This is a genomic window from Paraburkholderia saeva (genome assembly GCF_907164555.1).
GTDB classification, from domain to species: domain Bacteria; phylum Pseudomonadota; class Gammaproteobacteria; order Burkholderiales; family Burkholderiaceae; genus Paraburkholderia; species Paraburkholderia saeva.
Map to the genome: position 1 here is coordinate 165,747 of NZ_CAJQZC010000005.1, position 57,671 is coordinate 223,417.

General features: G+C 63.2%; 47 protein-coding genes (2 of these 47 cut by a window edge). 32 read left to right on the forward strand and 15 right to left on the reverse strand.

The annotated features are described in order from the left end of the window. The 8 genes from hutH to LPA36_RS15190 all read left to right on the forward strand — a co-directional run. Positions 1-1,501: the 3' portion of a histidine ammonia-lyase gene (gene hutH / locus LPA36_RS15155; RefSeq protein ID WP_228878838.1), read on the forward strand. 23 nt of this gene lie to the left of the window's left edge; only the last 1,501 of its 1,524 coding nucleotides appear in the window; its start codon lies beyond the left edge, outside the window; the stop codon is at positions 1,499-1,501. Between the two features lie 12 nt (positions 1,502-1,513). Continuing rightward, entirely contained in the window at positions 1,514-2,209 is a 696-nt protein-coding gene (gene hutC, locus LPA36_RS15160; RefSeq protein WP_228877944.1) for a histidine utilization repressor, read from the forward strand. Positions 2,210-2,241: 32 nt separating this feature from the next. Then, positions 2,242-3,930 (forward strand): urocanate hydratase, encoded by a 1,689-nt coding sequence (hutU, locus tag LPA36_RS15165; RefSeq protein ID WP_228877946.1) that lies wholly within the window; start codon positions 2,242-2,244, stop codon positions 3,928-3,930. A 3-nt stretch (positions 3,931-3,933) separates the two neighbouring features. After that, the gene (locus LPA36_RS15170) at positions 3,934-4,551 is read left to right on the forward strand and encodes a HutD/Ves family protein (RefSeq protein WP_228877948.1); all 618 of its coding nucleotides are present in this window, start codon (positions 3,934-3,936) and stop codon (positions 4,549-4,551) included. 62 nt (positions 4,552-4,613) lie between these two features. Continuing rightward, on the forward strand, positions 4,614-5,834 hold the full coding sequence (gene hutI, locus LPA36_RS15175) for an imidazolonepropionase (protein ID WP_228877949.1): 1,221 nt from the start codon (positions 4,614-4,616) through the stop codon (positions 5,832-5,834). A gap of 37 nt (positions 5,835-5,871) precedes the next feature. Beyond that, on the forward strand, positions 5,872-7,263 hold the full coding sequence (locus LPA36_RS15180; protein WP_228877951.1) for a formimidoylglutamate deiminase: 1,392 nt from the start codon (positions 5,872-5,874) through the stop codon (positions 7,261-7,263). 80 nt (positions 7,264-7,343) lie between these two features. After that, the gene (hutG, locus tag LPA36_RS15185; RefSeq protein WP_228877953.1) at positions 7,344-8,159 is read left to right on the forward strand and encodes an N-formylglutamate deformylase; all 816 of its coding nucleotides are present in this window, start codon (positions 7,344-7,346) and stop codon (positions 8,157-8,159) included. 321 nt (positions 8,160-8,480) lie between these two features. After that, positions 8,481-9,146, forward strand: coding sequence for a hypothetical protein (locus LPA36_RS15190; protein WP_228878841.1), 666 nt, complete (start codon positions 8,481-8,483; stop codon positions 9,144-9,146). 13 nt (positions 9,147-9,159) lie between these two features. On the opposite strand, the gene LPA36_RS15195 is transcribed toward LPA36_RS15190, so the two are convergent. Next, positions 9,160-10,011 (reverse strand): LysR substrate-binding domain-containing protein, encoded by an 852-nt coding sequence (locus LPA36_RS15195; RefSeq protein WP_228877955.1) that lies wholly within the window; start codon positions 10,009-10,011, stop codon positions 9,160-9,162. A gap of 116 nt (positions 10,012-10,127) precedes the next feature. Here LPA36_RS15195 and LPA36_RS15200 point away from each other — a divergent pair, with 116 nt between their 5' ends. After that, positions 10,128-11,360, forward strand: a complete 1,233-nt coding sequence (locus tag LPA36_RS15200) for an aminotransferase class I/II-fold pyridoxal phosphate-dependent enzyme (RefSeq protein ID WP_228877958.1) — start codon at positions 10,128-10,130, stop codon at positions 11,358-11,360. 24 nt (positions 11,361-11,384) lie between these two features. Here the strand turns inward: LPA36_RS15200 and LPA36_RS15205 are convergent, their stop codons facing one another. Then, on the reverse strand, positions 11,385-11,921 hold the full coding sequence (locus tag LPA36_RS15205) for a hypothetical protein (RefSeq protein ID WP_228877960.1): 537 nt from the start codon (positions 11,919-11,921) through the stop codon (positions 11,385-11,387). A 107-nt stretch (positions 11,922-12,028) separates the two neighbouring features. On the opposite strand from LPA36_RS15205, the gene LPA36_RS15210 reads away from it, so the two are divergent. Further along, positions 12,029-12,922, forward strand: a complete 894-nt coding sequence (locus tag LPA36_RS15210) for a helix-turn-helix transcriptional regulator (protein WP_228877962.1) — start codon at positions 12,029-12,031, stop codon at positions 12,920-12,922. Between the two features lie 56 nt (positions 12,923-12,978). Beyond that, positions 12,979-14,814, forward strand: coding sequence for a DUF3857 domain-containing transglutaminase family protein (locus tag LPA36_RS15215; RefSeq protein ID WP_228877965.1), 1,836 nt, complete (start codon positions 12,979-12,981; stop codon positions 14,812-14,814). Between the two features lie 73 nt (positions 14,815-14,887). Here LPA36_RS15215 and LPA36_RS15220 read toward each other — a convergent pair whose 3' ends face one another. The 5 genes from LPA36_RS15220 to glgC all read right to left on the reverse strand — a co-directional run bounded on the left by LPA36_RS15220 (position 14,888) and on the right by glgC (position 20,937). Continuing rightward, complete coding sequence (locus LPA36_RS15220; protein WP_228877967.1) at positions 14,888-16,039, reverse strand: branched-chain amino acid ABC transporter substrate-binding protein; 1,152 nt, start codon at positions 16,037-16,039, stop codon at positions 14,888-14,890. 312 nt (positions 16,040-16,351) lie between these two features. Beyond that, positions 16,352-16,813 (reverse strand): hypothetical protein, encoded by a 462-nt coding sequence (locus tag LPA36_RS15225; protein WP_228877971.1) that lies wholly within the window; start codon positions 16,811-16,813, stop codon positions 16,352-16,354. Between the two features lie 162 nt (positions 16,814-16,975). After that, entirely contained in the window at positions 16,976-17,857 is an 882-nt protein-coding gene (gene pdxY / locus LPA36_RS15230) for a pyridoxal kinase PdxY (RefSeq protein WP_228877975.1), read from the reverse strand. A gap of 268 nt (positions 17,858-18,125) precedes the next feature. Continuing rightward, entirely contained in the window at positions 18,126-19,586 is a 1,461-nt protein-coding gene (gene glgA, locus LPA36_RS15235; protein ID WP_228877979.1) for a glycogen synthase GlgA, read from the reverse strand. Positions 19,587-19,668: 82 nt separating this feature from the next. After that, positions 19,669-20,937, reverse strand: a complete 1,269-nt coding sequence (glgC, locus tag LPA36_RS15240) for a glucose-1-phosphate adenylyltransferase (RefSeq protein ID WP_228877982.1) — start codon at positions 20,935-20,937, stop codon at positions 19,669-19,671. A 386-nt stretch (positions 20,938-21,323) separates the two neighbouring features. Here glgC and LPA36_RS15245 point away from each other — a divergent pair, with 386 nt between their 5' ends. Then, positions 21,324-22,379, forward strand: coding sequence for an alpha/beta fold hydrolase (locus LPA36_RS15245; RefSeq protein WP_228877985.1), 1,056 nt, complete (start codon positions 21,324-21,326; stop codon positions 22,377-22,379). Between the two features lie 32 nt (positions 22,380-22,411). On the opposite strand, the gene LPA36_RS15250 is transcribed toward LPA36_RS15245, so the two are convergent. Then, entirely contained in the window at positions 22,412-23,410 is a 999-nt protein-coding gene (locus LPA36_RS15250; RefSeq protein WP_228877988.1) for an LLM class flavin-dependent oxidoreductase, read from the reverse strand. 915 nt (positions 23,411-24,325) lie between these two features. On the opposite strand from LPA36_RS15250, the gene LPA36_RS15255 reads away from it, so the two are divergent. Next, a complete protein-coding gene (locus tag LPA36_RS15255; RefSeq protein ID WP_228877991.1) occupies positions 24,326-24,895 on the forward strand; it encodes a hypothetical protein in 570 nt (189 codons plus the stop codon). A 13-nt stretch (positions 24,896-24,908) separates the two neighbouring features. Further along, positions 24,909-25,910: a patatin-like phospholipase family protein gene (locus LPA36_RS15260; protein ID WP_228877994.1), complete on the forward strand. Its 1,002-nt coding sequence runs from the start codon at positions 24,909-24,911 to the stop codon at positions 25,908-25,910. 7 nt (positions 25,911-25,917) lie between these two features. Here LPA36_RS15260 and LPA36_RS15265 read toward each other — a convergent pair whose 3' ends face one another. Next, positions 25,918-26,529 (reverse strand): class I SAM-dependent methyltransferase, encoded by a 612-nt coding sequence (locus tag LPA36_RS15265; RefSeq protein WP_228878000.1) that lies wholly within the window; start codon positions 26,527-26,529, stop codon positions 25,918-25,920. 369 nt (positions 26,530-26,898) lie between these two features. On the opposite strand from LPA36_RS15265, the gene LPA36_RS15270 reads away from it, so the two are divergent. From LPA36_RS15270 to astE, 10 genes are all read left to right on the forward strand, one after another. Next, positions 26,899-27,588 (forward strand): ABC transporter permease, encoded by a 690-nt coding sequence (locus LPA36_RS15270; RefSeq protein WP_228878003.1) that lies wholly within the window; start codon positions 26,899-26,901, stop codon positions 27,586-27,588. A 7-nt stretch (positions 27,589-27,595) separates the two neighbouring features. Next, entirely contained in the window at positions 27,596-28,309 is a 714-nt protein-coding gene (locus tag LPA36_RS15275; RefSeq protein WP_228878007.1) for an ABC transporter permease, read from the forward strand. 100 nt (positions 28,310-28,409) lie between these two features. After that, the gene (locus LPA36_RS15280) at positions 28,410-29,201 is read left to right on the forward strand and encodes an ABC transporter ATP-binding protein (protein ID WP_228878009.1); all 792 of its coding nucleotides are present in this window, start codon (positions 28,410-28,412) and stop codon (positions 29,199-29,201) included. A 29-nt stretch (positions 29,202-29,230) separates the two neighbouring features. Continuing rightward, positions 29,231-30,292, forward strand: a complete 1,062-nt coding sequence (locus LPA36_RS15285; protein ID WP_228878012.1) for a GlxA family transcriptional regulator — start codon at positions 29,231-29,233, stop codon at positions 30,290-30,292. Positions 30,293-30,416: 124 nt separating this feature from the next. Further along, entirely contained in the window at positions 30,417-31,658 is a 1,242-nt protein-coding gene (locus LPA36_RS15290) for an aspartate aminotransferase family protein (RefSeq protein WP_228878015.1), read from the forward strand. 33 nt (positions 31,659-31,691) lie between these two features. Then, entirely contained in the window at positions 31,692-32,747 is a 1,056-nt protein-coding gene (gene aruF / locus LPA36_RS15295) for an arginine/ornithine succinyltransferase subunit alpha (protein ID WP_228878843.1), read from the forward strand. Further along, positions 32,744-33,775: an arginine N-succinyltransferase gene (gene astA, locus LPA36_RS15300; RefSeq protein ID WP_228878018.1), complete on the forward strand. Its 1,032-nt coding sequence runs from the start codon at positions 32,744-32,746 to the stop codon at positions 33,773-33,775. Before aruF ends, astA begins: the two co-directional genes overlap by 4 nt. 2 nt (positions 33,776-33,777) lie before the next feature. Beyond that, positions 33,778-35,241, forward strand: coding sequence for a succinylglutamate-semialdehyde dehydrogenase (gene astD, locus LPA36_RS15305; RefSeq protein WP_228878021.1), 1,464 nt, complete (start codon positions 33,778-33,780; stop codon positions 35,239-35,241). 9 nt (positions 35,242-35,250) lie between these two features. Continuing rightward, entirely contained in the window at positions 35,251-36,591 is a 1,341-nt protein-coding gene (gene astB, locus LPA36_RS15310; protein ID WP_228878023.1) for an N-succinylarginine dihydrolase, read from the forward strand. Next, positions 36,575-37,624: a succinylglutamate desuccinylase gene (gene astE / locus LPA36_RS15315; protein ID WP_228878026.1), complete on the forward strand. Its 1,050-nt coding sequence runs from the start codon at positions 36,575-36,577 to the stop codon at positions 37,622-37,624. The genes astB and astE overlap by 17 nt, the downstream gene beginning before the upstream one ends. Positions 37,625-37,673: 49 nt before the next feature. Here astE and gstA read toward each other — a convergent pair whose 3' ends face one another. Beyond that, entirely contained in the window at positions 37,674-38,282 is a 609-nt protein-coding gene (gstA, locus tag LPA36_RS15320; RefSeq protein WP_228878029.1) for a glutathione transferase GstA, read from the reverse strand. A gap of 291 nt (positions 38,283-38,573) precedes the next feature. Here gstA and LPA36_RS15325 point away from each other — a divergent pair, with 291 nt between their 5' ends. Both LPA36_RS15325 and LPA36_RS15330 read left to right on the forward strand, forming a co-directional pair. Continuing rightward, complete coding sequence (locus LPA36_RS15325) at positions 38,574-39,368, forward strand: ABC transporter substrate-binding protein (RefSeq protein ID WP_228878033.1); 795 nt, start codon at positions 38,574-38,576, stop codon at positions 39,366-39,368. A 258-nt stretch (positions 39,369-39,626) separates the two neighbouring features. Beyond that, complete coding sequence (locus tag LPA36_RS15330; protein WP_407674290.1) at positions 39,627-41,015, forward strand: EAL and HDOD domain-containing protein; 1,389 nt, start codon at positions 39,627-39,629, stop codon at positions 41,013-41,015. A 128-nt stretch (positions 41,016-41,143) separates the two neighbouring features. Here the strand turns inward: LPA36_RS15330 and LPA36_RS15335 are convergent, their stop codons facing one another. Together LPA36_RS15335 and LPA36_RS15340 are read right to left on the reverse strand one after the other, a co-directional pair. Then, entirely contained in the window at positions 41,144-42,598 is a 1,455-nt protein-coding gene (locus LPA36_RS15335) for an HDOD domain-containing protein (RefSeq protein WP_228878035.1), read from the reverse strand. Positions 42,599-42,683: 85 nt separating this feature from the next. Then, positions 42,684-44,516: a putative bifunctional diguanylate cyclase/phosphodiesterase gene (locus LPA36_RS15340; protein WP_228878037.1), complete on the reverse strand. Its 1,833-nt coding sequence runs from the start codon at positions 44,514-44,516 to the stop codon at positions 42,684-42,686. A gap of 301 nt (positions 44,517-44,817) precedes the next feature. Here LPA36_RS15340 and LPA36_RS15345 point away from each other — a divergent pair, with 301 nt between their 5' ends. The 5 genes from LPA36_RS15345 to LPA36_RS15365 all read left to right on the forward strand — a co-directional run bounded on the left by LPA36_RS15345 (position 44,818) and on the right by LPA36_RS15365 (position 49,055). Next, positions 44,818-46,146, forward strand: a complete 1,329-nt coding sequence (locus tag LPA36_RS15345) for an EAL and HDOD domain-containing protein (protein ID WP_228878038.1) — start codon at positions 44,818-44,820, stop codon at positions 46,144-46,146. Positions 46,147-46,224: 78 nt separating this feature from the next. Beyond that, positions 46,225-46,785, forward strand: a complete 561-nt coding sequence (locus LPA36_RS15350) for a peroxiredoxin (protein WP_228878039.1) — start codon at positions 46,225-46,227, stop codon at positions 46,783-46,785. Between the two features lie 114 nt (positions 46,786-46,899). After that, positions 46,900-47,370, forward strand: coding sequence for a hypothetical protein (locus LPA36_RS15355; protein ID WP_228878041.1), 471 nt, complete (start codon positions 46,900-46,902; stop codon positions 47,368-47,370). 153 nt (positions 47,371-47,523) lie between these two features. Beyond that, positions 47,524-48,252, forward strand: coding sequence for a hypothetical protein (locus LPA36_RS15360; RefSeq protein WP_228878050.1), 729 nt, complete (start codon positions 47,524-47,526; stop codon positions 48,250-48,252). Then, complete coding sequence (locus tag LPA36_RS15365; protein WP_228878058.1) at positions 48,249-49,055, forward strand: DUF3037 domain-containing protein; 807 nt, start codon at positions 48,249-48,251, stop codon at positions 49,053-49,055. Before LPA36_RS15360 ends, LPA36_RS15365 begins: the two co-directional genes overlap by 4 nt. A 372-nt stretch (positions 49,056-49,427) precedes the next feature. Here the strand turns inward: LPA36_RS15365 and LPA36_RS15370 are convergent, their stop codons facing one another. After that, positions 49,428-50,681, reverse strand: a complete 1,254-nt coding sequence (locus tag LPA36_RS15370; protein ID WP_228878060.1) for a DUF3800 domain-containing protein — start codon at positions 50,679-50,681, stop codon at positions 49,428-49,430. A 135-nt stretch (positions 50,682-50,816) separates the two neighbouring features. On the opposite strand from LPA36_RS15370, the gene LPA36_RS15375 reads away from it, so the two are divergent. Continuing rightward, positions 50,817-51,377 (forward strand): hypothetical protein, encoded by a 561-nt coding sequence (locus tag LPA36_RS15375; protein WP_228878063.1) that lies wholly within the window; start codon positions 50,817-50,819, stop codon positions 51,375-51,377. A gap of 479 nt (positions 51,378-51,856) precedes the next feature. On the opposite strand, the gene LPA36_RS15380 is transcribed toward LPA36_RS15375, so the two are convergent. Together LPA36_RS15380 and LPA36_RS15385 are read right to left on the reverse strand one after the other, a co-directional pair. Beyond that, positions 51,857-55,177, reverse strand: coding sequence for an efflux RND transporter permease subunit (locus LPA36_RS15380; protein ID WP_228878065.1), 3,321 nt, complete (start codon positions 55,175-55,177; stop codon positions 51,857-51,859). 3 nt (positions 55,178-55,180) lie between these two features. Beyond that, positions 55,181-57,671, reverse strand: partial view of an MdtB/MuxB family multidrug efflux RND transporter permease subunit gene (locus tag LPA36_RS15385; RefSeq protein ID WP_228878068.1) — the 3' portion only. It continues 641 nt past the right edge of the window; 2,491 of the gene's 3,132 nt are visible here — the last part of the coding sequence; its start codon lies beyond the right edge, outside the window; the stop codon is at positions 55,181-55,183.

The following is a 57,671-nucleotide window of genomic DNA, read 5'->3' on the forward strand; positions in this document are numbered from 1 at the left end:
CCTGACCCTCCCGCAACTCCGCGTGATCGCCCGCGAGCAGGTCACGCTCGAACTCGACCCGGCCAGCTTCGCGGCCATCGATGCCGGCGCACAGGCCGTCGCGGATATCGCCGCGAAGGGCGAGCCGGCGTATGGCATCAATACCGGCTTTGGGCGCCTTGCCAGCACGCATATCCCGCACGACCAGCTCGAACTGCTGCAACGTAACCTCGTGCTGTCGCACGCAGTCGGCGTGGGCGAGCCGATGTCGCGCCCGGTCGTGCGTCTCCTGATGGCGCTGAAGCTGTCGAGCCTCGGCCGCGGCCACTCGGGGATCCGCCGCGAAGTGATGAACGCGCTGATCACGCTCTTTAACGCCGATGTGCTGCCGGTGATTCCGGTGAAGGGTTCAGTCGGCGCCTCGGGCGACCTCGCGCCGCTCGCGCACATGTCGGGCGTGCTGCTCGGCATCGGCGAAGTGTTCATTCGCGGCGAGCGCGCGGCGGCCACCGAAGGCCTGCGCGTCGCGGGCCTGAAGCCGCTCACGCTGCAGGCGAAGGAAGGCCTCGCGCTCCTGAACGGCACGCAGGCTTCCACCGCGCTCGCGCTCTACAACATGTTCGCGATCGAAGACCTGTACCGTACGGCGCTCGTGTCCGGCGCGCTGTCCGTCGATGCGGCCATGGGCTCGGTCAAGCCGTTCGACCACCGGATCCACGCACTGCGCGGCCATCAAGGCCAGATCGACGCAGCAGCGGCATATCGCTCGCTCCTCGAAGGCTCGGCGATCAACGTTTCGCACGCCGATTGCGACAAGGTGCAGGATCCGTACAGCCTGCGCTGCCAGCCGCAGGTAATGGGCGCGTGTCTCGACCAGATGCGCCACGCTGCCGACGTGCTGCTGATCGAAGCGAACGCCGTCTCCGATAACCCGCTGATTTTCCCGGACACGGGCGAAGTGCTGTCGGGCGGCAACTTCCACGCTGAACCGGTCGCGTTCGCCGCCGACAACCTCGCGCTCGCCGTCGCCGAAATCGGCGCGCTCGCCGAGCGTCGCATTGCACTGCTGATCGACGCGACGCTGTCGGGTCTGCCGCCGTTCCTCGTTCGCGATGGCGGCGTGAACTCGGGCTTCATGATTGCGCACGTCACGGCCGCCGCACTGGCTTCGGAAAACAAGACGCTCGCGCATCCGGCTTCGGTGGATTCGCTGCCTACTTCGGCGAACCAGGAAGATCACGTTTCGATGGCCACGTTCGCCGCACGCAAGCTCGCCGACATGGCGGAGAACACCGCGAACATCCTGTCGATCGAACTGCTCGCGGCTGCCCAGGGTATCGATCTGCGCGCACCGCACAAGACGAGCCCGAGCCTGCAACGCGTGATGCAGACCGTGCGCAGCGAGGTCGCGCATTACGAGCTCGATCACTACTTCTCGCCGGACATCGTGGCGATCACGCGTCTCGTGCAGAACGGCACGATCGCCGCGCACGCGCCGCTCTCGTTCGTCTCCGAACAGTAAAGCCGACGCGACATGAACGCACCGGCTTATCAGGGGATCAAGGACTTCATCCTCGGCCGCATTCACGCGGGCGAATGGGCGGAAGGCGACCAGGTCCCGTCGGAAAACGAACTGGCGCGCGAGTTCAGCGTCGCGCGCATGACGGTGAACCGCGCGCTGCGCGAACTCACGTCGGAGCAGGTGCTCACGCGCGTGCAGGGTTCCGGCACGTTCGTCGCGCGGCCGAAGTACGAATCGACGCTGGTCGCGATCCGCAGCATCTCCGACGAAATCGTCGCGCGCGGTCATCGCTATCACGCGAGCGTGATGCATGTCGGCGCGACGATTGCCGACGAGGCGCTGGCCGTGGAAATGCAGGTGAAGGCCGGCAATCCGCTCTTTCACTCGCGTCTTCTGCATTTCGAAAACGACGAGCCGGTGCAGCTCGAGGAACGCTGGGTCAATCCGTCGGTTGCACCTGAATACGCGTTGCAGGATTTCACGAACACGACGCCGAACCAGTATCTCGTGCGCGTCGCGCCGCTGCAGCGCGTCGAGTACCGCATCGAGGCGCTCGCCGCGGACGACGAAACGCGCGAGCTTCTGACCATGAGTCAAACGGAGGCCTGCCTCGTGCTGCATCGACGCACGTGGTCGCAGGGTCTGGTCGCTTCGGTGGCCAACCTGTGGCATCCCGGCAGCCGCTATCGCTTCACCGGACACTTCTGAACTTTCTCTCTGGGCATTTGAGGGCCACCACCATGAACAACCCGAAACATATCGATCCGCGTCTCGACCCGACCCGCACGATCCGCGCGCCGCGCGGCAGCGAAAAGACCTGCAAGACGTGGATCGCGGAAGCCGCGTACCGCATGATCCAGAACAATCTGGACCCGGAAGTCGCCGAGCATCCGCATGCGCTCGTGGTGTACGGTGGCATCGGCCGCGCCGCGCGCAACTGGGACTGCTATGACCAGATTCTCAAATCGCTCAAGGACCTGAACGAAGACGAAACGCTGCTGATCCAGTCGGGCAAGCCGGTGGGCGTGTTCAAGACGCATGCCGACGCGCCGCGCGTGCTGCTCGCGAACTCGAACCTCGTGCCGCACTGGGCGACGTGGGAACACTTCCACGAACTCGACCGCAAGGGCCTGATGATGTACGGCCAGATGACGGCCGGCAGCTGGATCTACATCGGCAGCCAGGGCATCGTGCAGGGCACATACGAAACGTTCTTCTCGGTCGCGAACCAGCACTTCAACGGCGATCCGTCGGGCCGCTGGATCCTGACGGGCGGCCTTGGCGGCATGGGCGGCGCGCAGCCGCTCGCAGCCACCATGGCAGGCTTCTCGATGATCGCGGTGGAATGCGACGAGACGCGCATCGACTTCCGTCTGAAGACACGTTACGTCGATAAAAAAGCTGCGACGCTCGACGAAGCGCTCGCCATGCTCGAAGAAGCGAAGAAAGCCGGCAAGCCGGTTTCGATCGGTCTGCTCGGCAATGCCGCCGACGTGTTTGCCGAATGTGTGACGCGCGGCATCACACCTGACTGCGTGACCGACCAGACGAGCGCGCACGATCCGATTCACGGTTATCTGCCGCAGGGCTGGAACGTCGAGGACTGGCGCGAGCGTCAGAAGACCGTGCCGGACAGCATCGTGCTGCCCGCGAAGCAGTCGATGGCGAAGCAGGTGCAGGCCATGCTCACGCTGCAGGAACGCGGCGCGGCCACGCTCGATTACGGCAACAACATCCGCCAGATGGCGCTGGAAATGGGCGTCGAAAACGCGTTCGATTTCCCGGGCTTCGTGCCGGCGTACATCCGTCCGCTCTTCTGCGAAGGCAAGGGGCCGTTCCGCTGGGTCGCGCTGTCGGGCGATCCGGAAGACATCTACAAGACCGATGCGAAGGTCAAGGAACTGATTCCGGACGATCCGCATCTGCACAACTGGCTCGACATGGCGCGCGAACGCATCGCGTTCCAGGGCCTGCCGGCGCGCATCTGCTGGGTCGGCGTGAAGGATCGCTATCGTCTCGGCCAGGCGTTCAACGAAATGGTGAAGAACGGCGAGCTGAAGGCGCCGGTCGTGATCGGCCGCGACCACCTCGATACGGGTTCGGTTGCAAGCCCGAACCGCGAAACGGAATCGATGAAAGACGGCTCCGACGCAGTCAGCGACTGGCCGCTCCTCAATGCACTGCTGAACACGGCAGGCGGCGCATCGTGGGTCTCGCTGCATCATGGTGGCGGCGTCGGCATGGGTTTTAGCCAGCACTCGGGCGTCGTGATCGTCGCCGACGGCACGGATGCCGCGAAGGAGCGTCTTGGCCGCGTGCTGTTCAACGATCCGGCGACGGGCGTGATGCGTCACGCGGATGCCGGCTACGAACTCGCGCAGGAAACGGCGCGCGAGGCCGGCCTCAATCTGCCGATGCTCGGCCGCTGACCGATGCCGCAGGCGTTGAATACGACGCAGGTGTCGTTGCTGCGTGGCGCGGATCTCGTGGCGTCGCCGTGGAAGAACGGCGGCGGCGTCACGCGCGAAATCGCGGTCGAGCCGCAAGGCGCGGCGCTCGATACATTCGTGTGGCGCGTGAGCGTCGCCGATGTGGCGCAGCCGGGGCCGTTCTCGCGTTTCGCGGGCATCGACCGCACGCTGGTGCTGCTCTCGGGCGCGGGCATGCTGCTCGATGACGCCGAAGGTCACACGCATGCGCTCACGCAGCCGCTCGATATCGCGCGCTTCAAAGGCGAGGCGTCGATCGATGCGCGGCTTGTCGACGGCGCGACCCGCGACTTCAACCTGATGGTGCGGCGTGGCGCGGCAACGGGCGACGTCGAAGTCTGGCGCGGCGAATCGCAACAGACGCTGACGGCGGACGTCGTGTTGCTGTTCTGCGCTGCGGGCGCGGCTGAAATCACGTTCAACGGACGCGCGCCGTTTCTCCTCACACACAACGACACGTTGCGCATCGATGCCGCACACGCGCTGGCGTGCACGGTGAAGTGCGTAAAGGCAGACACAGAAGCGGGTGCGATCCTCGCAATCGGCGTTCGCTACACATGACGGACGCGGCTTCGAAACATCGAAGCCGCGTTTTTTTGCATCCACATGGCAATGAGCACGCGATGAAGCACACCGTCTGGCATCACCTGAATCTCTGCGCAGAAGGCGACCCGGATCAGACCATATCCGATGCGGCAATCGCGGTGCGCGACGGCCAGATTGCCTGGCTCGGCGCGTCGCATGCGCTTCCTGAAGAATACAAAACGTGGTCACGCGAAGACCTGGGCGGCGCGTGGGTGACGCCGGGCCTCGTCGATTGCCACACGCATCTCGTGTATGGCGGCCAGCGCGCCGATGAATTCGCACAACGCCTTGCCGGCGTGAGCTACGAAGAGATCGCGAAGCAGGGCGGTGGCATTGTCTCGACGGTGCGCGCGACGCGTGCCGCCGACGAAGACACGCTGTTCCGGCAATCGGCTGCACGGCTCGAACCGCTACTTGCGGAGGGCGTCACGGCGGTCGAAATCAAGTCGGGCTACGGCCTCGACCTGGCGAGCGAGCGCAAGATGCTGCGCGTCGCGCGACGCCTCGGCGAACGCTATCCGGTTTCCGTCTACACGACGTTTCTTGGCGCGCACGCGTTGCCGCCGGAATTCGCCGGCCGCGCAGACGATTACATCACCGAAGTCTGCGAACGGATGCTGCCCGCGCTCGCCGATGAAGGCCTCGTCGACGCCGTCGACGTGTTCTGCGAGCGCATCGGGTTTTCGCTCGCGCAAAGCGAGCGCGTTTTCGAAGCCGCTGAGCGTCGCAGGCTGCCGGTGAAGATGCACGCCGAGCAGTTGTCGAACAGCGGCGGCACGGCGCTCGCCGCGCGACATCGCGCGCTCTCCGCGGATCACCTCGAATTCCTCGACGAAGCGGGCGTGGCCGCGATGAAAGCGTCGGGCACGGTTGCCGTATTGCTGCCTGGCGCGTACTACTTCATCCGCGAAACGCAACTGCCGCCGCTCGATCTGCTGCGTCGTTACGGCGTGCCGATCGCGATTTCCACCGACAGCAATCCGGGCACGTCGCCCGCAACTTCGCTGTTGCTGATGATGAATATGGCGACGACGCTCTTTCGCATGACCGTACCCGAAGTGCTGCAAGGCGTGACGACGCATGCCGCACGCGCGCTCGGACAGGCGGGACGACACGGCACGCTTGCGGCCGGACGTCAGGCGGATTTCGCGGTGTGGTCCGTCGATACGCTCGCGGAACTCGCGTACTGGATGGGCCGTCCGTTGTGCACGCGCGTCGTGCGCGCGGGCGAGACGGTCCACACACGGCGCAGCGCCTGAAGCCGCGCCGCGCACGCACTCTTCACAAGGTTCGACGATGACTGAATCCGTTCAATCGCTGTTTGCCGATGACGCCTGGCTGCCGGGCGGCTGGCGTCGTAACGTGCTGCTCGAATGGGACGCCGCCGGCATCCTGACGGCCGTGACGCCGGACAGCACCGCGCCTGCTGGCGTGACGCGTGCAGCGGGCCCTGTTGTGCCCGGCATGCCGAATCTCCATTCACACGCGTTCCAGCGCGCGATGGCCGGCCTTACCGAATACCGCGCCAACGCCACCGATACGTTCTGGAGCTGGCGTGACCTGATGTATCGCTTCGCCGCACGCATCTCGCCTGAAGGGCTCGCTGCGATCGCGCAGTGGCTCTACATCGAGATGCTGAAAGCGGGCTACACGTCCGTGTGCGAATTCCACTACGTCCATCACGCGCCCGACGGCAGTCGTTACGCGAGTCCGGCAGAACTGGCCGCACGCGTCGTCGATGCAGCGAAGACGAGCGGCATCGGCATGACGATGTTGCCTGTGCTTTACCAGTACAGCGGCTTCGGGGCGCTCTCGCCGCGTGAGGACCAGCGGCGCTTCATCAACACGCCGGAGCGTCTGCTCGATCTGCTGGACGGGCTTCGTATGGCACGGCCCGAAGACGCGTCGCTACGTTACGGCGTTGCGCCGCATTCGCTGCGCGCGGTCTCCGGCGATTCGCTGCGCGCGCTGCTGGGCGGCCTCGACGCGATGTCGCCGGGCGCGCCTGTGCACATCCATATCGCGGAGCAGACCGCCGAAGTCGACGCGTGCCTCGAAACCGAAGGCGCACGGCCCGTGCAGTGGCTGCTCGACCGCTTCGACGTCGATTCGCGCTGGTGCCTCGTGCATGCGACGCACGTCGATGCAGCAGAGACAATAGAGCTGGCGCAGCGTGGCGCAGTGGCAGGCCTGTGTCTCACGACCGAAGCAAATCTCGGCGACGGCATTTTTCCTGCACAGGAATACCTCGAAGCAGGCGGGCGTTTTGGCATCGGGTCGGACAGCCATATCGGCGTCGACTGGCGTTCGGAGTTGCGGCTGCTCGAATATGGCCAGCGTCTGTCGCGGCGTCAGCGCAACGTACTGGCATCCGCCGATGCGACGCACGTGGCCGACCGGCTGTTCGGTGCGGCGCTCGAAGGCGGTGCGCGGGCAACCGGGCGTGCGGTGGGCGCGCTGCAGGCGGGCCATCGCGCGGACTGGCTCGTGCTCGACGCGAACCACGCCAGTATCGCGGAACATGCGCCTGACGCGTGGCTCTCAGGTGTCGTATTCTGTGAACACGGCGAGACGCCGGTACGCGATGTGTTTGCGGGTGGCGACAAGGTCGTCGACAACCGTCGGCATCGCGATGAGGAACGCGCGTGGTCGCAATATCGCGTCGCACTCGCTGAACTGTTGAAATGAATGACTGCATGAATTCACGAAAGGCGGAGCCGGCTTGCCGGAACCGCCCGTGAAGTGCATCGAACTGACCCCGGACTGACATGACTGCATCGAATTCCACGCCAGTTTTCTCGCTGCATCAGGGAAGCCTGCCGCTCCTGATCTCGATTCCGCACGTCGGCACGCGCATTCCCGACGACATCGCCGCGACCATGACGCCCGCGGCCGCACGTACCGACGATTGCGACTGGCATCTGGACCGCCTGTATGCGTTCGCAAAGCGCCTCGGCGCATCGATCCTGATGCCGGTGCACGCGCGCTATGTGATCGACCTGAACCGCCCGCCCGACGGCGCGAACCTCTATCCGGGCCAGGATACGACCGGCCTGCTGCCTGTCGATACGTTCGACAAGGAACCGCTCTATCGCGAAGGCCATCTGCCTGACGACGCCGAAATCGTGCGCCGTCGCGATGCGTACTGGAAGCCGTATCACGAGGCGATCGAAAGCGAACTCGCAACGCTGAAGGCAAAACACGGCAAGGTGCTGCTGTGGGAGGCACACTCGATCCGCTCGCACGTGCCGCGTTTTTTCGAGGGGCGTCTGCCGGATTTCAATTTCGGCACGTCGAACGGCGCGAGCGCCGCACCGGGTCTCGCCGACGAACTGGCCGATATCGTCGCGAAGCACGGCGGATATACGGGCGTGGCGAACGGCCGCTTCAAGGGCGGCTACATCACGCGGCACTATGGCCAGCCGGAGAAGGGCGTGCACGCGGTTCAGCTCGAACTCACGCAGATCACGTACATGCAGGAAAAAATGCCCTATTCGTATGACGAAGCACGCGCGGCCCAGGTCGAGCCGCTGCTTGAAACGCTGGTCAAAGGCGCAATGGCGCGCGTTCTGGCAGCTGTCTGAGGTTTGTAACGTCGGCGTAAAAATAGAAGCATAGAGCGCGCCAGCAATTCAATGTTCAACCCCGAGGGGCCCCCGGCGCGGCTGTGCGCCGCAGCGGGGCCTCATTTCCATGCTTAAGGAACGCCCGCGGCTCAACCGGGTCAATTCAGCACGTCCTGCGTTCTGCAAACCGTTGCAATGCAGAAGCGCAACGCATGCCCGCGCGCGGGTTGCGCGCAGCATGGCGATGCGACTACCCTTCAGGCAGATGAGACGCGCGCGGCGCACGCCGCGCGGTGGCGTGACGACGACATCGGGGGAGAAAAGATGGATGACCCGACGATGGAAGATTCTGACGAAGCGCAGCTGACGGTGTGGCGGGCCAACCTGGTTTTGCTGACCCGCGAGGTGGGTGCTGCGGCGCGTCTTGCACGGATGATGACGTTCTCCGCGAGCTATCTGAAACTGATGCTGACGGGCCAGCGTGAATTCAGCGAGGAATTCGTGCGCGGTGTCGAAGCCGTGACGGGCCTGCCGTCCGGCTGGATGGATACGCCACGTACCGCGGGCGATATTCCCGAAGGCGCCCGTTCCGCGATCGACAACGAATCGCCGCTTGCACGTTTTCGCGGCACGGCGCACCCGGTGCGCAAGAAGACCGTGCTGCGTCCGCCTGAACCGATTTTCGGGCAGGCGCCGCCGTCAAAGCGTGCCGAAGAAGAAGCGTTCGACGCGGAGTCGCATCGTCGGCTGGCCCATTTTCGCAAGGTGCGCGATCTCGCGATACAGGACGTGCGACGTTTCGAGCGCTATCTGAGCCATCCGCCGGTCGAACTGGCATCGGTGCGCGCGAAAGTGGAAGACGTGCTTGCCGCAACCGAAATCGAGGGCCACGTGCACGCCGATCTCGCAGGGCGTCTCGAACAGATCGAAAAACATCGGGAACTGCTGTTGCGGCACGTCGAAAAACTGCAGGAACTGCTCGCGCAGCTCGGCGAGGGCGAATGAGCGCGGCCGGCGGCTAGACGTGCAGATCGGTCAGGATCTGTTCAGCGAGAAAGTCGCACGGCGGCCGGTTTGAACGCGCGCTGCGCGCCAGCACGATTTCGAGTTCCGGCAGCTTCGGCAGCCCGTGCGTGCGCCCGAATTGCACGAGATGCGGCGGCACCGCGCAGCGGGCGAGGGGCGCCACCGCGAGGCCCGCCTCGACCATGCTGAAGAGCCCCATCAGGCTCGGGCTTTCGTACGACGTGCGATAGGCGATCTTCGCGCGCTGCAACGCATGAATTGCGTTCGCGCGCGCCACGCTGCCCACCCCGAACATCGCGATCGGTAACGGCCGTTCCTTCCAGATTTCGCGGCCCGTCGCGGCACCTGCCCACACCATCGGTTCGAAGCGGATAAAGTCGCCGCTCAGGCCTTTCACGCGTGTGATGCACGCGAGGTCGATCTTGTTGTCGCGCACCAGCGGCGCGAGCGCGCTGCTCGGCAAACCCATCACCTGAATCTCGACCTTCGGATACGTCGCGGAAAATTTGCGCAGCACCGCGGGCAGCAGCGACGACGCGTAGTCGTCCGGTACGCCGATCGACACGCGGCCTTTCACCTCGGGATGAACCATCGAGGCCCACGCCTCGTCGCGCAACGCGAGCATCTGGCGCGCGTACGCGATCAGCACGAGGCCGTCGTGGGTCGGCGTGACGTTGCGCGGTCCACGTATGAAAAGCGGCTTGCCGAGCGCTTCTTCGAGCGCGCGGATCTGCATGCTCAAGGCCGACTGCGAGCGATGCACGAGTGCCGCGCCGCGCACGAAGCTGCCGGCGTCCGCAATGGCGACCACCATCGAGAGAACATCGAGATCGAGTGCTTTCATCGGTATCAGGAAAACTGATCGGAACGTTCAATATAACGCGTTTGTCTGAATGCAGGGTGACCGGCATACTGGCCGCACTTCAACTCATTGCGGCTCGTGCGGCCGCACAAGACGCCATGCCGACGACCTACGATGACTTCAGAAAACTGGGAATGCGCCTCGACATGTCGCGCGGCAAGCCGTCGCCCGAACAGCTGGATCTGTCGCGGGCATTGCTGGATGAAGCCGGCACGGTGGGTTACCTGTCACGCGATGGAATCGATTGTCGCAACTACGGACACGGCGCGGGCCTGCCCGAGGCGCGCGAGTTCGGCGCGGCACTTCTGGACGTTCCGGCGGCACAGGTCATTGCGGGCGGCAATTCGAGTCTCGAACTGATGCACGATGCGCTGGCGTTCGCCATGTTGCATGGCGTGCCGGACGGCAACGCGTGGTGCAGGGAGGACAGCGTTTCGTTTCTGTGCCCCGCGCCCGGTTACGACCGGCACTTTGCGATCTGCGAGGCGCTGGGCATCCGCATGATCTCCGTACCGTTCAACGACGACGGTCCGGATATGGATTTCGTCGAAACACAGGTGCGCGACGACGCTTCGATCAAGGGCATCTGGTGCGTGCCGCTTTATAGCAACCCGACGGGCGCACGCTGGTCACATGAAGCCACGCAGCGTCTTGCATCGATGAAGACTGCCGCAGCAGATTTTCGCGTGATGTGGGACGACGCTTACCGCTTTCATCATCTGACTGAAACGCGTCATGCAACCCCCGACATCATCGCAGCGTGCGCGCAGGCCGGGAACCCGGATCGCGCGCTCGTCTTCGCGTCGCTTTCGAAGGTGACGCTTGCGGGCGCATCGGTGGCGTTTCTCGCTTCGTCGCCGCGCAATGTCGCGTGGTGGCAGAAGCACACCGGCGTGCGCACGATCGGGCCGGACAAGCTGAACCAGCTGCGCCACGTGCGCTTTCTGCGCGACCGTGCCGGGCTCGAACGATTGATGGACCGTCACCGCACGCTGCTCAAGCCGAAGTTCGATGCCGTTGCCGCGGTATTCGGGACACTGCTCGGCGGCGTGCCGGGCGTGTCCTGGAACGCGCCGGAAGGCGGCTATTTCATCAGCCTTTACACGCCAGCCGGGCGGGCGAAGCGCAGCGTCGAACTGGCGGGAGAAGCCGGTCTCGTGCTCACGCCGGCCGGCGCCGCGTATCCATACGGCGTCGATCCGGATGACCGCCATCTGCGCATTGCACCTTCGTTTCCATCGCTCGACGAGGTGCGGATTGCCGCAGAGGGTATCGCGCTCTCGCTGCTGCGCGCGATCGAAGAAGCGTCATGCCACACGCAAGGGCTGTAAGGCGCGCCGCACCGCATCGCATGATTACCGGGCCACGCGTCGCGCGAGAAACTCGGCTTCGAGCCGCCAGGTCACGCCGTCCGGTTCGAGCGCAACACCGGTCCAGTGAAATGAATCGCGCGTGATATCGGTGAAATTCCAGCGGATCGGCGTGCCATCCGCATGCGCGCCGATCTGCACGATATCGCGCCCCAAGCGCCGGCCGATGAGTTCGTCGCGCTGGCCGCTACCGGGGTTCATATACGTGACGCGCCACGCGTGCAATGCCGCGTCCCAGACCCGCAATGTGGTGCCGTACATCGTCGTGTCTGCGCCGCACGCCGGTGTGCGCCCATTGCGTCGCGGCATGATCCAGACGTCCTGGACCGCACGGCCTTCCAGCACCCACGCGAAATGCGCTTCGGCCTTCAACTCCTGTGCACGCACGTCGGTGCGGTAATGGAGCACGTCGAGTTCCCAGCTTCCGGCGAGCCAGCCATAGGCGTCGTCGGCTTCGCTGATCCCGGCTGCGCGGCCGTGGGCCACGAGTGCTTCAGTGATTCCGTCCGTCACGTTCATCATCCGTTCTCCCGTGCTTCGTCGAAGTTATCGATAGCGGCATACGCAGCGAAACCGCGTTTGCCGCCGATGTGATAAAACAAGCGTACCGGGCGGGACGAGGTGAAATCTTGGGGAAAATTGCCATAGAACTGCAGGAGGCGCTGGCGCGGCGCACGCGCGAAGGTGCGCGGGGCGAGACACGCGCCCGCACACTCGCAACGGGCGAAGGCTGGGCTATTCGCGACGTGCTGTGCACATTCGGCCCGCGCGACCGTCCGTTCGAAGAGCGGCACGAGGGCGTGTGCATTGCGATGATCGTCGCCGGATCGTTTGGTTATCGCGCGGCGGCCGGTCGCGAATTGCTGACGCCCGGTTCGCTGCTGCTCGGCAACGCCGGCGAATGCTTTGAATGCGGCCATCGTCATGGCGCGGGCGACCGTTGCGTCTCGGTCAGCTACACCCGTCCGTATTTCGGTCAGCTCGCAGCGGATCTCGGCATACGTGGCAGCGAACGCGTGTTCCGGCAGGTACGTGTGCCGCCATTGCGGGCGCTGACGCCATGTGTGGTCCGGGCGTGCGCCGGCGCGAGTGGTTCCCTTCAGGCTCCGTGGGACGAGTTCGCTGTCGAACTGGCGGCACGGACGTTAAGTGTCGTGTCGGAACATCGCAGAAGCGCGTCGTTGCCCACCGCGGTGGCATCGTCGCGCGTCCCGCAGACTGCGCGGATGATCGACGACGCGCCTCACGAAGCGCACACGCTGCACTCGCTCGCATGCGCAGCCGGTATGAGCGAGTTCCACTTTCTTCGCACTTTCCAGCGCGTGACGGGTGTGACGCCCCATCAGTACGTGCTGCGTGCGCGTATCCGCGCTGCCGCGCTGCGACTCGTCGACGATACCGCGAAAATCGTCGACGTCGCGCTCGATTGCGGCTTTAACGACGTATCAAATTTCAACCACGCATTTCGCGCCGAGTTCGGCGTCAGTCCGCGCGCGTACCGGTCCGGCGCACAACGCGTATGAGGCGGCGCGGCGTCCTGCACCGACTGGCGCTGACATCGTGCCTGACGGCATGCTGCATGCTGTCTTCCGCGCATGCAGCCGACACGACGAGCGCCGACGACGTTCCGCCTTCGACGCTGGAACGTGACGTCCATCTCTTCGTCGTGCAGAGCGACGGCTCCGTCGAGGAGCGCGATGACTCGACGCTTCGCGCGAATACGACGAGCGGCGTCGACGAAGTCGCACAGCGTTACGTGTGGTTCAACAAGGACATCGAGCAGATCCAGTTGCTGAGCGCAGAGACGATCGGCCGCGATGGCGTCGTGCGACCGGTCGGCCCGGAAGGGATTCGCGATGTGCAGGAGCCGCGTTCCGCGGGCGCGCCGACGTTTCAGGACGGCGTACTGCGTACCGTTATCTTTCCGGGCGTCGAACCCGGCGCGCGCGTGCGCCTCGTCTTCAGCAAGAAACGCACAATACCCCTTCAGGCAGGCACGTTTTCGTATTTTGTCGAACCCGAACGCGAGCCCGTTGAGTTCCAGCAACTGATCTTCGACCTGCCGGCTACGCTGCCATTGCATGTCGATGCGCGCGGCTACGTCGCACTCGATCCGGTGACGGAGAACGGTCGCACACGCTATACGTTCGAATACCGCCACGGCCCCTACGCGCCGACCGAGCGTGGGGCAGTGGGCTATGTCACGTGGGGCGACCGCCTGATGGTTTCCACTACGCCGGATTACGCCGCGTTTGCCGAGCGCTACCGGTCGCCCGCTACAGACCCGAGCGCCAGCGATGCCGCCATCGTGCAACTCGCCCAATCGCTTACGGCACAAACCGGTGACCCGCGCACCAAAGCACAACTGCTTTACGACTGGATGCGCTTTAACGTGCGTTACGTCGCGCTGTTTCTGGGCGAGACAGCGGCGACGCCGCATCGCGCGACCGACATCCTGCGCAACCGCTACGGCGACTGCAAGGATTACGTTGCCCTGTATGGCGCGCTGCTCGCCGCGGTCGGCATCCGTAGCGAAGCGGTGCTGCTGAATCTGGGGCCGGTTTACACGTTGCCATCGGTGCCGGGATACGGCGCGAGCGCGATCAATCACGCCATTCTCTGGATGCCGGACCTGGGGCTTTACGCGGATGCCTCCGCGGGCGGCACGAGCTTTGGCTTTCTACCGGCGGGCGTGATGGACCGGCCTGTGCTGCTGGTGAACGAGGGCGTGCTGTCGCGCACGCCCGCTACGCAGCCGCGCGGGCGCAGCGTGCGGTTGCAGTTCGACATCGGCGCCGACGGCAACGCGGCATACACGTATCGCGTCGAGGATTCCGGCTCGACGGCGGAACCCGAGCGCAACATGTTCCGCCGCTCAACGCGCCTGCGGGCACAACAGATCGCCGTCGACCGTCTGCGCCAGACGGGGCTGCAAGGCACGGCACAAGTGCGCACCGGTGACCTCACAGCGACGCAGGGGCCGTTCACGAGCACGATCGAGGGCACGGTCGAGCATTTCGCGTGGCCTGACGGCACGACGGCGCTGCCGGCCCTGTCGAGCCTTTCCGGTGGAATTGCGACACAGGTTCTGGCGTGGCTCGCCGAACCGGTGCGCACGCAACCTTATGTGTGCATCGGCGGCGACTTCGATGAAACCGCGCAGATCTCGCTGCCGGCCAGTCTGCGCGTGACCGACATCCCGCGCGACGCGGAGGTTCACGTCGCATCGCTGGATTACGTATCGCACTATGTGTTTGATCCGGCGTCACGGACGTTGCAGGTCACACGGCAACTGCACGCCGAGTTCGGCCATCAGATGTGTGCGCCGGAAGAGTTCGCGGCGGCCCGGGCCGCGCTGGTCAGGATCGAGCGCGACGCGTTTTCGCAGATCGTCGTGAAGGCTGCAGGGCGTTAAAGACGTTCGCGCTGTCTGGCCAAAGCGCGAGAGGCGCGCAGCGCGAACGTCACATCGGAAACGCGAGTCAGGCTTAAACGCCGCTCTTCGTCACAACCGGCACCCACGTGCCGCCCTTGACCTGATACAGCGTCGAGGACGCGTTCTTGAGCGCACCGGTGCTGTCGAACGCGATCGTTCCGGTGATGCCTTCGAAGCTGATGCTCTTGAGCGCAGGACGGTACACGTCAGGCGTCGTCGACTTCGCGGCCTGCATCGCCTTGATCGCCGCCCATGCCGCGTCGTAGCCGAACGGCGAATACGACAGGATGTCGACGCCAAAGCGCTGTTTGAACTTCGCCGAAAAATCCTTGCCGCCCGGCAGTTGCGACAGCGGCCGGCCGTATTCCCACGCCATCACGCCTTCGGCCGCATCGCCCGCGAGCTTGATGAACTCGGGGTCCTCGACGCCACCGCCGCCAACGAGCTGCGCCGTCATCCCAAGCTGCTTCATCTTCTTGGCGAGACCGGCTGCCTGTGTGTCGAGGCCGCCAAAGAAGATCAGGTCGGCGTTGGTCGACTTGATTTTCGTGAGCTGGGTGCTGAAATCGACGGCCTTGTTGTCGGTGTATTCGCGCGTGACGATCGTGCCGCCATGCGCTTTCACCGCCTTTTCGAACTCGTCGGCTTCGCCCTGACCGAACGCCGTGCGGTCGTCGATGATCGCGATGCGTTTAGCCTTCGTCACTTCAACGGCGTAGACGCCCGCGTTGCCGGCGTTTTGCGCGTCGGTGGAAATCACCATGAACGTGTTGGCGAAACCGCGGCCCGTGATCGTCGGATTCGTCGCAGCCGGGTCGATGACCGGGATGCCGGCCTGCTCATAGATCTGCGAAGCCGGAATCGTCGTGCCCGAGTTGAAGTGGCCGACGACCACCGAGACACCCTGGTCCACCAGCTTCTGCGCGGCCTGCACGCCGATACGCGGGTCGGCCTGATCGTCTTCGGAAACGAGATCGAAATGCGCGACCTTGTCGCCGATCTTGATCTTCTGTGCATTCGCCTCGTCGATCGCGAGCCGCACGCCGTTTTGCAGGTCTTTTCCATAGCCCGCATTCACGCCCGTCAATGGCGCGGCAAAGCCGACCTTGACTGGCAGATCTTCCGCAAAGCCGGACAGCGGTGCGAGCGTCAGGGCAGCGCCGACCAGCACGGCGAAGGGTTGCATCGTCTTGCGAAGACTCATGTTCTCTCCATCCATCGACAAGGTTCACAAACGGAAACTGACGGTACGGGCAGGACGGGCACAGCGACTCATGCAAACGACAGCAAACGAAGCGGTCCACAACCAGCCCGATCGTGATGATCATTCTGGCGCGAATATAGAAAGCCAATTTGAGGCCGTCTTGGCAGTTCGCGGCGCTTTGACTGCGCATTTCAGCACAGGTGGCGCAGGCGCGAGACCAGGGTATGACCTCAGAGGCGGAAGGCGCAGCCACAGCGGGCGGCGGAGAGGGCGTGGCAATCAGAGGCCGGCGCGGGTGCGCCAGCCGGCATATCAATGCTCGCCTTGCAGGCGCAGCAGTTCTTCGCGCAGGCGAATGAGCGGTTCCTTGACGTCGTCTTCCGCCCAGGTGTCGAGATCGTCGATGGCGCGCATGCAGCCGTCGAGCAGCACGTCGAGATCGACCGGGATACCGTTCGCCATCGCGAACTGGATCGTCTCGGCGAACTGCTGGCATTCGTCCTCGCCGTACGAGATGTCGAGATTGTCGGCGATGATTTCAGCGATGTTGCTGCGCGCCTTGTCGTCAGGCGTGACGAGATCGACGATGCCGCCCGCCACCGCCGGGGAATAGTAGAGCGCAATGTCGAGCCATTGAGCGGGATCGAAGTCCGCCTCGCCGAACTGGCTCTCGAAGTACTCGATGGCTTCCTGTTCGTGTGCTTCGTCGGCGTCGACGCTGATGCACAAATCCTCAAAAATCTCTTCCCGCTCGCTGCGGATGTGTCCGTCCATCTGTGCCTCTTTGCCTTGTTGCGGTGACGCGCGTGGTGCGATGAATATCGCCTTATATGGCCGGCCCGCCCGAAAAAGGCGAGCCGCCCGGGCACGAATTATAGGACGTTGCGCGACCGCGCACAGATGCCGGTCGTCAGCGGACAAGGCGGGCTCGCGCGCTTAATCCGCTTCGTTCACGACCCACGCGTCGAACCAGTCGCGCGGATGCGCGATCTCATTTTGCGCCGCGACCAGTTCGAGTTCGTAGCGGTGCGCTTCCCACGTCGCCTTGACAACCGCGTTGACGGCCGCAAGCGTATGTTCGAACGCCGAGCGCACCGGATCGCCCAGCAACGTGCGCGCGACGAACACCGCGCTCGTCAGGTCGCCGACGCCGACCGGCTGGCGCGCGAACGGATACAGGGGACGCTGGCCCATCCACGCTTCGCGCTCGGTGACGACGAGCATGTTGAAACGGTCGGCGGGCGAATTGCGGTCGAGCAGATGCTTCACGAGCATGATCTTCGGCCCGCGCCGGATGACTTCACGGCAGGCGGCGACGGCTTCCTCGACGGTTTCGATTTCGCGTCCGGCGAGCCGTTGCAGTTCGATATGGTTGGGCGCCATGCCGTCGGCGACTTCGGGCATCGTGCGCACGAGGAACTCCTGGATGCCCGGCTCGACCTTGCAGCCGCCTGAAACGCCGCCCGGCGCCGAACCCATCACCGGATCGCAGAAGTACCACGCGTTGGGGTTCGCGGCCTTCACGGCGCGCACGATTTCGATCACCGCCTCGCCCTGGTCGGGCGCGCCCAGATAGCCCGAGAGCACCGCGTCGCAGCGTGGCAGCACGCCAATCGCGCCGATGCCGTCGACGAGTTCTTCCATCTGTGCGGCGTCGATCGCGCTGCCCGTCCAGTGGCCGTATTGCGTGTGATTGGAGAACTGCACCGTATTGAGCGGCCACACGTTGACGCCGAGGCGGCGCATCGGAAACTCTGCGGCGCTGTTGCCCGCATGACCGAAAACCACGTGCGACTGAATGCTCAGGACGTTTTTCATGGTGTGCTTCGCCGGCGCGGACGTTGCGCGCCACTTGCGGTGAAATGGAAAAGGATTCGCGAGCTGGCCGCTGGAAGCGTAGACCCCGGCCGCTCACGACGATGCCAGCCGATCGCGTGTGCTGCAGCGCATTCAGGAACAATACCCGAGTTTTGGCGCTTGTGGACCGGATCCGGCCCCGCGTTGTTGCGTCGAACCATCAGGTCGGCGCGTTTTCGCGGGTCCTGCGATGGGCGTCGGCGCGGCCAGCCCGTGCGGCCCGCGAGGCTTAAAGCAGCCCGCGATACAGCGCCAGATACTGTTCTGCCGATGCGCCCCAGCCAAAGTCCTGGCGCATCGCGCGTTGCTGTGTGGCTTTCCATTCGGTGCGCCGCGCGTAGAGCGCGAACGCACGCCGGATCGCGCCTTGCAGCGCGTCGGGCACGAAGTGGATGAACACGAATCCGGTTGCGAGATCGTCCGCGAGGTTTTCGAGCGACGCGTCGACCACGGTATCCGCCAGACCTCCAACGCAATGCACGAGCGGAAGCGTTCCGTACGCCAGCGCGTAAAGCTGCGTGAGCCCACAGGGCTCGAAACGCGACGGCACTGCAATCACATCGCTGCCCGCGACGATTTCATGTGCGAGCGCCTCGTCGAAACCGCGCTCGACGGCGACCGCATCCGGATGCGCCTGCGCGACGCGCAAGAGGCCGTTTTCAAGCGCCGGGTCGCCCGTGCCGAGCACGACGAGCTGGCCGCCACGCTTGATGATTTCCGGCAGGGCGGCCAGCAGCAGGTCGAGACCTTTCTGTTCCGTCAGGCGGCTCACCACGCCGAACAGCAGCGCGTCGCTTTTCTGCGCGATGCCGAAGCGTTTTTGCAGCGCTTCCTTGCAGGCGCGTTTGCCTGCAAGACGCGAACTCGTGTAACGCGCGGGGAGGACGGCGTCGTTCGCCGGGCACCAGATGGAATAGTCGACGCCGTTCAGAATGCCGCTCAGGTCGTGCGCGCGTTCGCGCAGGAGCGCGTCGAGGCCACCGCCTTGCGCGAGCGTCTGGATTTCGCGTGCGTAGGTCGGGCTGACGGTGGTGATGCGGTCGGCGTAATACAACCCAGCTTTCAGGAACGACAGCTGGCCGTAAAACTCGACGCCATGCATGTCGAAGAAATCCGCCGGCAGGCCGAGCTGTCCGAACTGCTGCGCCGGGAAGATGCCCTGATACGCGAGGTTGTGCACCGTGAAGACGCTGCGCGCGACGGGCTTGCCCTGCGCGCGTTCGGCTGCCTTCAGATAGGCCGGCGCGAGACCCGCGTGCCAGTCGTGCGCGTGAACGATCTGCGGCGCCCATGAAGCATCCACGTGCTGCGCAAGCTGCGCGGCCGTCCAGCCGAGGAGCGCGAAACGTTGTGCGTTGTCGCCGTACGGCACATGATCGTCGTCGAGGTACGGGTTGCCGTGGCGCGTGTACAGCGCGTCGGCGCGGATGATGTAGACCTGCAGGCCCGTCGCTGCGAGCGTGCCGAGTTCGAGCGTCACGCGCGCCGCGCCGAAGCGGCTGCCGAGGTCGGCCACCGGCCGCAGATCGGCGAGACCGCTGACGACGGGCGGAAAACCCGGCAGCAGGGCGCGCACATCGGCGCCACGTTCGATCAGCGCGGGCGGAAGGGCGCCGACCACGTCGGCGAGTCCGCCGGTCTTCAGGAGCGGATACAGCTCGCTCGCGACGTGCAGGACGCGCGTCGTCATAAGTGAGACTCCTCGTCGAAGCGATGGTTGACGGCTGGCGTGCCGTCACGGTTCACCGTCACGGCGAACCACAACGCGGTAACTAGCGTGCCGCCTGCCGTCGCAGGGCATCCGGGGTGACGAGCACGACGCCGCTTTCGGTGCGATAGAAGCGTTCGCCGTCCTGCACAGGGTCTTCGCCGATCACGGTGCCTTCCGGAATCGTGCAGCCCCGGTCGATCACGACCTTGCGCAGCCGGCAGCTCGGTCCGATCGTCACCTGTGGCAGCAAGACTGCCTCATTGATGTTACAGAACGAATTCACCACGCAGTTCGACGACAGCACCGAGCGCGAAATCTGCGAGCCGGAAATGACGCAGCCGCCGCATACGATGAGGTTCGTGGCCGACCCCTGCAGGCCGTTCAGGTCGCGCACGAACTTGGCGGGCGGCAACTGCTGCATGTGCGTCCAGATCGGCCAGTTCGGGTCGTACAGGTCGAGCGTCGGAATCGTCGAGGCGAGGTCGAGATTCGCGGCCCAATATGCGTCGATCGTGCCGACGTCGCGCCAGTATGGTTCCGTTTCGTTGCCCGACGATACGCACGACATGCTGAAGGGATGCGCGATCGCATGTCCCTGCGTGACGACGCGCGGCAGGATGTCCTTGCCGAAATCGTGATCGGTCGCGGCGCTCGTGATGTTTTCCTCGAGCAGGGTGTACAGGTATTCCGTGTTGAACACGTAGATGCCCATGCTGGCGAGCGCCATGTCCGGGCGGCCCGGCATCGCGGGCGGATCAGCCGGTTTTTCGACGAAGCCCGTTACGCGCCGGTTTTCATCCACATGCATCACGCCGAACGCCACGGCTTCCATGCGCGGCACTTCGATACAGCCGACCGTGCAGTCCGCGCCGCTCTCCGCGTGATCCATGATCATGCGCGTGTAATCCATCTTGTAGATGTGATCGCCCGCAAGTACGACAACGTACTTCGGACGGATCGAACGGATGATGTCGAGATTCTGGAACACGGCATCGGCCGTGCCGCGATACCAGTGCGCGCCCTCGACGCGCTGCTGGGCGGGCCACAGGTCGATGAATTCGTTGAATTCGCCGCGCAGAAACCCCCAGCCGCGCTGCACGTGGCGTATCAGCGAATGCGCCTTGTACTGCGTGACGACCGCGATCCGGCGAATGCCCGAATTCAGGCAGTTCGACAGGGCGAAGTCGACGATCCGGTATTTGCCGCCGAAATGAACAGCCGGTTTGACACGCTTGTTTGTGAGCGGCCCGAGACGGGTGCCGCGGCCGCCGGCCAGAACAATGGCGAGCGTGGAGCGTTGCAGATCGTTGAGGCTTGCCGGAGTTTCCATGTTTTCGTCTCCATGATTGTTTCCCCCGGTTGCAACGCCTTTGTTTTTTTCGCAACTTTGCCTGACAGTTTTAGCATTGAATCGTCGCCCACGCATAGTCTGGATTATGTGGAGGCACGCAATGCCGGATACAGCGGGCACTGCCAGTATCGCCCCGATCCTGCCTGCCCGCGAGTGCGGTGTACCGCAAAGCGCGATTTTTCAGGGCGCAATTAGCGTGCCACGCGTCGTGGCGCCGCAAACCGGCCGGATGGGCTGCAAGCCCGCCAGCGCATCGGGCGCGCACGACGTAGAATCGACGGCCTGCCCGGCGGATTCGCCGGGGCGCCGTGTTCTGCCGCGCTCCCTTGAAACCGCTGCTTCCGTTCATCTGCCTCTTTGCGCCCATGAATTCTCGTCGCCGATTCCTGCCCGCTGTTGTCGTTTCGCTTGCCGCTGCGCTTTCCTTTTCTGCGGGCTTCAACACCGCATTTGCGGCCGATGCAAACGCCGACGGTCCCGCTTACGGTCCCGAACTGCAGGGCTTCAACTATCCCGCGCCGGTCGAGCAGTTCGAGTTCACGTCGCAAGGCGAAACGTTGCATATGGCGTACATGGATATCCGGCCCGCGCATCCGAATGGGCGCACCGTGGTCCTCCTGCATGGCAAGAACTTCTGCGCCGCGACCTGGGAAACGACGATTCACCGGTTGAGCGATGCCGGCTATCGCGTCGTGGCACCCGACCAGATCGGTTTTTGCAAATCGAGCAAGCCGGCGCACTATCAGTTCAGCTTCCAGCAGCTCGCGCGCAACACGCATGCATTGCTCGCATCGATCGACGCGGAAAACGTCACCGTGATCGGGCATTCGACGGGGGGCATGCTCGCGATCCGCTATGCGCTGATGTATCCGAAAGAGACGCAGCAACTGGTGCTCGCGAACCCGATCGGTCTCGAAGACTGGAAGGCGAAGGGCGTGCGTTCGCTATCGGTCGACGAGTGGTATGAACGCGAGCTGAAGACGAGCGCGGACGGCATTCGCCGTTACGAGCAGGCGACGTATTACTCGGGGACGTGGCGCCCCGAATACGAACCGTGGGTGCAGATGCTGGCCGGCATGTATCGCGGGCCGGGCAGGAAGGAAGTGGCGTGGGATTCGGCGCTCATCTACGACATGATCTACACGCAGCCTGTTGTTTATGAACTCGGTCAACTGAGCATGCCGACGCTGCTGCTGATCGGGCAGAAGGACACCACCGCTATCGGCAAGGATGTTGCGCCGCCTGAGGTACGCGAGAAGATCGGGCATTACCCCGAGCTTGGTCGCGCGGCGGCGAAGGCGATTCCGCACGCGACGCTGGTCGAGTTTGCGGAGTTGGGGCACGCGCCGCAGATGCAGGACCCGCAGGCGTTCCACAAGGCGCTCCTCGACGGACTCGCGGCGGTGCCGGCCAACCACTGAGTCGGCGCCGCGAATGCCGAAAGCCGCGAAGCTTACTGCTGGTCTGCGATGAGTTCGCCCCGTACCTGAGCGGCGATTTCGAACGACCGCAGGCGCGCCGTGTGATCGAAGATCTGCGCGGTCAGCATCAATTCGTCGGCACCGGTCTGCCCGATCACCGAAAGCAGGCCTTCGCGCACGGCGTCGCGATCGCCCACCACCGAACACGCGAGAGAATGATCGACGCTGCTCAATTCCTGTTCGGTCGCCTGGAGGCGCGCGACGGGCGGTTGCAGCTGACCCGGCGTGCCGCGTCGCAGGTTCACGAACTGCTGCTGCAGCGACGACATCAATAGCTGTGCCTCGTCGTTTGTTTCCGCCGCGAACAGGTTGACACCGACCATGGCGTAGGGCCGCTCGAGCGCCGCGGAGGGGCGAAACTGCGAGCGATATACGCGTAGCGCCGTGAGCATATGGTCTGGCGCGAAATGCGACGCGAACGCAAACGGCAGGCCCAGCGCCGCAGCGAGCTGCGCACTGAAGAGGCTCGAGCCGAGCAGCCAGATCGGCACCTGCAGGCCCGCGCCGGGCACCGCGCGCACGCGCTGGCCGGACACGGGTTCGGCGAAATAGCGTTGCAGTTCGACGACGTCGTCGGGAAACGAATCGGCGCTGCCGTGCAGGTCGCGACGCAGTGCGCGCGCGGTCGTCTGGTCGGTGCCCGGCGCGCGGCCGAGGCCGAGGTCGATCCGGCCCGGATACAGCGATTCGAGTGTGCCGAACTGTTCCGCGATCACGAGCGGCGCGTGGTTCGGCAGCATCACGCCACCGGAGCCGACGCGAATGCGCTGCGTGCCGCCCGCCACGTGACCGATCACGACCGACGTGGCCGCGCTCGCGATACCCGTCATGTTGTGATGTTCGGCGAGCCAGTAGCGGTAATAGCCCCACGTTTCAGCGTGCTGCGCGAGATCCAGCGTGTTTTTGAACGCCTGCGACGCAGTCGCGCCGACGTTGATGGGAGAAAGATCGAGTACGGAAAATGGAATCATGGCGATGTGTCCAGCGCCTCGCGCGAGGCGGGCGGCACCGGATGAAATATCCGGATGTGCGTCGGGCCGCCCGCGAAAAGAGGCAAATCGGGATTGTGCCAAAGCGCCCGCATTCCCGCTGAGCGCCCAAACAAGTCCCTGTCCGCGAAAGGGTGTTGCAGCGCACTGTATTCGCGCGCTTCGTATCGATGCATCACTGCACGAAAAAGTCGCATGCGTGTGACGTCGCACAGAAGTCGTCGCCGGTGCAGGCTAGTGTGAAGATGCCGGTTCCTGTGTGGACGTGCAGACGGCCCTGCAGGAAGCGACAACCGTGCTGGGAATTTGATGCTGACCGGCCCGGCATTGTCACGCGTAGGTTGGCTACGCAGAACAAACCCGGGCGATCCGGACCGGTCAGGTCAATTGAACCGGTCATTGATCCTGCGATCTGCGTGCGATGCTTCCGGTGGATGCGCTTCCACATGCCAGCACGTTCAGCCGCGCGCATGAATCGCTCGAAAAAGTGGCGAACGGTGTGCATATTTAGTTCGCGCATGCACGTTGCAATGATTTCGTGCAACGCCCGGAATCATCTGTCGAGTCGGTGTAAACGCTCTCTCGCCTAAGCGGCGGATTGCGTCTAGATTGACGACACCCGAATCGATTCAAGTCGAGGGACCAGACGACCGCGAGCAGCGGTCAGCATCGCGGACACAGGCGCCGGATGCTGCGCCGTTGCCAGGCGTCTTTTTTTATGTGCGTGCGCGGGACGATATGTCACGTCATGCCATATTGCGGATTGCCTTCATGGCGATGTCGCGTCGCTTTCGATCTGCGTGCGTGCGCACGCTCTCACCGCTGAATACTCGCCCTTTTGATGACGGGCGGTTATCCTGTAGCACATCATTCATACAACATGTCGCTGCTATCAGGATGGTGTTTCGTTCCAGATTGTCCGTCGTTGCCACGCTCGCACTCGCGGCAGCGTTGTCGCTCCCGCTTGCCGCGTGCAACGACCAACAGACCGACCAGGCCGTGCAAAAGCTCAAGGACTTCTTTAACGCCGTCAAACCGGACGCGCTGCTGCTCAAGGGCCTCACGCCCGGTATCACGACCGGAGACCAGATTCGAAGCCAGATGGGCAAACCGGAAACGGAGCGCACCTTCACCGACGGCTCGAAGCGCTTCGAGTATCCGCGCGGGCCGCAAGGGCTCAACACGTATATGGTCGACATCGACCGCGACGGTCGTCTCCTCGCCATCACACAGGTGCTGACCGCAGCGAATTTCGCGAAAATTCACGCCGGCATGAGTGAAGACGAAGTGCGGCGTCTGCTTGGCAAGCCCGGCGAAGTTGCGCGCTATCCGCTGAAACCCGAAACGGTGTGGAGCTGGAAGTGGCTCGAAGGCGGCGTGACGCCCGAAGCGTTCTTCAACGTGCATTTCGATGCGCAGGGCAAGGTCTATACGACCTCGCGCTCGGACATCATCCGCGGACGCTAACAGGAGAATAACAATGATCCGTCGACGCCAGCCTCATCGCATCGGTCTCGTACTCGGTGGCGGCGCTGCGCGCGGCTGGGCCCATATCGGCGCAATCCGCGCGCTGCAGGACGCGGGGATCCGGCCGGACGTCGTGTGCGGCACGTCGATCGGCGCGCTCATCGGTGCGGTGTACGCGAATGGCGATCTCGACTGGCTCGAAGAATGGGTCGCGCGTCTTACCTGGCAAACCGTCGTGCGGCTGCTCGACCTGCGTTTTTCCGGCGGTTTGCTGGGCGGGCGCAAGGTGATCCAGGTTTTCGCCGACCGCTTCAACGGCTGCGAAATCCGCGACCTCAAGATGCCGTTCGCCGCGGTCGCCACCGAACTCGATTCGGGCCGCGAGATCTGGATGCAGGACGGACGCGTAGTGGATGCCGTGCGCGCGTCGATCGCGATTCCCGGCATTTTCACGCCGGTGTTGCACGACGGCGCGTGGCTCGTCGATGGCGGTCTCGCGAATCCGGTACCCGTTTCAGTCGCGCGCGGGATGCGGGCCGATTGTGTGATCGCGATCGACCTGAACAACGACATTCTCAACGGGCGCGATCTGGGCGGCATGGTGGCCGATACGCCGATACCGTTGCCCGCGACGGAGCCCGGCGGCGATGCGCTGGCTGAAACCAGTGCGGATGCGCCGCCGCCCGTCGCGCTGCGCAAGAACGGCAAGCCGTGGCCGCGCTGGCTCGCGCCCGAAAGCGACCGGGCGACCGGTACCGGCGACGTGCGCGTGTCGCCGCCACCGAGTGCCCGCGTGCCTTCGATGTTGAGTTCGATCGCGCAAAGCATCGACATCATGCAGGTGCGTATCACGCGTAGCCGGCTTGCGGGGGAGCCGGCGGATATCCTGATCCAGCCGCGTCTTGGCGGCATGGGCATTTTCGATTTTCATCGCGCGGCGCCCGCGATCGAAGAAGGCCGTGCCGCCGTCGAGACGATGATGCCGGCCATCAAGGCGCGTCTCGGCATGGAGTGAGCGCGCGTCAGACTTCGCCTTCGCGCTTCGATGCGATCACGCGGCAGATGCGCTTGCCCGAGCTTTCGCTCGTCACATCTTCGAAGAGCAGGATCGTGCAGTCCTCCAGTGCGTCTGTCACCCATGCGGGTTCGAACGCGCTATAGAGCCTGCCGTCGCTCTGTCGCTGGTCTCTGCCTTCGGTTACGCGCCACGAGAGATACAGCACGCCGTTCGGCTTCAGGATACGCAGCAGGCTATCGATGGCAAGCGCAATCGATGTCGCCGGCAAATGCATGATCACGGTTTCGCACACGACGTTGTCGAACGTTTCGTCGATTTCCGAGAGCGCGGGCAACGAGGCCGCGCGAAACGTGAGGTCGGGATGGAGCCGTCGCGCTTCCGCGAGCAGACCCGGCGATGCATCGAAGCCCGTCACCCGGTAACCGTTCGCCGCCATCCACGCGACGTCGCGCCCATTTCCGCAACCGATATCGGCCGTCTGCCCGCCTGGCAGCAGATGCGTGGTGAGGTGCGCATACATGTCGGTGGGCGGCGGCTGGTCGAGCCAGTCCTGACTGTAGCGGGCGGCGCCTTGCGAATAGGCGTCGAGTGTCGCGGAATCGAACCGGCTGGTCATGCGTGGACTCGCTTGATGTTTGGGCAGGCAGTGATGTACTGGCCCGCTCGACGGAAGGGCGAGCATCAGTCTAGCGAAAAGGCCCGGCAGACACGCATTCCGTCTATCGAAAAAGCGACTCGAAACTTGCCAAAAACACGCAAGGCAAGCCTTGCATGCAATTCCCTTACAGCACGATCCGGCCCGCCAGAGCGGGCCTCGAACGTTCCAGCGGGGCGCGATCGTCATTTGGTGCGATGCAGCAATAACGACGCGGGCCTTTGAGAAATTTTTTTTCGCCTGCGAGTATCCGCGCCATGCACTCAGGCCGATCCAACGCTGTACGCGTTCGGACCGCAGCCTCAAGACAATACTTCGATGGAGACACCCGTGGTCCTATACGGCTTTGGTCCGTTGCTTCTCGCCGGCACCATGCAGACGATCGAGCTGTCGGTGTTGTCGCTCGCGGCATCCGTGCTGCTTGGTCTTGCAGGCGCGGCAGCGAAACTCTCGTTTAACCGCCCGCTGCGCGCGATCGCCACCGGCTATACGACGCTGATCCGCTCGGTCCCGGATCTCGTGCTGATGCTGCTGCTCTTCTACAGCATCCAGATCGCGGTCAACAATCTCACCGACGCGCTTGGCCTGCAGCAGTTTGACATCGATCCATTCGTTGCCGGCGTGCTGACGCTCGGCTTCATTTACGGCGCGTATTTCACCGAGACGTTTCGCGGTGCGTTTCTCGCCGTGCCGCGCGGCCAGCTCGAAGCGGGCAGTGCGTACGGCATGAGCGGCGTGCGCGTGTTCACACGCATCCTGTTTCCGCAGATGATGCGCTTCGCACTGCCGGGCATCGGCAACAACTGGCAGGTGCTCGTGAAGGCGACCGCGCTCGTCTCGATCATCGGACTCGCCGATGTCGTGAAAGCGGCGCAGGACGCGGGCAAAAGCACATTCAACATGTTCTTCTTCATCGCCGTTGCGGCGCTGATCTATCTCGCGATCACGACGGTGTCGAACTTCGCGCTCGTGTGGCTCACGCGGCGCTATTCAATCGGCGTACGCCACGCGGACCTTTGAGGCACCCATGACCGAAATTCTCACTGAATACTGGCGCGCGTTTCTGTTCTGGGACGGCCATCGCATGTCGGGGCTCGCTGTCACGCTGTGGCTGCTGGTCGTCTCGATCGGCTTTGGCTTCGTGATGGCGATTCCGCTCGCCGTTGCGCGCGTGTCGAAGAAGCGCTGGCTGTCGATGCCGGTGCGTTTCTATACATACGTGTTTCGCGGCACGCCGCTTTACGTGCAGTTGCTGCTGATCTACACCGGCATCTACAGCCTCGAATTCGTGCGCGCGCATTCGCTGCTCGACGCGTTCTTTCGCAGTGGTTTTTACTGCGCGATCCTCGCGTTTGCGCTGAACACCTGTGCCTACACGACGGAGATTTTCGCGGGCGCGATCCGTTCGACGCCGCATGGCGAAGTCGAAGCGGCACGCGCCTACGGCATGAGCGGCTTTACGATGTACCGCCGCATTGTGATACCGTCCGCGCTGCGCCGTGCGCTGCCGTTGTACAGTAACGAAGTGATCCTGATGCTGCATGCCACCACCGTCGCATTTACCGCGACGGTGCCGGACATCCTCAAGGTCGCGCGAGATGTGAATTCGGCAACTTACCGCTCGTTCGAGGCGTTCGGCATCGCCGCGCTGATCTACTGTGCGGTATCGTTTGCGCTGGTCGCCGGGTTCCGCCGGGCCGAGCGTCGCTGGCTTGCCTACCTGGCCGTGCGCACGCACTAGGCGTCTTCTGCCGGATCTGGTCCGGCGGCGCGCTGGATGCCGCTGGTCACTGTGTTGGACCCTCTCGCAGAACAGCCTGCGTATTTACTGGGAGAGCATCTTGCTCCATACAAGCCAAACCGAAGCCTGCAAGCTTGCCGTGCAGGACATTCACAAGCGCTACGGCGACAACGAAGTGCTGAAAGGCGTGTCGCTGAACGCGAACAAGGGCGACGTCATCAGCATCATCGGCGCGAGCGGTTCGGGCAAGAGCACGTTTCTGCGCTGCATCAATTTTCTGGAGCGGCCGAATGCCGGCCAGATCGTCGTCGACGGCGAAGCCGTGCGCACGAAGGCCGACAGCCACGGCAATCTCGAAGTCGCCGACCACAAGCAGCTGCAACGCATCCGCACGAAGCTCGCAATGGTGTTCCAGCATTTCAACCTGTGGGCGCACATGAACGTGCTGGAGAACGTCGTCGAGGCGCCGATCCATGTGCTCGGACTGTCGCGGCGCGAAGCGGAAGAGCGCGCACGCGTGTATCTGGAGAAGGTCGGTCTCGCGCCGCGACTGGAAAAGCAGTACCCGTCGCATCTTTCCGGCGGCCAGCAGCAGCGCGTCGCGATTGCACGCGCGCTTGCGATGGACCCGGACGTGATGCTGTTCGACGAACCGACCTCCGCGCTCGATCCCGAACTCGTCGGCGAAGTGCTGAAGGTGATGCAGAAGCTCGCCGACGAAGGCCGCACGATGATCGTCGTCACGCACGAAATGGGTTTCGCGCGCAACGTGTCGAACCACGTGATGTTCCTGCATCAGGGGCGCACGGAAGAAGAGGGCCTGCCGGCCGAAGTGCTGACCACGCCGCGCAGCGAACGCCTGAAGCAGTTCCTGTCGGGCAGCCTCAAGTAATGCCTGCGGCTCAGGCAGCGTAAAACCCAATGCCTCGCACGTCCAGCCCGACACGTACGACCCAGGTCGCGATCGTTGCATTGCCGCCTGTGTCGATGTCGGGTGTCGGACCGATTGTCGACGCACTCACGCTTGCCAACGAAATCGACGGCCGCGCGCTGTATCGCTGGCAGGTATGTTCGTGGGACGGCCGGCCCGTGCCGCTTTCGGGCGGCGCGCAGTGGCCCGCGGATGCCGCCTTCGGCGACGCCGTGTCGTGCGACTGGCTGATCGTCGTGAGCGAGCGCTTTCAGCAGTTCGCCGACTACCGGCTCTTTCTCGCGAGCCTTTCACGCGTTGGACAGCGCACGCCGCTCGTCACCGGCATTCATCACGGCGTATGGTGGCTTGCGATGGCGGGCCAGCTTTCCGGTTATCGCGTGAGCGTGAACTGGGAAACCTATCAGCAGTTCACCGAGCAGTTCGAACGCTCGATCGTCACCCAGCAGATTTTCGAAATCGATCGCGACCGCGCAACCTGTGCAGGCGGTCAGGCAACGGTCGACTTCATGCTGGCGATGATCGGCCGCGAACACGGCCCGGAACTGGCCGACCGTATCGCCGATACGCTCGGCGTGGGCGTGCTGCGCGCGGGCGAGGAACGGCAGCGTATTCCGTTCGTGACCGCGCCCGGTGAGCGCCATCCGCGCCTGAACGACGCGCTGCTGCTGATGGAAGCGAACATCGAAGACCCGCTCACCACCGACGAGATCGCGGGTCTGGTCGGCGTATCGCGGCGTCAGCTCGAGCGCCTGTTTCGCCAGTATCTGGCGGCGATGCCTTCGCGCTATTACCTCGGGCTGCGGCTTTCGAAGGCGCGCACGCAACTCCAGCGCACCAGCAAATCGGTGGTGCAGATCAGTCTCGCGTGCGGATTTTCGTCGGCGGCGCACTTTTCCAACGCGTATCGCGAACATTTCGGCGTCACACCGCGCGAGGATCGTCGCAATTACATCGAAAAACAGCACGGCGGTGCAGCGGCGGACGGCCGCGCGGTAACCGCCGGCGAACCGCGTCCGGCCGCGCTGATCGAGCCGCCCGACACGGATTGACGACGTCCGGACGGCCTGCTGGCCGCCGCCGGGGCATCGGTTTCGATAGAAACGCGTCGCGTATGAGCAAGACGGCTCGCGAGCGTTTTCCTACACTAGTGACATTACTGAACGAGGATTTGCCATGAACGACCTGACTGTGACGCGCCAGACCTTCGACGAAGTGATGGTGCCGCTGTTCTCGCCCGCCGCGTTCGTGCCGGTGCGCGGCGAAGGTTCGCGCGTATGGGACACGCAGGGCCGCGACTACATCGACTTCGCGGGCGGCATCGCCGTCACGGCGCTCGGCCATTCGCACCCGGAACTGTTGAAGGTTCTGCAGGAGCAGGGCAGCCAGCTCTGGCATATCGGTAACGGTTACACGAATGAGCCGGTGCTGCGCCTCGCGAAACGCCTCGAAGCCCTGACGTTCGCCGATCGCGCGTTCTTCGCGAACTCGGGCGCCGAAGCGAACGAAGCGGCGCTGAAACTCGCGCGCCGCGTTGCGTTCGACCGTTTTGGTGCGGACAAGTACGAAATCGTGTCGTTCACGCAGTCGTTTCATGGCCGCACGTTCTTCACGGTGAGCGTCGGCGGCCAGCCGAAGTATTCGGAAGGTTTCGGCCCGATTCCGCAAGGCATCATTCATCTGCCGTACAACGACACCGAGGCCGCGCTGAAGGCGATCGGTGCGAAGACATGCGCGGTGATCGTCGAGCCGATCCAGGGCGAAGGCGGTGTGATCCCGGCTGATCCGGCGTTCCTGAAGGCGCTGCGCGAAGCGTGTGACCAGCACGGCGCACTGCTGATTTTTGACGAGGTACAAACGGGTGTCGGCCGCAGCGGCCATTTCTACGCGTATCAGGACACGGGCGTGACGCCGGACATCCTGACCACGGCCAAGGCGCTCGGCAACGGCTTCCCGATCGGCGCGATGCTGACGACGACCGCGATCGCCGCGCATTTCAAGGTTGGCGTGCACGGCACGACGTACGGCGGCAATCCGCTCGCCGCCGCAATTGCCGAAAAAGTGGTCGAGCTGGTCAGCTCGCCTGCGGTGCTCGAAGGCGTACGTACACGCAGCGAACTGCTGAAGGCGAAGCTCGCGAAGATCAACGAGCGCTTTGGCATCTTCAAGGACGTGCGCGGCAAGGGCCTCCTGATCGGCGCCGAGTTGACGGACGCCTTCAAGGGCCGCGCGAAAGACTTCGTCACCGCCGCCGCGAATCATGGCGCGATGATGCTGATGGCCGGCCCGGACGTGCTGCGTTTTGCGCCATCGCTCCTGATGCCGCTCGACGACCTGAACGAAGGTCTCGCGCGCGTCGAGAAGGCGATCGAAGCGGTTACCGCTGCGAAGGCCACGACGGCCGAAGCTGCACGCTGATCCACTGCATCGCATTCAACTACTGGAACGATGATGCTCTTCGTACGCCCCAGCCGTCTCGCCGATCTCGATGCGCTCGAACACATGGCGCGCACGGCCCAACCGGTGCTGCATTCGTTGCCGCACGACCGGCGGGCGCTGGAAGCGCGCGTCGCGTTGTCGGAAGACTCGTTTCGCGCGGAAGTCGATTTCCCCGGCGAAGAGTTCTACCTGTTCGTGCTCGAAGATGCCGCGACCGGAAAGCTGCTCGGCACGGCGAGCATCGTCGCGGCAGCGGGTTATTCGGAACCGTTCTACGCGTTTCGCAATGACGCGCTCATCCACGCATCGCGCGAGCTGCACGTGAGCCGCAAGATTCACGCGCTCACGATGTCGCACGAACTGACGGGCAAGAGCCGTCTCGCGGGTTTCTATATCGATCCGTCGCTGCGTGGCGATGCGGCTGCGCATCTGATGTCGCGCTCGCGCATGATGTATATCGCGGCGAACCGCAAACGCTTTACGCCGGAAGTGTTCTCGCTGCTGCTCGGCGTCACCGACGATGCAGGCGTGTCGCCGTTCTGGGAAGCGGTAGGTCGCAAGTTCTTCGGCCGCAATTTCGCCGATATCGAAATCGAGTCGGGCGGCCGCAGCCGCACGTTCATCGCCGAAGTCATGCCGAGTTATCCGGTGTATGTGCCGTTGCTGCCGGAAGCCGCGCAGCGCGTGCTGGGCGAACCGGACGAAAAGGCCTTGCTCGCGTACGACATCCATCAGGAAGAAGGCTTCGAAACCGATCGTTTCGTCGATATTTTCGACGCGGGCCCCGTGCTCACCGCGCAGATCGATCGCGCCGCGTGCGTGGCGCGCAACGAAAACCGTGTGGTGCACGAAGCGGCTTCGGCCGCCCAGGGGCCGACGTATCTGGTGGCAAGCAACCGGGCAGGCGATTTCCGCTGTGTACTGGCGGATCTGTCCACCGACAGGGCAGCCGGCGCCGCGTTGCCAGCAGCGGTACGCGATGCACTCGGCGTACAGGACGGCGAGACGGTGCGCTGCGTGCCGCTCCACCAGGCCGCACAGAACGAACACTCGGGAGAAGCACAATGATCGTCGTTCGCGTCGTGCAGACGGGCGATGTGGATGCGCTGGTCGCGCTCGCTCACGAGACGGGTCCAGGTCTCACCACGTTCAAGCCGGACCGTGACGCACTCGCCGCGCGCGTCGAGCGCGCGCGCCGTACGATGGAAGGGCAGGCCGCGCCGCACGAGGAAGGTTACTTCTTCGTGATGGAAGATACGGCGACGGGTGACGTGGCCGGCGTCTGCGGCATCGAAACCGCGGTCGGTCTCGAGCAGCCGTTCTACAACTATCGCGTGAGCACGGTTGTGCACGCGAGCCAGGACCTCGGCATCTGGACGAAGATGCGTGCGCTCAACATCTCGCACGATCTGACGGGCTACGCGGAAGTGTGTTCGCTCTTTCTCAGCCCGCGTTACCGGACGAGCGGCGTCGGCGGTCTGCTGTCACGCTCGCGTTTCATGTTTATCGCGCAGTTTCCCGAACGCTTTCCGCAACGGATCTGCGCCGAACTGCGCGGGCATTTCGATGCGAACGGCTCGTCGCCGTTCTGGCGCGCGGTGGGCTCGCATTTCTACCAGATCGATTTCAACGCGGCGGATTACCTCAGTTCGCACGGGCGCAAGTCGTTCCTTGCCGAACTGATGCCGCGTTATCCGGTGTATGTCGATCTGCTGCCGCAAGAGGCTCAGGAATGCGTCGGCCTCACGCATAACGACACGATTCCCGCGCGCCGCATGCTCGAATCGGAAGGGCTGCGCTACGAGAATCACGTCGATATTTTCGACGCAGGCCCGGTGCTCGAATGCCATATCGCCGACCTGCGCACGGTGCGCGAAAGTGTGGTCGTGCCGGTTGAGATCGGCGCGCCGCTCGCGCATCACGACGGGCAACGTGCGCTCGTGTCGAATACTTCGCTGACCGATTTCCGCGTGGGCGTGGCGCCCGGTGCGCCGGAGGCGGGCGTGTTCCGTCTCACGGCCGAAGATGCCGCCGCGCTCGACGTGCGCACCGGCGACACCGTGCGCGTGATGCCGCTGAAATCAAAACAAGGATGATCATGAACGAGCTCTTCATCGACGGCGAATGGGCCGCCGGAACCGGTCACGTTTTCGCGTCGCGCAATCCGGGCACCGACCAGGTCGTATGGGAAGGCCGCAGCGCCTCCGCCGACGACGTCGACCGCGCTGTGCGCAGCGCCCGCAACGCGTTTGCGCCGTGGGCCTCGCTCGAATTCGACGCGCGCATCGCGGTTGCACGCCGCTTCGCAGCGCTTCTGACCGAGCGTAAGGAAGCGATCGCCGAAGCGATTGGCCGCGAGACCGGCAAGCCGCTCTGGGAAGCGCGGACGGAAGTCGCATCGATGGCCGCGAAGGTCGAGATCTCGATCCAGTCGTACAACGAACGCACCGGCGAGAAACGCGCGCCGATGGCCGATGGCGTCGCGGTATTGCGGCATCGCCCGCATGGCGTGGTGGCCGTGTTCGGGCCATACAATTTTCCGGGTCACCTGCCGAACGGGCACATCGTGCCGGCGCTGATCGCGGGCAACGCGGTGGTGTTCAAGCCGTCGGAACTCGCACCCGGCGTCGCGCAGGCAACCGTCGAAGTGTGGCGCGAAGCGGGCCTGCCGGCAGGCGTGCTGAATCTCGTGCAGGGCGAGAAGGAAACCGGCATTGCGCTCGCGAATCACCGGCAGATCGACGGTCTCTTCTTCACCGGCAGCTCGGATACCGGCACGCTGCTGCACAAGCAGTTTGGCGGTCGGCCTGAGATCGTGCTCGCGCTCGAAATGGGCGGCAACAACCCGCTTGTGATCGCGCCCGTCGGCGATATCGACGCCGCCGTGCATCACACGATTCAATCCGCGTTCCTGTCGGCCGGTCAGCGTTGCACGTGCGCGCGTCGCATTTTCGTGCCGAACGACGCGTTCGGCGACCGTTATATCGAGCGCCTTGTGGATGTGACTTCGCGCATCGCAGTAGGCGAATACAACGCGAATCCGCAGCCGTTCATGGGCGCGGTGATCTCGGCGCGCGCCGCATCGCGCCTCGTCGCGGCACAGGAAAGATTGCTCGCCGACGGCGCGAAATCGTTGCTGGCGATGGCGCAGCGCGATCCGAAACTCGGCTTCGTCACGCCGGCCATTCTCGATGTGACAGGCGTGCAGGATCTGCCCGACGAAGAACACTTCGGCCCGCTTGCGCAGATCGTGCGCTATGGCAATTTCGACGAAGCGATCGAGCGCGCGAACGACACCGAATTCGGTCTTTCCGCGGGCCTCCTCGCGGACGACGAGACGCTGTGGACGCATTTCCAGCGCCGCATTCGCGCCGGCATCGTGAACTGGAACCGGCCAACCAATGGGGCTTCGTCGGGCGCGCCTTTCGGCGGCACGGGGCGCTCGGGCAACAACCGGCCGAGCGCGTACTACGCAGCCGATTACTGCGCGTATCCGATGGCTTCCGTCGAAAGCGCCCAACTGCAGATGCCCGCGAGCGTGTCGCCGGGCCTTCAATTTTAAGGAACGACGATGTTCGCCTCTGAAGCCAATTTCGACGGACTCGTCGGCCCGACGCACAACTACGCAGGGCTGTCGTTCGGCAACGTCGCGTCGCAGAACAACGAGAAATCGGTTGCGAATCCGAAGGCCGCCGCAAAGCAGGGCCTGCGCAAGATGAAGCAGCTGGCCGATCTCGGTTTCAATCAGGGCGTGCTGCCGCCGCAGGAGCGGCCGTCGATGCGCCTCTTGCGTGAACTCGGGTTTTCGGGCGACGACGCCACGGTGATTGCACGCGTCGCGAAGGACGCGCCCGAGTTGCTGGCGGCCGCCAGTTCCGCATCGGCGATGTGGACGGCGAACGCGGCGACCGTGAGCCCTTCGGCCGATACACACGACGGCCGCGTGCATTTCACACCGGCCAATCTGTGCAGCAAGCTGCATCGCGCGATCGAACATGAGTCGACCCGCCGCACGTTGCGCGCGATTTTCGCCGACGATGCGCGCTTTGCGGTGCACGAGGCGTTGCCCGGCACACCCGCGCTCGGCGACGAAGGCGCGGCGAACCATACGCGCTTTTGCGCGGAATATGGCACACGTGGCGTCGAATTCTTCGTCTACGGCCGCAGCGAATATCGCCGCGGACCGGAGCCGAAGCGCTTTCCGGCCCGCCAGACGTTCGAGGCGAGCCGCGCGGTGGCGCATCGTCACGGGCTCGTCGAAGGCGGCACCGTGTACGCGCAGCAGAATCCCGACGTGATCGACGCGGGCGTATTCCATAACGACGTGATCGCCGTCGGCAACCGCAACACGCTGTTCTGTCATGAACTGGCGTTCGTCGACCAGTCTTCCGTCTACGAAGAGCTGTCGAAGAAGCTAGAGAAACTCAGCGCGACGTTTGGTGTGATCGAGGTGCCGGATGCACAGGTGAGCGTGTCGGACGCCGTGTCGTCGTATCTGTTCAACAGCCAGTTGCTGACGCGTCCCGATGGCCGTCAGGTGCTGGTCGTGCCGCAGGAATGCCGCGAAAACGCGCGTGTCGCCGCGTATCTCGACGGCCTTACCGAAAAGCACGGCCCGATCGACGAAGTGCTGGTGTTCGATCTGCGTGAAAGCATGAAGAACGGCGGTGGCCCGGCGTGCCTGCGTCTGCGTGTCGTGCTGAACGACGCGGAGCGTGCGGCCGTGGCACCGGGCGTGTGGATCAACGACACGTTGTTCGGCAACCTCGACGCGTGGATCGAAAAGCACTATCGCGATCGTCTCGCCCCGGCCGATCTGACCGATCCGTCGCTGCTCGTCGAGTCGCGCACGGCACTCGATGAACTGACGCAGATTCTCGGCCTCGGCTCGCTTTATGACTTCCAGCGCTGAGCCGGACGTGAACGCGTTGCTCGACGATTTTCTCGCGTACACGCTGGCGGGTACGCGTCCTGCCGGTTCGCAGGCGAAGGGCGCGACGGCCAATGGCGTGCGCTACACGTGGCTCGACGACGGCGTGCTGTTGCTCGAACCGGCGGTGCTGAACAACGCGACACGCAGTGTGCTCGCTTCTGCGGGCATACATGGCGATGAAACCGCGCCGATCGAACTGCTCTCCACGCTCGTGCGCGCTATCGCTTCGGGAAACGCCTCGCTCGCATGTCGTCTGCTCGTGATTCTGGGCAACGTCGATGCGATGCGCGACGCGTGCCGCTATCGCGATGACGACCTGAACCGCCTCTTTAGCGGACGTCACGCCCAGGTGCCGCAGAGTCACGAAGCGCCGCGCGCGGCTGCACTCGAAGAAGCCGCACAACGCTTTTTCGCCGATGCGCCGGATGCGCCCGAAGCGCGCTGGCACGTCGACATGCATACAGCAATTCGCGCGTCCGTGTTCGAGCAGTTCGCGCTGCTGCCGCATACCGGCGCGCCGCTTTCGCGCGTGATGTTCGAATGGCTGCGCGATGCACGCATCGCTGCTGTCCTGCTGCACACGACTAAAGGCAGCACGTATTCGCATTTCACCGCCGATGCGTGCGGCGCGCTTGCCTGCACGCTCGAACTCGGCAAGGTGCGCCCGTTCGGGCAGAACGATCTCACGCGGTTTGCGGGCGCGGATCGCGCGTTGCGTCACCTCGTGGCGGGCGAATCTGGCGATAAAGCGGCACCGCTGCCGCGCGTGTTCACGGTGATTGACCAGATCACGAAGCAGAGCGACGCGTTCGAACTGCTCGTCGCTGCCGATGTGCCCAATTTCACGCCCTTCGTGAAAGACACACTGCTCGCGCGTGACGGCGACTATCGCTATATCGTGCGTCACGACGAAGAGCGCATCGTGTTTCCGAATCCGACCGTCAAGCCGGGTCTGCGCGCGGGCCTGCTTGTCATCGATACGACGGACAGCACGCTCGCCGCACTGGCCTGAATCTGCCGACCGCACGGCCCGCTGACGCGCAGCCGTGCGCGCCGCAACGTCAGACCTTGAGTCCCTCCGCTGCCATTGCCTCGCGTACTTTGGGCCGTGCCGCGACGCGCGCCATATACGCCTTCAACTGCGGGAACGCCGACAGATCGATCGCCAGCATGCGGCTCCAGTTGACGATTGTGAACGCGTACGCATCGGCGACGGTGAATGAGTCCGTCAGATATTCGCGGCCCGTCAACGCGCGTTCAAGTTCCCCAAAGCGCGCTGCGAGCTTCGTGCGGCATGCCTGTTTCGTCGATTCCGCCGTATCCGGATGCCATAGCCAGGGGCTAAACGTCTTGTGCAATTCGGTACTGACAAACGTGAGCCATTCGAGCACGGCAAGCCGTTCCAGCGAACCCGAAGGCGGAATCAGCGCGCGCTGCGGATCGAGATCGGCGACATACTGAAGCAGGGCCGCGACTTCGGTATGGCGTGAGGTGTCGTCGAGTTCAAGCAGCGGCACATAGCCGCGCGGCGAGATCGCATAGTAGTCTTCGCCTGCGCCCAGCGTGTGATTCTGCAGGTTGACCTTGATGCCCTGAAAATCGACACCCGCTTCGCGCAGCGCGATGTGGACCGCGAGCGAGCACGCGCCCGGAGAAAAATAGAGTTTCATCGAAAGCCGCCGAAGAAAAGTTCAAGTCAGGAATGCACGCTCTCACATTTCTTGCCTGGTTGCGACACCTGATTGCGTGTTCGCTTGCACGCCCGCTGCGTAGCGGATGCGTCGCGAGCGCCAGGCGCCGCGCCCGATCCCCGTCGCGCGGACCCTGTACAATCCCGCCCTCGCGACTGTTGCGCCGCACCACGGCAGTCGCCCCGATTTGAACCACGCTGCGGGCGCTGCGATCATGCACGCCCCGATCCGGTTCCCCGTTTTACCTCGTTACCAGCAAGGACTCCCCTGATGAACACAACCTGGCGTTACATGGCCGCGAGCGTGCTTTTCGCGTCGGCCGCAATGGCAGCGGGCCATGCATCCGCAACCGACATCAAGGAAATCCGCTTCGGCGTCGAAGCGTCATATGCACCGTTTGAATCGAAAACGCCCGCGGGCGCGCTGCAAGGCTTCGATATCGATGTCGGCAATGCCGTCTGCGCGAAGCTGAAGGCGAAATGCGTGTGGGTCGAGAATTCCTTCGACGGCCTGATTCCTGCGTTGCAGGCGCGCAAGTTCAGCGCGATCAATTCCGACATGACGATCACCGACCAGCGCCGTCAGGCTGTCGATTTCACCGATCCGATCTACACGATCCCGAACCAGATGATCGCGAAGAAGGGCAGTGGCCTGCTGCCGGTGCCGGCATCGCTGAAGGGCAAACATGTGGGCGTGCTGCAGGGCACGATTCAGGAGACGTACGCAAAGGCCCGCTGGGCGCCGGCGGGTGTCGACGTCGTGCCGTACCAGACGCAGGACCAGATCTATGAGGATCTGGCCTCCGGTCGCCTCGACGCTGCGTTCCAGGACGCGGAAGCGGCCTCGAAGGGCTTTCTGAAGCGCCCGCAAGGCGCGGGCTTTGAATTCGCGGGCCCGGCGGTCAGCGACGAAAAGCTGCTTGGCGCGGGCGTCGGTTTCGGCGTGCGCAAGAACGACGCAGCCCTCAAGGAGGCGCTAAACCAGGCGTTAAAGGAATTGAAAGCTGACGGCACCATTGACCGGTTCGCCGCGAAGTATTTCGATGTGAAAGTCGTGCTGAAGTAAGGCAGGCGCTGTGCCGCGCCCAGCGCGGATTTTACGGCGGCCGCGCGGACGTTGCAGGCAGGGAACCGGCCATTTCGATGGCCGGTTTTTTTTCGGAAAACCGCGCTGCGCGGGTATCTGACGAGGCCCGCGTGCGCTAGAATCTGCGGAGCCGCACGGCCGTGGCGCAGTTGCGCGAACGCTGCATCGATCCACGACAAACAGACCAGAATCAGCCAGGTAGAACGGAGCGTCCAGACGCTCTGCAGGGGACGGGGAATGATCACCAACGCAGTCGAAGATCCGCATCAGCGAGTGGGCGCCGCAGGGCAGGCAGTGGCAGTGCAGGACGAAGTCTATGTTGCGCGCCAGCCCTTGCTGGACCGTGAAGGCATGCTGTGCGGCTTCGAACTCAAGGCGCACATCCCGGTTGTGCCGGACCCCGATCCCGCGAACTTTACCGATAGCGAAGCCGACGTTGCCGCGTTGAAGCAGGCCGTCAAGGACGCGCAGGCAGCACGCGTAGCCGTGGCGAAACGTGCAATCCAGGCAAGCGCGCATCCGGATGCAGGCGGCGCGCTCGCAGGTCACATGGCGTACGTCGATGCAAGCCGTGAAATGCTGTTCGACGAAACGTTGCGCCTTTTGCCGCCCGCGCGCTTCATGCTCGAACTGGCGCCAGATCTCGTTGCCGACGACATGCTGGTGAGCCGTGTTCTCGCGCTGCATGGCAAACGTTATCGTTTCGTGCTCGACAACGTCACGCAACCCAATGAGACCTTTGCCAAACTGCTGCCGTACGCAGAAGTGGTCAAGATCGATTTTCGCCGCACGCAGCCCGCGTTGCTGCCGAAGCTCGCGAAGGTGCTGAAGGCTGCGGGCAAGATTCTGATTGCGAAGGGCCTCGATACGCAGGCCGATTTTCAGACGGCGCACGATCTCGGCTTCGACCGCTTTCAGGGCTATTTCTTTGCACGCCCGCAGGCGCAGGGCATGCGGCGCGCCGGCGCGCCGCGTCATGCGCTTCTGAACCTGCTGCAACTGCTCGCGTCCGACCCGACCGTCGCGCAACTCGAAGCGGAACTGAAACTCAACCCCGTGCTCGTGATGCACCTGATGCGGCTCGCGAATTCGAGCAGTCTCGGTCTCGGTCACAAGGTCACGTCGCTGCGCGAAGCGATCAACGCGACGGGCACGAACCGTATTGCCCGCTGGACCCAACTGCTGCTTTACGCAGACGGCCGCAAGGTGTCGCTCGAAGACGATCCGCTGCTGCAACTCGCGGCTACACGCGCGCGCTTCATGGAACTCGCCATCGAGCGTCTGCCTGAAGCCGGCCGCGATGAAGCCGATGCGGCGTTTCTCACGGGCGTGTTTTCGTTTGTGGATGCAGTGTTCGGCGAGCCGCTCGACAACACGCTCGACATGCTGATGCTGACACGTCCGATCCGCGCCGCGATTCTGCGCCGCGAAGGGGCGCTGGGTATGCTGCTGTCGGCCATCGACGCGCTGGAGCGCGGTGCGTGGAGCGATCTCGAAGCGGCGAGCGCACAGCTCGGACCGTTGACGCCAGGTGATCTGGCGAGCCTGGGTCTGGTGGCGGCCGCGTGGGCGGGTGTTGCGGATAGCAGCGCCGAAGCCGCGGGGCTGGAGCGGATCGAGGACTAGGCTTTAAAGCAGGGAAGCGAGCGGACGCTGCTCGCAGCATTCAATCATGCGCGGGGCGCGAGCGCTTAAGCGGTTAGCAGGTGAGTCCGTCACCCGTCGGCACAAAACCCGCGGAGCGCGGGCCTTGCCTAAAACACCTCCATCTCACGCTTCGGCTTCTCGGCAAAGAACCGTCCCAGTTCACGCGCAAGGCCGTTCAACGCCGCCATCTCTTTCTGCGTGATCTTGCGCGGTTCCTGCGAATGCGACCAGTCGCCGTACATGAGCGCGACCGTCGACTGACTCTCTTCCAGCACAACTGGCAGGATCACGAATGAACGCGCGTCGTCGAACGCGCGACGGAACCATTCCGGCAGACGCGCCATGATCTTGGGGTCGCGCGCATTCTCGATGAAAATGCCGACCGAGTTCGCGATCGCCAGATGAAACACGTCGGGTTCGAACGTCGCGGTGAAGCCGAGCGTCGGCAGCATCGCATCCATCTTCGGACCCAGGCCGAGGCTCGCCTTGAACGAGCCCGCGCCATGCTTCACGAACACAACGGTACGCGTGAAATTGAGCCCTGCCAGCACGGTCTCCGATGCCATCGCGAGCACCGGGCCGATCGGATTATCGGAGGGTAGCGCGCGCAGGTCTTCGACGCCGGCCGCGATACGCGCTTCCGGATCGAGCGCTTCGCGTGCGATCGCATCGGCGTTCGCGCGCAGCTCGACGATTTCGCGCATCACGCCGTCGTCGGACTCTTCGCCTGCGAGCGCAATGCTCATCTCGACGAGCGTTTCCGGGTCGGTGCCCAGCATGCGACCGTAGCGGTTCGCAAGCTCAGCGATACGCGCTTCGCGCACCGAGTCGGAAATGTTCGGCGTTGTCAGGACATGCGAGACTTCGGTCGAATAGTTGGTGATGGCGCGCAGCCACTCCACCTGGCGCGACGGGTTGTCCGGCGTTTCGTATGTCGTCATGCCGGCGCGGATCGTCTCGGGCAGACGCCAGCGCGTCGCCGCTTCAAGACCGATTTCGTCGAACGTGACGCCGAGTTCGTTATTGCACGCCTGGTTTTCCTCGATGCCGGCATCGATCTCGCGGCGGATCTTGTCCCACTCGGCGTCGAGGTAGAAGACGACCAGCAGCTTGCCCACCTGACGCATCAGCGTGCAGACAACGGCCTCTTCGCCGGCACGCAGGTCGCCGCGTTCGGTGAGCTTGCGCGCGACGCAGCCCGAGAGCATCGTGCGGTTCAGTTCGAGCTTCGCGTCGATGCGGCGCGGCACGCTGTGATGAAAGTGATCGACGAGTTTGAGGCCGACGATCAGATGACCGACGGCGTCCATGCCGAGCACCATCAACGCGCGCGTGACGGTTGTGATATTGCCGCCGAACGCCATGTACATCGCCGAATTGGCGAGCCGCAGCACTTTTTGCGTCAGTGCAAAATCCGACAGCACGACCTGCACGAGCGCGGAAAAATCGAGGTCGTCATTGGTCATTGCCGCCATGGTGGTGCGCAGCGCCTGCGAGAGCATCGGAAAGTCACCGCGCTCGTTCATTCGCGACCACAGCCTGTCTAGCAGCGCAGCCTTCATGTAAGTCCCGCCAAAGCCATACCTGTTCCAGTGTTCAGCATGCCGGTGCGTATCGGAGATCCGGGCCCCGGGAAGATCAAATGCATCAGGACACCGCGCCGTGCAGACGCAGCGAGCGCGACTCGAAGCGCTGCGCCAGTTCGTCCGACGGCAGCGCCTTGCATACGAGCCAGCCCTGAATGTGATCGCAGCCCATCTCGGTCAGAAGGGCGCGTTGTGCTTCGGTCTCGACGCCTTCGGCGACGAGTTCGAGATCGAGTGTCTGAGCCAGTCCGACAACCGCGCTAACGATTGCCTGATCGTTTCGCGAGGTTAGCAGATTCTCCACGAAACTACGGTCGATCTTGAGCTTCGCAAGCGGGAAGCGTTGCAGATAGGCAAGGCTCGAATAGCCAGTGCCGAAATCGTCGACGGCAAAGCGGATGCCGATCGCCGTCATCTCTTCGAGCAGCGCCTTCGCATGCACCGGATCGTGCATCAGCAGGCTTTCCGTGATTTCGAACACGAGACGGTGCGGATCGATGCCGGTCAGCGTGATCGCCTCGCGCACGCTGTCGGTAAAGCGCGGATCGCGGAACTGCTGCGGCGACACGTTCACGGCGACGTATTGCAGCGAAATGCCTTGAGCGTCCCACTGGATCAGCTGCATGCACGCGATCTTCAACACCCAGTTGCCCAGATAGTTGATGAGACCGACCGATTCCGCGAGCGGGATGAACATCGAAGGCGGCACGAGTCCGTGCACCGGATGCAGCCAGCGGATCAGCGCCTCGACACCGACGACGCCATGCGTCTGGCTGCTCGTGATCGGCTGGAAGTGCAGCGAAAACTCGCCGTTGCGCACGCCGTCATACAGGTCCGACTCGAGCTTGAGGCGCTCGGCGTCGGCGGGGTTGTTGTCGGGGATATAGAACGCGAGCGTGTTGCCGCCGGACGTCTTGGCCTGCATCAGCGCGTGATCGGCGCAGCGCAGCAGCTGGCTGTCGCCGGCGGGCGTGTCCTTTAGATGTCGTGCGTCAGGGTAGAGCGCAATGCCAATGCTCGCCGACAGATGCACCTGCTGGCCGTTGAACGAATACGGCCGCTGGACGGCGGTCAAAAGACGCCGCGCGAGCGCTTCGGCGGCCAGCGCGGCGTTCTGGTGCGTCGAGATCAGCGGCATGAGGATCGCGAACTCGTCGCTCGCGACGCGCGCGAGAATCTCGCCGCCATTCATCATGTTCTGCAGGCGGCGGGCGGTGTCGCGCAGCATTTCGTCGCCGGCGTCATAGCCGAGTGCCCGGTTCACGCGCTGGTAGTCGTCGATGTCGAGCAGGAGGAGCGCGGCGCTGGAGCCGTGCGTGTCGGCCTGCTTCTGGGCGTCCAGCAGCGCGGGCGTCAGCGCGGACTGGTTAGCGAGGCCGGTCAGGCGGTCGTGGTGCAGCGCGTGATTGAGGCGGTCTTCCGCCGCACGCCAGGCCGAAACGTCGAAGCCCGCGATCGCGTAGCCATCGACGCCGTCGTGGGTGTTGCGAACCACGCGCAGCTCGACCGCGACCGGGTAGGTCAGTGATTTCACCAGGTCGAGCGTGGCTTTTTCGATGGAATTGCTTGCGCGGGCGCTGGCGAGCAGGGCGTCGAGCTTCGCGACGTCCGCGGGCGCCACCAGATCGTGCAGGGTGATCGTCTGCAGGTATTCCCGGTGATAGCCGATAAAGCGCAGGCTCGCGTCGGAGACGTACAGAAACTTGAGGCTCGCGTCGACATGGGCGAGGAAATCCACGGCGCCCACGGCCGCGAGGGTATCGCCGCCAAACGGCCGGCTGCCCCGGGCAGCGGCGTGGGCGTGGCTGTTCGCGCGCCGGCCAAGCGTACGTAACCGGTCGATGACCGTGCGCAGAGGGCCCCGGCGGGGCGCGGTGACGCTGTTCGCTTCCATGTTTGTCGCTGGCAACCCGTGTTCTCACATGCTGGCGGACGACCGGTTCCGCCGTTTCCGGTGGCGTGGCTCAGAGACACGAGCCCGCGCATCAGAACGAGATAACGACCCTCATACGAAAATCTTTAGCGGCGACTGCAAAAAAGCAACGATTACCGGAAGCGCTTCCATGGGAGCTGTAATTAATTCCGGTTTCAGTTACAGTGGCGCGCATGTCGTCGATGCGCCAAAGCTCCAGGAGAAGCGCAGGCACGGGGGTCGTGCGCGCTGTGATTAAATAGAAATCCACCTGCCAACAGACATGTCTGAACCGACCGAGACCGGATCAATTTACCCGTGTGCCCATAGCGACGCCGACCTGCCGTCGCCCGATGGCGCGGCCGCGGCGTGTCAGTTTGCGTTCCTTGGCCGTCAGCCGATTCTTGACCGCACAGGCGCGCTTTCCGCGTATGAGTTGCTGTTCCGCTCCGGCGAACAGAACTTCGCGGAGGTCAGCAGCGACGACGAGGCCACCGCGCACGTGGTGGCCCGCACGATCGGCGGGCTCGGTGTGCCGGCCGTGCTGGGCGAGCATCGTGGCTATGTGAACATCGGCCGGGATCTGCTTTTCGACGACATCATTCACGTCATGTCGCCCGAGCGTTTCGTCCTCGAAATCCTCGAGACCGTCACGTTCGACACGCCGGTCCTGAAGCGCCTCACCCAGTTGCGCCGCGCGGGCTTCCAGATTGCGCTCGACGATGTGGTCGAACTCTCGGACGGCCTGATCGAGATCCTGCCGCATGCGGATATCGTCAAGATCGACTTTTTGCAGACCGACCGGGCCAGGCTGCCCGAACTCGTCTCGACGATCCGGAAATTCGGCAAGACGATGGTCGCGGAGAAGGTCGAGACGCATGCAGACTTCGCGCTGGCATGCGAACTGGGCTTCGATCTGTTCCAGGGTTACTTCTTTGCACGGCCTCAGGTGCTGGCGGCACCGCGCCCGCGTTCGTCGCGCGAAGCCCTGCTGCGGCTCCTTGCGCTGCTGTCCCGCGAGCCCGACATCAATGAAATCGAAGAAGAACTGAAGCGCAATCCGAGCGTCGTCGTGCAGTTGCTGCGGCTCGCGAATTCCAGCGCGTTCGGGCTTGGCCGCGAAATCTCGTCGCTGCGGCATGCCATCACCGCTACCGGCACGCGGCAGATCGCGCGCTGGACCCAATTGCTGCTGTACGCGGACGGACGCGAACTGCCGTGGCGGTCCGACCCGCTCGTGCAACTCGCGGGCACGCGTTCGCGCTTCATGGAACTGACCGGCAACTGGCTGCATCCTGCGGATGACCGGTTCGCCGATGCCGCGTTCATGACCGGCATCTTTTCGCTCGTGCACGTGGTGGTCGATTCGACGCCGGAGAGCACGCTCGACCGGCTGGGCCTCGCGCCGCAGATCCGCGATGCCATCGTCAACTACACCGGGCCGCTCGGCACGCTGCTGCGCATCACCGAGGCGATCGAGCAGGGCCTCGACGTGGACGCGATCGCACGCGAAACACTGTTTCCGGAATTCGCCGGCCTCACGCCTGATGTTCTCGCTGAATTGAGCCTCTCTGCAGCATCGTGGACAGGCGGGCATACTGACGAGGAGTAACGCCGCTTTGCGGGTGCGTACGATCAGGTACGGTGCGTGCCCGCAGGCGCCTGTCAGTCGCCAGAAAGGAAACTCACGATGAAACGATATTCAGGGCTGTGGATCGCCGCCTGCGTGTGCGCCACGCTTTCTCTCCATGCGCTCAGTGCCAGCGCGACGCTGAAGCCAGGTGACGCCGCGCCTGACTTCACGACGCAGGCTTCGCTCGGCGGCAAGACGTACACGTATGCACTTGCCGACGCGCTGAAGAAAGGCCCCGTTGTGCTGTACTTCTATCCGGCCGCCTTCACGAAGGGCTGCACGATCGAAGCGCACGAGTTCGCGGACGCAGTCGACGAGTACAAAAAATATGGTGCGACGGTGATCGGCGTTTCGCACGACAACATCGAAACGCTGACGAAGTTTTCGGTGAGCGAGTGCCGCAGCAAATTCCCCGTGGCCGCCGACGAGAACAGCAAGATCATCAACGCCTACGATGCCGGGCTGCCGATGCATGCATCGATGGCGAACCGCGTGTCGTATGTGATCGCGCCCGACGGCAAGGTGATCTACGAATACACGAGCCTCTCGCCAGACCAGCACGTCGCGAACACGCTGAAGGCGGTGCAGGAGTGGGCCGCCACGCACAAACAGCCCTGAACGTAGCGCTCAGGTCGCACGCGGCGGGTTATTCCGCCGCTTTGCTTTTGTGCCCGCAATACGCGCGGTGGTCGCGTCTGCCCACTGCGCGAAGTCACATCGAGGTGATGCCGAATGCCGATTGTGGTCGTTCTGTTTGCGTTGATCGCGCTGGTGTATGGCGCGGTGCAGGCGTTCCATTTTCTGTCGCGGCAGTTTGGCTTCGGTGTGGCGACCGGCGTGGCTGTGGTTGTCGTCATCGCATTGCTGCTGGCGATCGCGTGGTGGTGGCGGCGTCGCCGCGAAGTAGCCGCCAACGTGCGCGACGGCGACTGGACGCATGAGCTGAAAGGCGAGTGGGGTGAGGTCAAGCTGGCTGCCGCGAAACGTTTCATGACCGTACGCACGGGCGACGCCGTCGGCGAGTTTATTTTCGCTGATCTCGTCGCGGCGGAAGCTGTGCCGGGAGCGGGCGGCTGGCAGGTCGCGCTGACAGTACGCAACGCAAGGCAGCCCGTCTGGCACCTGCCGATGCAAAGCGAGCGGCAAGCAAGACAATGGGCGAGGATTTTTGCGCTCGCGGCCGCGCAGAGGCTTCCTGTCTGAAAAGACAGCCAAACCCCGTTGTAATCTCTGAATCGCGTCGATCGCTGATCTGATACGATTTTGTCGCGCCGAATGATCAACATTGGGCGTCGGGCCCGCACTGCGTGCGACACGGCAAGAAATAAAACGATATTGAGAGAAGAAGTCGGAAAAATGAGTCAGGCAACTCTTTTCGCACCAGACATCATCCGCTATTACCCAGCGCAGTCCGGTGTCGACAATGCGGGCATTGGTGAAACGGCGCACGGCGAACGATTTCTTCTCAAAACCGATGCTACCGTCTGTTTGGCAGAGTACGTCGGTGCATCGTTATGTCAGAGTGTAGGTGTGCCTTGTGGGCAGCCCGCGGTGGTCAATTATCGAGGGCGAAAGGCGTTCGGGTCCCGACTGGAGGCCGGTGTAGAATCTCCATCCAGTGATGCCGAAATCATTGACCTTGTCAGGGAATGCGGCAACAAGACCATCTTTTCCGCTGTGCTCGCCGCCGATCTCGCCATCGGTAACAATGATCGACACTGGGGAAATTGGCTCTACCAACGTCGACCGGACGGCAGCGTGATAGCTCGGGCAATTGACTTTTCTCGGGCCTGGCCAACCGTTGTGCCGCCGCTTGAATGTCACGCGATGAGAGGCCATAACACACAGACGTCGTTCGCAATTTGGCCGGGTTTGGGCATCACATACGATGAAACCACTGCGCTCAACGTTTGCTCGACGCTAGAACGAATGAATGGTGAGTGGCTTTCGGATCTATTCGAAGATTTGCCTGTCGACTGGATGATTTCGGGCAGTGGCCCGGAATTGTGCGCTTGGTGGGGCGAGTCTTGGGCCGGTCGAGTTGCAGAGGTCCGGGACTTCCTCAAATCGGGAGCGTGGCAATGACCAACATGTACGAGTACGTAGTGCTCCGGTTGGCGTCAAACTCGGTGCGAGCCGAAGTTGTGAACGTGGGTAGCGTCCTTTTCGCACCCAGCGGCGGTTTTGATGTTCGGCTAAGTGCGCCGCTGAATAAATTCCGACTGCTTGACGCCGACTGGACGACAGCAACAGTGAGCGCGCTTCGGACCAAAATTGAAGAGGCTCTTGCACCGTTTGAGAGCGTGGCGGACCGAGTAAATGCGTTGTCCGTTATGGGCCTCTGCAAGCGTGGGGAGCCTGGCTTTTTCTTCGCCAACGGTCCGGCCGAAGTAGAGAGCGAAATGCGGCTAGTCGAATCGCATTTTATTGTGACTCCGCATCAGCGAAAGCAGCGCGGGCCGAGAAGCCGCCTGCATGGCGAATTGTCCGCAAAGTTCAAAAGCATGGACCTCCTAGGCAAGTCGATCGACGATTTGGCTCGCCATCGCATCGTGCCGCATGTCCCTGTTCCGGGTCACCCCGACCTGAAGAGCGACTTTGTGTATAAGAATGGTGTATATCGCATTACTCAAACGCTCGACTATCGCGTGGCTGTGCGTGGCGCACATCAGAAGATATCCGAGGCGTGTACTAAGACTATGGCCGCTCAGCTTGCAACGAGCGTTTGGGGCGAAACGACGAAGAAATTTGCCATCGTCAATGTTCCTCAAGAGGTTGCTGATGTGGCTGACGCGCACCTCGACCTTCTGATCGCCAACGGATTCGAGATTTTTCACGATACCGCGAAGGATCTTGCCAACTATCACAACGCCGTATTTAGTCACTAATTAGCAGCAGTTTGCCGAGGCTGCCTGACGCGATTCTGGCAGCCTGCGGAGTCTTTGCCTCTGGCGATCACCGGGACTTCGGCTCATAAAGGCTGGAGCATTCTTCAAGGATGCTCCTCCACCTCGATTTCGTCTCCGACAATTGCGCGCACCTCCACAACGCGCCATTCAGGGACAAATATGGTTCGCAGGAGGTGCGAAGAGGTTCCAACCCGGAACTGGGTCGTACACAAGCGCTAATGCTGATCGACGATTTATACAGCTTCAGTCACGACTTCCCGGACTCCACAAGTGAGAGGCGATTTCATTCAGCCGCGTTACCTCCTTGCTCGACAGTTCTCGTCCCATCGGCCGACCACCGATGTTGACTGTTCAAGTGAGCTGGTCTTCGCGGACATTCCCGCTTGAGAGCATGCCAACTACAGCCTTAAGGCGCCGTTCTTCGTCGATCCTGAGAATTTCTTTTCCTCGCTCGACTTGTTCGGTCGACATCTCTTCAAGCTCTGGGATCTTGTTAAACCATTTAGTCCAACGATGTTCGATTGCTTTTATCGAGATCTCGTCCGTCTTCGTCCGGCGCATATGGGCATAAACAAGGGCCTTCAATTCCGGCGGAAGTTCGGCACCTTCCATTGCACGCTTGAACACCCACAGATGCACGTCGACGAGTTCAAGTCCACAACTGTCGGTGCTGCTCGAAAACTCAATGGGAACATCAGGAACGTGCGTATGATCAACAAGCGGCAAGCCCGGCCCAAGCGACGATTTGAACCCACGAGCATTGCGATAGAACTCGGCGAGTGTGCGCTGTGCCTTGTTGAACTGTGACTGCTGATCCACCACGATTCGCGATGCACGCGCTCCCGTGGCTCTCAGCCGATCTGCGATTCCATGCATCACTGACTGAAAGCCGACCACGTTGGGCGTCACCTGCAGCATGTCCTTCTTGCTCGGCACGTTGTACGAAATCTCACCAGGATTGGCCTCTGCCCAAGCCAACGCGTCCCCGATCAATTGCCTTGAGCGCGCATCGGGCAGAATTTCTATGCGCTCCCGAAGAACCCGGCATACCTGCTGCATGATCGGAAGAGCAATGTCATCATTTGGCGTGATTCGCGCTTGCCACGCCAATTGGGCAAGTTCCTCATCAAACAGCGCCGCGACCTTGATCAAGAGGACATATCGCAATGGCGTCCAGTAGCCAATCCACGTCACTGCGGGATTCACGCCTTGGTCAAACACTTGATCAAAGAAGCAGATAATCGCGTGATCTGGTTTGGCTACTCGATAAACGTTAAATCGGATGTCAAATTGCTTAACGAGGGGCAGCACGTCCGGCACCACGTCGACTAAGCGACCGACGCCCAGCTCCGCTGCGTGTAACCGCGGCACCCCGAGTTTCCGACGGATTCGCTTCACTCTTTCGGCCGATATCGCATCGAGATTCACGCGGCTGGAAAGAACGCCGTAGTACAGGATTGGCTGCGCCGGATCGAATAGATTTGGACCAGTGTGCCCCGACTCATCAACATAAAAGTACATCACTACCCCGTTTGATTTTAGTTTTTTGCTCGATTTTGAGTGCGATACTACACGAGGAAGATCATGCGACGGGTCCGCTACCATCCCATTTCCTTCGAGCAGCAGTGTAGTCCGACACCGACTCCGTGTTATCTGATGCGAATGGCATACGACGACCAAAGCGGTCAACCTCGCTGGATCGCTATGTCACGCTGACAACCATTAACGTATTGGTCTGCTATGAGCGTAAAGATCGAACCTGACCTGCCCGGAAACTCTGAAGCGAGCCAGATGATATGGCTTGCTTCCGCCTACGCGGACGCTGCCAAAGTCTTGGCGGAATCAATGCTTACAAATGATTTCGCCCAACATCATGCAAATGTGAGAGTGATTCTTCATCTTTGTCGACATGCTCTTGAGTTGTTTCTGAAAGGGGCAATTGGACTAAGCACCGGCAGCGTTCCTCGAGGTACGCATCGGCTCGCGACGCTTTTTGACCAATACAAAACTCTGTACCCGTCCCGAAATTATCATTTCGCGTTCCCCTTTCCGGAACAGGTGTTTTTCACGGACGATATGTTCCCCGAGACAATTGAACAATTCCATAGAACGCACGATCAGCGATTCCGATATCCCTCAGACATTAAAGGAAATGTCTTCGAAGGTTTCGAACCTTTTGATGTCAATACTCAGGCAGAAGCTATAGCGAATTTTTGGCAACGCTTGCACCTGATTGGTACCGGGATAGCATGGAACGACACCTTTGATGCCAGAGAACCAGCAAACGGCCAGCGGGATTGATGCATAGGTCGTACTGAGTGAAGCAGATGTTTGAGCCACCGTGGCCCACCCCGATCAGTACGTAACTATTCGCCGGTTCGAGCCATCGCAACAAGTTCGGCGAACATCAGAAAGCAGAGCGTCTCGGCGCGCGTCTCGTCATCGATATTTCGCGTAGTCGACTTGGTTGGAAGCCTTGCCAGAGAAGGCGTCTTTGGAGATAACACGGATATCAAAGTTGCCCCTGTGCGGGGCGGCACCTACTTTTCTTTGTCCCCCAAGGGGACTTCCTTCGGGGCGTCCTTGCCAAAGAAAAGTAGGCAAAAGAAAGGCGCTTCGATAACTTGTCTCTTCCCGGTGTGTCACTTTCGGGGAATGGCCATCCATGAAGTGTCGCTCTCTCACTTCACGCGGCATGGGTCCGCGCACGATCCGGTCTCGTGCGCGGCCCCTGCTTGTGACAAGGCTGTCATTTTTGCTGCTCCCTTCGCCCCCTTCGTTTACTCCACCGCCGGCGCTGCGTTCCCGCGGCGCCGCTCACGCCGCGCTTCCCAGCGCACGCGCAGCCGGTCCATGTACAGGTAGACCACCGGCGTCGTGTAGAGCGTCAGCATCTGGCTCACGATCAGCCCGCCCACAATCGAGATGCCAAGCGGCGCGCGCAGCTCGGCGCCTTCGCCTCGACCAAAGGCGAGCGGCAGCGCACCCAGCAGTGCGGCGCACGTCGTCATCATGATCGGGCGGAAGCGCAGCAGGCACGCCTGATGGATCGCATCGCGCGATGACAGCCCCTGTCGCGACGCTTCGATTGCAAAGTCCACCATCATGATCGCGTTCTTCTTCACGATGCCGATCAGCAGGATCACGCCAATCAGCGCAATGATGCTGAACTCCGTCTTGAAGAGCAGCAGCGCCAGCAGGGCGCCCACGCCCGCCGACGGCAGCGTGGAGAGAATCGTCAGCGGATGAATGTAGCTCTCGTAAAGGATCCCCAGCACGATATAGACGGCGGCCAGCGCGGCGAGAATCAGGATCGGCTGGTCCGACATCGACTGCTGGAACGCCTGCGCGGTGCCCTGGAAGCTGCCGCGGATCGTGCCCGGCATGCCGATCTCGGCCATCGTCTGGTAGATGACGTCGGTGGCCTGCGAGAGCGATTTGCCCGGCGGCAGATTGAACGAGATCGTCGACGCGACGAACTGGCTCTGGTGGTTCACCGAGAGCGCCGTGTTGCCCGGCCCGAAGCTCGCGATGGCCGACAGCGGGATCATCGTCTCCTTCGAGGTCGACACGGCCGCGCCCGCCGACGCGCTCGACTTGCCGCTCGCGGCAATCGAGTTGATCGCGAGATTGCGCGCGGAATCGGAGGCAATCGAGGCCGCGCTCGAAGCAGTCGTGCCAGCCGTTCCGCCGGATTTCGCGCTCGTGCTCGCCGTCGTGGCCGCCGACGTGACCGTGCCAGCGGCCGCGTTCGTGGTCTGCGCGCCGCTCGCGCTGCCGCCAGAAGTGCTGACCCAGATCTGGTTCAGCATGTCAGGGCTCTGCCAGTACTTCGGCGCGACTTCCATCACCACGTGATACTGGTTCAGCGGGTTGTAGATCGTCGACACCTGGCGCTGTCCGAACGCGTCGTAGAGCGTGTTGTCGATCTGCGCGGGCTTGATGTTCAGGCGGGCAGCGGTGGCCCGGTCGATCGTCACCATGGCCTCGAGGCCGCCCTGCTGCTGGTCGGAGTTGACGTCGGCGAGTTCGGGGCGACGCTGGAGCGCCTCAGTCAGCTTCGGCACCCACGTGTAGAGATCGGAGGTCGAATCGGACAGCAGCGTGAACTGGTATTGCGCGTTCGACTGCCGGCCGCCCACGCGGATGTCCTGCACCGCCTGCAGGAACGTCCGCGCGCCCGCGACGTTGCCGAGCGGCCCGCGCATCTGCTGGATCACTTCATCGGCGGAAAGGCCGCGCTCGCTTTTCGGCTTGAGCGTGACGAACATGAAGCCCGAATTGGTCTGCCGGCCGCCAGTGAAACCGACCACGCTGTCGACCGCCGGATTCTTCTGCACGATCGCCATCATCTCGGAGAACTTGACCTTCATCGCCTGGAACGATGTGCTCTGGTCGGCCTGAATGCCGCCCACGAGGCGCCCGGTGTCCTGCTGCGGGAAAAAGCCCTTCGGCACGATGATGTAGAGCCATACGTTCAGGCCAATCGTCGCGATCAGGATCGTCACGATCAGGCGCGGATGCAGGAGCGCCCAGCCGAGCGTGCGCTCGTAGCCGTTCTGCATCGAGGTGAAACCGCGTTCGAGCCAGCGCGCGAGACGGCCTTCTTCCTTCTTCTCGTGATGTTCTTCCAGCAGGCGGGAACACATCATTGGCGTGAGCGTGAGCGACACGATCAGCGACACGCCGATCGCAAGCGAAAGCGTCAGCGCGAATTCGCGGAACAGACGCCCGACGATGCCGCCCATCAGCAGGATCGGCAGGAACACCGCAACGAGCGAGATGCTGATCGACATCACCGTGAAGCCGACCTCGCGCGCGCCGAGAATCGCGGCTTTCATGCGTGGCACGCCGTTCTCGATGTGCCGCGAGATGTTCTCCAGCACGACAATGGCATCGTCGACCACGAAGCCCGTCGCGATCGTCAACGCCATCAGCGAGAGGTTGTCGATCGAGAAGTCGAGCAGGTACATCGCGGCGAACGTGCCGATGATCGAGATCGGCACCGCGACGCTTGGAATCAGCGTCGCGCGCCAGTTGCGCAGGAACAGGAACACGACCATCACGACAAGCGCGACGGCAATCATCAGCGTGCGCTCGGTGTCCTTCAGCGACATGCGGATCGTGGTCGAACGGTCGGAAGTCGGGATCACGTCGACGTCGGCGGGGAGTGATGCTTTCAGCTGCGGCAGCATCGCCTCCACGCGATCGATCGTCTCGATGATGTTCGCGCCCGGCTGGCGATACAGGATCACGAGCACCGCGCGCCGGCCGTTGATGAGACCGAGGTTGCGCAGATCCTCGACCGAATCGGCGACTTCCGCGACGTCGGACAGGTGCACCGCCGCGCCGTTGCGGTAGGCGATCACCAGATCTTTGTACTGCGCGGCTTTGGTGGCCTGATCGTTGGTGTACAGCTGCACGTGGTTCGGGCCGAACTCGATCGAACCCTTCGGACTGTTCGCGTTGGCTGCGGCGAGCGCGGCGCGCACGTCTTCGAGACCGATGCCGTAGTGGAACAGCATCTGCGGTTCGAGCTCGACGCGCACGGCCGGGTTGGCCGAACCGCTCACATCGACTTCGCCGACCCCGTCGACCTGCGACAGCGATTGCTGCAGGACGGTCGCCGCCGAGTCGTAGAGCTGGCCCGGCGGCAATGTATTCGATGTGAGCGCGAGAATGAGGATCGGCGCGTCGGCCGGGTTGACCTTGTGGTACGTCGGGTTGCTGCGCAGGCTCGTGGGCAGATCGGCGCGCGCGGCGTTGATGGCGGCCTGCACGTCGCGCGCGGCGCCGTCGATATCGCGGTTCAGGCCGAACTGCAACGTGATGCGCGCCGAGCCGACCGAACTCGTCGAGGTCATCTCGGTGACGTCGGCAATCGAGCCGAGATGCCGTTCGAGCGGACTCGCGACGCTCGTCGCGACGGTTTCCGGACTGGCGCCCGGCAGGCTTGCCTGCACGGAGATCGTCGGGAAATCGACCTGCGGCAGCGGTGCGACCGGCAGCTTCACGAACGCAAAGCAGCCGGCCAGCGCAATGCCGATCGCGAGCAGCGTCGTCGCGACGGGCCGGGAGATGAACGGACGCGACAGGTTCATCGCTCAGTTCCCCGCATCGGCAGCTGGTGGCGCGTCGTCAGGCGCCGCGCCACGATGAAAGCGCGCGCGGGCGCGCCGTGCGAGCGAATCGAAGCCGAGGTAGATGACGGGCGTCGTGAAGAGCGTGAGCAGCTGGCTCACGATCAGGCCGCCCGCAATCGCGATACCCAGCGGACGGCGCAGCTCGGAACCGGCACCCGTGCCGAGCATCAGCGGCAGCGCGCCGAGGAGTGCGGCGAGCGTCGTCATCAGGATCGGGCGGAAGCGCAGCAACGCCGCCTGATAGATGGCCTCGCGCGGCGGCTTGCCGTGATCGCGTTCGGCTTCGAGCGCGAAGTCGATCATCATGATCGCGTTCTTCTTCACGATACCGATCAGCAACACGATGCCGATGATGCCGATAATGTCCAGATCGTGACCGGTGATGAGCAGTGCGAGCAGCGCGCCCACGCCGGCCGACGGCAGCGTCGAGAGAATCGTGATCGGGTGGATGAAGCTCTCGTACAGCACGCCGAGCACGATATACATCGTCACGATGGCCGCGAGAATCAGGAACAGTTCGTTCGACAGCGAAGCCTGGAACGCGAGCGCCGCGCCCTGGAAGCGCGTCTGGAACGAAGCGGGCAGCGCGATGTCCTTTTCCGCCTGATCGATCGCTTTCACGGCCGCGCCAAGCGACGCGCCGGGCGCGAGATTGAACGACACGGTCGTGGCCGGGAACTGGCTCAGATGCGTGACGAGGAGCGGCGCCGGCCGTTCGTGGAAGCTCGCGATCGAATTCAGCGGCACCTGACCGCCCGTCGACGTGGAAGAGGGCAGGTAGATCGAGTTGAGCGAATCGATGTAGTGCTGCATGGTCGGCTGCGCTTCGAGAATCACGCGGTACTGGTTCGACTGCGTGAAGATCGTCGAGATGATGCGCTGGCCGAACGCGTCGTAAAGCGCGTTGTCGACCGTGGCCGGCGTGATGCCGTAGCGCGCGGCGGTTGCGCGGTCGATCTCGATGTACACCGACTGACCGTTTTGCTGCAGATCGGTGGCGACGTCCGCGAGTTCGGGCGACTGTTTCAGCCTGTCGACGAGCTTCGGCACCCACGTCGCGAATTCGGTGATATTCGGATCGGTCAGCATGAACTGATACTGCGTGGGGCTGACCGTGGAATCGATCGTCAGATCCTGCACCGGCTGCATGTAGAGCGACGCGCCCGGAATGTGCGCCACGTCCTGCTGCAACTGGCGGATCACTTCGCTCGCGGTGTTGCTGCGGTCATCGCGCGGCTTCAGGTTGATCAGCATGCGGCCGCTGTTCAGTGTGATGTTGCTGCCGTCCACGCCGATGAACGACGTGAGGCTTTCCACGTCCGGATTCTGCAGGATCTGCGCGGCGAGTTCCTGCTGGCGCTCGGCCATCGACTGATACGACACCGACTGCGGCGCCTGCGTGATCGCCTGGATCACGCCTGTATCCTGCACCGGGAAGAAGCCCTTCGGAATCACCACGTACAGGAGCGCCGTGAACACGAGCGTGAGCACGGCGACGAAGAGCGTCGAGCGCTGGCGATCCAGCACCCAGGTGAGCGCGACCGCATAACGGCCGATCACGTAATCGATGAACTGGTGCGCCTTCGCTTCGAAACGATGGCTTTCCTTCGGCGGCGTATGACGCAGCAGCTTCGCGCACATCATCGGCACGAGCGTGAGCGAGACCACCGCGGAAATCACGATCGTTACTGCCAGCGTGATCGCGAACTCGTGAAAGAGCCGGCCAACCACATCGCCCATGAAGAGGAGCGGAATCAGCACGGCGATGAGCGATACCGTCAGCGAGATGATCGTGAAGCCGATCTGTTTCGAGCCCTTTAGCGCCGCTTCGAGCGGTGGATCGCCTTCCTCGACGTAACGCGCGATGTTCTCGATCATCACGATCGCGTCGTCCACCACGAAGCCGGTCGCGATGGTGAGCGCCATCAGCGAAAGGTTGTCGAGCGAAAAGCCGCACAGGTACATCACCGCGAGTGTGCCGATCAGCGAAAGCGGCACCGACAGGCTCGGGATGATCGTCGCGTAAATGTTCGCGAGGAACAGATACATCACGAGCACGACCAGCACGACCGACATCAGCAGTTCGAACTCCACGTCGCGCACCGAAGCGCGGATCGTGGTGGTGCGGTCGGTGACGACCTCGACGTCGAGCGCGGCGGGCAGCGACTGCTGCAACTGCGGCAGCAGCTTCTTGATGTTGTCGACCACCTGGATCACGTTCGCGCCCGGCTGACGCTGCACGTTCAGGATGATCGCGGGCGTGCTGTTGACCCATGCGCCAAGCTTCGTGTTCTCCGCGCCCTGCTCGATGGTGGCGACGTCCGTCAGCATCACCGGCCGGCCGTCCTTGTACGCGACGACCGCGCTCTTGTAGGCTTCGGCGTCAGTCAGCTGGTCGTTGGCGTTGATCGTGTACGCGCGCGTCGGGCCGTCGAAATTGCCCTTCGGCGTG

Coding starts and splice junctions, on each gene's coding strand:
- hutC (WP_228877944.1), top strand. CDS start 1,514: ATGAACGCACCGGCTTATCAGGGGATCAAGGACTTCATCCTCGGCCGC.
- hutU (WP_228877946.1), top strand. CDS start 2,242: ATGAACAACCCGAAACATATCGATCCGCGTCTCGACCCGACCCGCACG.
- LPA36_RS15170 (WP_228877948.1), top strand. CDS start 3,934: ATGCCGCAGGCGTTGAATACGACGCAGGTGTCGTTGCTGCGTGGCGCG.
- hutI (WP_228877949.1), top strand. CDS start 4,614: ATGAAGCACACCGTCTGGCATCACCTGAATCTCTGCGCAGAAGGCGAC.
- LPA36_RS15180 (WP_228877951.1), top strand. CDS start 5,872: ATGACTGAATCCGTTCAATCGCTGTTTGCCGATGACGCCTGGCTGCCG.
- hutG (WP_228877953.1), top strand. CDS start 7,344: ATGACTGCATCGAATTCCACGCCAGTTTTCTCGCTGCATCAGGGAAGC.
- LPA36_RS15190 (WP_228878841.1), top strand. CDS start 8,481: ATGGAAGATTCTGACGAAGCGCAGCTGACGGTGTGGCGGGCCAACCTG.
- LPA36_RS15195 (WP_228877955.1), bottom strand. CDS start 10,011: ATGAAAGCACTCGATCTCGATGTTCTCTCGATGGTGGTCGCCATTGCG.
- LPA36_RS15200 (WP_228877958.1), top strand. CDS start 10,128: ATGCCGACGACCTACGATGACTTCAGAAAACTGGGAATGCGCCTCGAC.
- LPA36_RS15205 (WP_228877960.1), bottom strand. CDS start 11,921: ATGATGAACGTGACGGACGGAATCACTGAAGCACTCGTGGCCCACGGC.
- LPA36_RS15215 (WP_228877965.1), top strand. CDS start 12,979: ATGCTGTCTTCCGCGCATGCAGCCGACACGACGAGCGCCGACGACGTT.
- LPA36_RS15220 (WP_228877967.1), bottom strand. CDS start 16,039: ATGAGTCTTCGCAAGACGATGCAACCCTTCGCCGTGCTGGTCGGCGCT.
- LPA36_RS15225 (WP_228877971.1), bottom strand. CDS start 16,813: ATGGACGGACACATCCGCAGCGAGCGGGAAGAGATTTTTGAGGATTTG.
- pdxY (WP_228877975.1), bottom strand. CDS start 17,857: ATGAAAAACGTCCTGAGCATTCAGTCGCACGTGGTTTTCGGTCATGCG.
- glgA (WP_228877979.1), bottom strand. CDS start 19,586: ATGACGACGCGCGTCCTGCACGTCGCGAGCGAGCTGTATCCGCTCCTG.
- glgC (WP_228877982.1), bottom strand. CDS start 20,937: ATGGAAACTCCGGCAAGCCTCAACGATCTGCAACGCTCCACGCTCGCC.
- LPA36_RS15245 (WP_228877985.1), top strand. CDS start 21,324: ATGAATTCTCGTCGCCGATTCCTGCCCGCTGTTGTCGTTTCGCTTGCC.
- LPA36_RS15250 (WP_228877988.1), bottom strand. CDS start 23,410: ATGATTCCATTTTCCGTACTCGATCTTTCTCCCATCAACGTCGGCGCG.
- LPA36_RS15255 (WP_228877991.1), top strand. CDS start 24,326: ATGGTGTTTCGTTCCAGATTGTCCGTCGTTGCCACGCTCGCACTCGCG.
- LPA36_RS15260 (WP_228877994.1), top strand. CDS start 24,909: ATGATCCGTCGACGCCAGCCTCATCGCATCGGTCTCGTACTCGGTGGC.
- LPA36_RS15265 (WP_228878000.1), bottom strand. CDS start 26,529: ATGACCAGCCGGTTCGATTCCGCGACACTCGACGCCTATTCGCAAGGC.
- LPA36_RS15275 (WP_228878007.1), top strand. CDS start 27,596: ATGACCGAAATTCTCACTGAATACTGGCGCGCGTTTCTGTTCTGGGAC.
- LPA36_RS15285 (WP_228878012.1), top strand. CDS start 29,231: ATGCCTCGCACGTCCAGCCCGACACGTACGACCCAGGTCGCGATCGTT.
- LPA36_RS15290 (WP_228878015.1), top strand. CDS start 30,417: ATGAACGACCTGACTGTGACGCGCCAGACCTTCGACGAAGTGATGGTG.
- aruF (WP_228878843.1), top strand. CDS start 31,692: ATGCTCTTCGTACGCCCCAGCCGTCTCGCCGATCTCGATGCGCTCGAA.
- astA (WP_228878018.1), top strand. CDS start 32,744: ATGATCGTCGTTCGCGTCGTGCAGACGGGCGATGTGGATGCGCTGGTC.
- astD (WP_228878021.1), top strand. CDS start 33,778: ATGAACGAGCTCTTCATCGACGGCGAATGGGCCGCCGGAACCGGTCAC.
- astB (WP_228878023.1), top strand. CDS start 35,251: ATGTTCGCCTCTGAAGCCAATTTCGACGGACTCGTCGGCCCGACGCAC.
- astE (WP_228878026.1), top strand. CDS start 36,575: ATGACTTCCAGCGCTGAGCCGGACGTGAACGCGTTGCTCGACGATTTT.
- gstA (WP_228878029.1), bottom strand. CDS start 38,282: ATGAAACTCTATTTTTCTCCGGGCGCGTGCTCGCTCGCGGTCCACATC.
- LPA36_RS15325 (WP_228878033.1), top strand. CDS start 38,574: ATGAACACAACCTGGCGTTACATGGCCGCGAGCGTGCTTTTCGCGTCG.
- LPA36_RS15330 (WP_407674290.1), top strand. CDS start 39,627: ATGATCACCAACGCAGTCGAAGATCCGCATCAGCGAGTGGGCGCCGCA.
- LPA36_RS15335 (WP_228878035.1), bottom strand. CDS start 42,598: ATGAAGGCTGCGCTGCTAGACAGGCTGTGGTCGCGAATGAACGAGCGC.
- LPA36_RS15340 (WP_228878037.1), bottom strand. CDS start 44,516: ATGGAAGCGAACAGCGTCACCGCGCCCCGCCGGGGCCCTCTGCGCACG.
- LPA36_RS15345 (WP_228878038.1), top strand. CDS start 44,818: ATGTCTGAACCGACCGAGACCGGATCAATTTACCCGTGTGCCCATAGC.
- LPA36_RS15350 (WP_228878039.1), top strand. CDS start 46,225: ATGAAACGATATTCAGGGCTGTGGATCGCCGCCTGCGTGTGCGCCACG.
- LPA36_RS15355 (WP_228878041.1), top strand. CDS start 46,900: ATGCCGATTGTGGTCGTTCTGTTTGCGTTGATCGCGCTGGTGTATGGC.
- LPA36_RS15360 (WP_228878050.1), top strand. CDS start 47,524: ATGAGTCAGGCAACTCTTTTCGCACCAGACATCATCCGCTATTACCCA.
- LPA36_RS15365 (WP_228878058.1), top strand. CDS start 48,249: ATGACCAACATGTACGAGTACGTAGTGCTCCGGTTGGCGTCAAACTCG.
- LPA36_RS15370 (WP_228878060.1), bottom strand. CDS start 50,681: ATGGTAGCGGACCCGTCGCATGATCTTCCTCGTGTAGTATCGCACTCA.
- LPA36_RS15375 (WP_228878063.1), top strand. CDS start 50,817: ATGAGCGTAAAGATCGAACCTGACCTGCCCGGAAACTCTGAAGCGAGC.
- LPA36_RS15380 (WP_228878065.1), bottom strand. CDS start 55,177: ATGAACCTGTCGCGTCCGTTCATCTCCCGGCCCGTCGCGACGACGCTG.